We start from the raw sequence: 55811 nt of genomic DNA, 5'->3' as shown, positions 1-55811 counted from the left end.
ACTGGTTCAGGGCCGCCTTGGCCTTGACGTTTATGCCGGGACGCTCAACGTTTCCGTTGGCGCTCTTGGTCATGTTCTTCACACGTAGGTCTTCGATGCCGACGTAGCCGTGGTTCTTGGCGAGATCGGTCGTGAGCTTGTGCGTGAAGTCTCTTCTCCGGTTAGCCTGGCGGGACTTGATCTTGGCGATCTGCTCGATTGTCCGGCGCAGACGGTTGCTGTACCGGCGTCCTTGGTGCTTCTTCGCATAGGTGAGCTGCCGGGCCTTCTTCTGTTCCAGATGCTTGAGTCGGGCCTTCTCCGCTTTGGTGAGCGTCTGCGGCATTCGCCTGGGCTGGTCTTCCGTGGACACGAAGGCGGAGGCTGCAACGCCGAAATCCACGCCACACCCCGGCTTGTCGAGCCGTGGCATCGGCTTGATCCCCGTCGCCACGCCGAAGGAGACGTGCCAGCCAGTACCGTCCTTGCTGACCGTCGCGTTGCGAAGAGTCCCACCCAGTGCGCGGGAGAGACGGAATCGCACCCAGCCGATCTTGGGTAGTCGTACCTCCGCCCAGTGGCGACTGAGTTTGCGCACCGTGAGATTCTGTCCTGGGAGAGACACCGTCAGCCGATGGCCACGCTTCTTGAACTGGGGATACCTGGCCGGGTGAGAGGGATTGAAGAAGTTGTCGAACGCTCTGTCCAGGTGATGGAGTACCTGCTGGCCAGCGGCTGCGGGAAGCTCCGCGAGCCAGTCGATTTCGGCTCTCGCTGCCGTGAGATGCAGGCATTGCTCCACGGCCCGCAGTGTCACGCCGCGCTGCTTGTAGACGTGCTGTCGTTGCTCCAGCGCTAAGTTCCACAAGGCTCGTGCCGTGTGACCCCACTTGGTCAGGACCTCCTCCTGCCCGTGGGTGGGGTACAGGCGATACTTGCGTCCCGTGTCGGCTTTCATACGACCGGATCAACGACGCTCGTGGCGATCGGTCACGGTTTCGGGTCTCGGAAGAGAGAACGGGCTGTCACCGATGGTGATTCGGTGACAGCCCGTTCGTCGGGGCTGTTACGGCTACTGCCAGGTGTCACTGGTCGTGTAACCCGATGAGCTGCCCGTTGTATAGGAGCGGTTGCTTCCCGACTCCCAGGTCACGTTCCCGGAGCTGTCCCTCTTCAGGAATTTGTACTCGAATGTCGTGCCCTTGGGGACGATGGCGAGCTTGTTCCAGTCCGGGTACGACGCCGAGGACAGCGGGATGGCGTCGGCCGTGTTCCAGGAGCCGAGCGAGGGGATGGAGCCGGAGACGTAGACGTTGGTGCCCCAGTCCGTCGTCGCGTTCTCGTGGAAGGTGACGTCGGTGGCGTCCGTGTCCGCCACGTTCCAGGAGTTGTTCAGGGTGAGGGCCGAAGTCGCCGTCGCCGCCGACCTGTTGGCGTTCGACTCCCAGGTGACGTTGCCGGCGCTGTCCTTCTTCATGTACTTGAAGGTGAAGGACGTGTTCACCGGCACGCTCACCTCGCCGGACCACTCCGGGTAGCCGGACGACGAGAGCGCCACCGCCTTCGAGGTGTCCCAGCCGCCCAGGGCGGCGATGGAGCCGACCACGTAGACGTTGGTGCCGGACGTGGTCGAGGCGTACTCGTTGAAGGTCGCGCTGACCGTGTCGCCGGAGCCGCCGCCGGCGTTCCCGCAGCCCACCGTGCAGGTGTAGGAGGAGTTGAAGAAGGCGACCGCGCCCTTCGCGGGGATGGTGATCGAGGCGCTGCCGCCGGAGACGGTCACGGTCGTCCTGCCGCCGTCGATCACGTTGGTGTACGTGCCGTCGGCCATGCCCGTCGTGAACGTGTAGGTCGCCGCCGTCGTGCCGTTGTTGAGGGCGAAGAAGCCCTTGCCGCCGCGGCCGAAGCCGATCACGTTGGACGACATGGTCTGCCAGTCGGAGACCGCGGCCGTGTCGGTCGCGTTGTGCCAGGCCACCATGCCGACCACAGCGGTGTCACGGTCGAGGCAGTACCAGGCGCCGCTGGAGCAGTCCGTGTCCGTCACCATGCCCGACGAGTTCGGCGGGGCCTGGTCGCTCTGGGTCCACTCCCAGCTGGCGTACACCGTCGGGGTCGACCACTGGTAGGCGAGCTGGAAGAGGTTGGCGAGCTTGTAGGTGTCACCGTCCTTGTACGACATGTGCAGGCCGTTGCGCTCGGTGTCGTGGTTGGTCACGAAGGACACCGAGTCGGCGGCGGGCAGGATGCCGGACGACGACAGTGAGGCCAGGTCGCTCACGTTGCCCTGGAAGGCCGACTTCATCTTGCTGGCGTAGGTGAAGTCCAGGACGTCACCGGTGCCGTAGTAGTCGCTCGGCTGCGGAGTCGAGCCGGGGTAGATCTCCTGGAAGACGTACGGCGCCGTCCCGGACGCCGTGTTCGTCAGCTTGCCCTCGATCGCCGCGATGTCGGCCTCGGGGATGTGCTTGGCGGCGTCGATGCGGAAGCCGTCGACGCCCAGGGCGAGCTGGGAGTTGAGGTAGTTCGCGAGGCCCGCGCGCACCGTGTCCGACTCGGTCTTGAGGTCGGGCAGGCCCAGCAGCTCGCAGTTCTGGACCTGGGTCAGGTTCGAGTAGTCCTGGATGGTCAGGTCCGAGGTCGGGCACTCGCTGGAGTCGTGGTAGTCGGTGCGGGACCAGTTGGGTGTGGCGTACTTGTTCGTGATGGTCGTGCCGTTGTAGCCGGTGCCGGTCTGGGCGGCGGTGTGGTTGATCACCGCGTCGGTGTAGACCTTCACGCCCGCCTTGTGGCACGCGGTGATCATGGCGCTGAACTTCGCCTGGCTGCCGAAGCGGCTGTTCAGGGAGTAGGAGTACGGCTGGTAGACGTCCCACCAGTAGTAGTTCGTCTGCTTCAGGGACTCCTCCGGCGGTGCCACCTGGACCGCGCCGTAGCCCGCCGGGCCCAGCACGTCGGTGCACTCCGAGGCGATCGAGTCCCAGTTCCACTCCCACAGGTTGGCGATCACGTCGCCCTTGGCGGTCGTCCTCGCCTGCGCGGGCGTCGCCGGCAGGGCGAGCACGCCCGCGAGCGCCAGCGCTCCGGCGGCCATGGCCCCGGCCGTCCGGCGGAAGACGCCCGCGGGACCCGGTGGTCGGTGTCGGTTTCCGGTCATCTGCGGCTCCGAGAAAGGGATGGGGTTTGACAACCGGTGAGCGTGCGGCAGTTGAGAAGGGCACGTCAAGGTTGACGTTGAAACTTCTTGCTGTGAGTTTCAAGCCTCTTGCTGTAAAGCTTTCGTTGGGGATACGGTCGCGCGGGGTCGGACCCAAGAGAGCCGCATTCGCTAGGAGTTACGCGTGATACCCAGAGCGAGACGGGCCGCGGCCGTCACCGCCGCAGCCCTCGCCGCCGCCCTGATCCAGCCACTGGCGGCCCACGCAGCCACCCCGCCCGCACCCCCGTCGGACGCGGCGCTCGCCGCCCAGCCCGCCCGGCACGACGACACCCGCGAGCAGTTCTATTTCGTCATGCCGGACCGCTTCGCCAACGGCGACAAGGCCAACGACAGGGGCGGCCTCACCGGCTCGCGCCTCGCCACCGGCTACGACCCCACCGACAAGGGCTTCTACCAGGGCGGCGACCTCAAGGGCCTGACCAGCAAGCTGGACTACATCAAGGGCCTCGGCACCACCGCCATCTGGATGGCCCCGATCTTCAAGAACAAGCCGGTCCAGGGCACCGGGGCGGGCGCCTCCGCCGGATACCACGGCTACTGGATCACCGACTTCACCCAGGTCGACCCGCACTTCGGCACCAACCAGGACCTGAAGACCCTCATCGCCAAGGCCCACGCCAAGGGCATGAAGGTCTTCTTCGACGTCATCACCAACCACACCGCCGACGTCGTCACCTACAAGGAGAACTCCTCCGACTACCTCTCCAAGGGCGCCTTCCCGTACCTGACCAAGGACGGGAAGCCCTTCGACGACGCCGCCTACGCGGACGGAAGCAGGAAGTTCCCGGCCGTCTCCGGCGCCTCCTTCCCGTACACCCCGCGGGTCACGAGCGACAGCAAGGTCCCGGCCTGGCTCAACGACCCGACGATGTACCACAACCGGGGCGACTCGACCTTCGCCGGCGAGTCCGCGACCTACGGCGACTTCTCCGGCCTCGACGACCTGTGGACCGAGCGTCCCGAGGTCGTCCACGGCATGGAGCAGATCTACGAGCGCTGGGTGAGGGACTTCGCCGTCGACGGCTTCCGCATCGACACGGTCAAGAACGTGAACATGGAGTTCTGGACCCAGTGGGCCACCGCGCTGGACACGTACGCGGCCGCGCACGGGCGGAAGAACTTCTTCATGTTCGGCGAGACGTACGACAGCGACACCTCGGTGACCTCGCCGTACGTCACCCAGGGCCGCCTCGACGCCACCCTCGACTTCCCCTTCCAGGACGCGGCCCGCGCCTACGCCTCCCAGGGCGGCAGCGCCCAGAAGCTCGCGAGCGTCCTCGGCGACGACTGGAAGTACACGACCGACAAGGCCAACGCCTACGAGCAGGTCACCTTCCTCGGCAACCACGACATGGGCCGCATCGGCCACTTCCTGAAGCAGGACAACCCGAAGGCGACCGACGCCGAGATCCTGAAGAAGGACAGGCTCGCCAACGAGGTGATGTTCCTCAGCCGCGGCAACCCGGTCGTCTACTACGGCGACGAGCAGGGCTTCACCGGCTCCGGCGGCGACAAGGACGCCCGCCAGACCATGTTCGCCTCCCAGGTCGCCGACTACCTCAAAGACCCCGAGATCGGCACCACCCGCACCCACGCGAGCGACTCCTACGACACGAGCGCCCCGCTCTACCGCGACATCGCCGCCCTCTCCAGGCTCCGCAAGGCCAACCCGGCCCTCACCGACGGCGTGCAGACCGAGCGGTACGCGGCCGACGGCGCCGGGATCTACGCCTTCACCCGGACGGACGCCAGGACGGGCGCCGAGTACGTCGTCGCCCTCAACAACGCGGACAGCGCGAAGACGGCCACCTTCGCGACGGGGTCGGCGGACATGGCGTACCAGGGGATCTACGGCGTGGACGGCTCGGTGCGGACCGGCGGGAACCGTGAACTCACCGTCACCGTCCCGGCCGAGTCCGCCGTCGTCTACCGGGCCGCCGGCCATCTCGCCGGGCCCGCCGCCAAGCCGGCGGTCACCCTGACCGCCCCGGCCGCCGGAGCCACCGGGACCGTGGACCTCGCGGCCGACGTCGACGGGGGACAGCTCGACCGGGTCGTCTTCGCCGCCCAGGTCGGAGACGCCCCGTGGCAGGTGCTCGGCTCCGCCGACCACGCCCCGTACAAGGTCACCCAGACCCTCGGCAAGGCCGTACCCGCCGGAACCGCCCTGCGCTACAAGGCCGTCGTGATCGACTCGGCCGGGCACACCGCGAGCGCCACGGCGAGCAGCACCAGCGGCACCCCGCCCGTGACGCCCGTCCCCACGGCCTCCTCGCGGGACTACGTGATCGTCCACTACAAGCGCGCCGACGGCGACTACGGCAACTGGGGCCTGTACGCCTGGGGCGACCTCGCCGACGGCGAGTCCACCACCTGGCCGGCCGGGCACCCCTTCACCGGCCGGGACGCCTGGGGCGCCTTCGCCTACGTCAAGGTCAGGCCGGGCGCCTCGAACGTCGGCTTCCTGGTCGTCGACAAGAACGGCGACAAGGACGTCTCCGCCGACCGGAGCATCGACGTCACCAGGACCGGTGAGGTCTGGGTCGAGCAGGGCAAGGCCGACGTCCTCACCCAGCGGCCCGCCGGATATCCCGCACAGGACACCGCCAAGGCCGTCCTCCACTACCACCGCGCCGACGGGAACTACGACGGCTGGGGCCTGCACGTCTGGACGGGTGCCGCGAACCCCACCGACTGGTCGAAACCGCTCCAGCCGGTCAAGACTGATGCCTATGGCGCGGTCTTCGAGGTGCCGCTCGGCGCGGGTGCCACCAGCCTCAGCTACATCATCCACAAGGGCGACGAGAAGGACCTCGCCGCCGACCAGTCACTCGACCTCAAGGCGAACGGCTACGAGGTGTGGCTGTTGAACGGCCAGGAGAAGTACCTGCTCCCGCAGTCGGCGGGCAGCGCGGCCGCGCTCGACCTGACCACGTCCAAGGCGGTCTGGATCGACCGGGACACGGTCGCCTGGGACGGCGCCGACGGGGCCGCCTCCACCCAGCTGCTCTCCTCCCACGACGGCTCGATCACCGTCAAGGACGGGGCGCTGACCAGCGACGACGAGCGCTGGATCCGGCTGGAGAAGACCACGCTCACCGACGCCCAGAAGGCGAAGTTCCCGTATCTGAAGGACTACACGGCATGGTCCGTCGATCCGCGTGACCGGGATCGGGTGCGTACGGCGCTGACCGGTCAGCTCGTGGCCTCGCAGCGGGCCGCGAACGGCGCCGTCCTGGCCGCGACCGGCGTGCAGATCGCGGGCGTGCTCGACGACCTCTACCCGGGTGCCACCAAGGCCGCGCTCGGGCCGGTCTTCCACGACGGCAGGCCCACCCTCTCCGTCTGGGCGCCGACCGCACAGAGCGTCGCACTGGAACTGGACGGCTCGGTCAGGGCCATGCACCGCGACGACACGACCGGCGTCTGGTCCGTCACCGGGCCCGCCTCCTGGAAGGGCAAGCCCTACCGGTACGTCGTGAAGGTCTGGGCGCCCAGCGTCCGCAAGCTGGTCGTCAACAAGGTCACCGACCCGTACTCGGTCGCGCTCACCGCGAACTCCGCGCGCAGCCTCGTCGTCGACCTGAACGACAGGTCCCTCGCCCCGAGCGGCTGGGCGGGCCTGCACAAGCCCAGGGCCGTGCCGATGAGGGACGCGCAGATCCAGGAGCTGCACGTCCGGGACTTCTCCGTCGCCGACAGGACCGTCCCGGCGAAGGACCGGGGCACCTATCTGGCCTTCACCGACAAGAACAGCGACGGGTCGAGGCATCTGCGGGAGCTGGCGAAGGCCGGAACGTCGTACGTGCACCTGCTGCCCGCCTTCGACTTCACCTCCGTCCCGGAGACGAAGGCCGACCAGCAGAGCCCGGCCTGTGACCTCGCCTCCTACCCGGCCGACTCCGACCAGCAGCAGGCGTGCGTGGCGAAGACCGCCGCGAAGGACGCCTACAACTGGGGCTACGACCCGTACCACTTCACGGTCCCCGAGGGCTCGTACGCCACCGACCCGGACGGCACCGCCCGCACGGTCCAGTTCCGGCAGATGGTCCAGTCCCTCAACCAGGACGGTCTCAGGGTCGTCATGGACGTCGTCTACAACCACACCGCGGCGAGCGGCCAGGTGGACACCTCCGTGCTCGACAAGGTCGTGCCCGGCTACTACCAGCGGCTCCTGGCCGACGGCTCGGTGGCCAACAGCACCTGCTGCTCCGACACCGCGCCCGAGAACGCGATGATGGGCAAGCTGGTCGTGGACTCGATCGTCACCTGGGCCAAGGAGTACAAGGTCGACGGCTTCCGCTTCGACCTCATGGGCCACCACCCGAAGGCCAACATCCTGGCCGTCCGCAAGGCCCTCGACGCGCTGACCCCCGCCAAGGACGGCGTCGACGGCAGGAAGATCATCCTGTACGGCGAGGGCTGGAACTTCGGCGAGGTCGCGAACGACGCCCGGTTCGTGCAGGCCACGCAGGCGAACATGGCCGGCACCGGCATCGCCACCTTCTCCGACCGCGCCCGGGACGCCGTACGCGGCGGCAGCCCCTTCGACGCCGATCCCGGCGTCCAGGGCTTCGCCTCCGGCCTCTACACCGACCCCAACTCCTCGTCCGCCAACGGCACCCCGGCCGAGCAGAAGGCCCGGCTGCTGCACTACCAGGACCTGATCAAGGTCGGGCTCAGCGGCAACCTCGCGAAGTACCGGTTCACGGACACCGACGGCAAGGCGGTCACCGGAGCGGAGATCGACTACAACGGCTCGCCCGCCGGTTACGCGGACGCGCCCGGCGACGCCCTCGCCTACGTCGACGCGCACGACAACGAGTCGCTGTTCGACGCGCTGACCTACAAGCTGCCCGCGCGGACGAGCGCCGCCGACCGGGCCCGGATGCAGGTCCTGGCGATGGCGACCGCCGCCCTCTCGCAGGGCCCGTCCCTCTCCCAGGCGGGCACCGACCTGCTGCGCTCGAAGTCCCTGGACCGCAACTCCTTCGACAGCGGCGACTGGTTCAACGCCATCCACTGGAACTGCGCCGACGGCAACGGCTTCGGGCGCGGGCTGCCGATGGCGGCCGACAACCAGGCCAAGTGGCCGTACGCCAAGCCGCTGCTGAGCCAGGTCAGGGTCGGCTGCCCGGACATCACCGGCGCCTCGGCCGCCTACCGGGACCTGCTGAGGATCCGCACGACCGAGCCGGCGTTCTCCCTCGGTACGGCCGCGCAGGTGCAGGACGCGCTCTCCTTCCCGCTGTCCGGCACGGACGAGACGCCCGGGGTGATCACCCTGCGCCTCGGCGACCTGGTGGTCGTCTTCAACGCCACCCCGCAGCGGCAGGAGCAGACCGTCGCGGCCCTGGCCGGGACGCCGTACCGGCTGCATCCGGTGCAGGCCTCCGGTGCGGACGCGGTGGTGAAGACCTCGGCCTACGCGGCCGGGTCGGGCACGTTCTCCGTCCCGGCGCGGACGGTGGCGGTGTTCACCCGGGCGGGGAAGTAGGGTCGGGCTCTCGTCCCGGAACGGTCGTAGAAAACAGTCGTGGAAAACCGTCGTAGAACAGGAACGCCCATGCCGCAGATCACCATCGACTACTCGGACCTCCTGGCGGACGCCTTCGACCGTGAGGGCTTCGCCCGGGAGCTGCACGAGGCGACCGTGACGATCGCGGCGGCGAAGCCGGAGGCCTGCAAGACGCAGTTCCGGCCGAGCGCGTACACGGTGTTCGGGTACGAGGACCCCGGGGCGCGCGGGCACGCGATCGTGCACGTGACGATCGGGCTCCTCGCCGGACGCAGCGACGAGACGAAGGCGAGGCTCACGGAGACGGCCCTGGAACTGCTCCGCGGGCACGTGGCGGACGCGGGTATCGCCCTGCACGCCTCCGTCGAGGTCCGCGAACTCGACGCGTCCTACCGCAAGTTCGACCGGTAGCGGCCGCCGCTCAGGGCGCGAGGGTGATGAGCCGGCCGACCAGCTCCGCGAAGGTGCCGTCGGCCGGCTCGTCCTTCACCATCTGCTTGAGCAGGGTCGCCATGTCCGCGTCGTAGGCCGCGCTGACCGCGACCAGCGCGGCGAAGTCGTGCACGAGCTGGAGCTCCAGCTCGGCGCGCGGGACGCGGCGGCCGTCCAGCCACAGCAGCGCCGTCGACTCGGCGAGCGAGATCCAGGACCGGACGACGAGCTCCAGGCGCGGGGAGGCGTCCGTGACGCCGAGGTGCGCGAGGATCTGCTCGTAGGCGGCCTGGCGCACGGAGTCGATGAGCGCGTTGGTCGTGGAGACGTGGTCCTTGGTGCCGATCCCGTCGGCGGAGACGGCCGGGCCGCCGCGCATCAGCGCCGAGAAGCCGGGTCCGTGTTCGTCCACGAAGTCGAAGTAGCGGCCCATCACGCGCAGCAGCCGGGCGCCGAGCGGACCCTCGTGCGGCTCGGCGAAGCGGGCCGCGAGCTCCTCCGAGGCGCGCTTCAACGCGGCCTCGTACAGGCTGAGTTTGCCGGGGAAGTAGTGGTACACGAGCGGCCGCGAGATGCCCGCGGCCGTCGCTATCTCGTCGATCGAGACCTCGTCGGGCGAGCGTCGGCTGAACAGGTCGAGCGCGACGCCGATCAGCTGCTGCCGCCGCTCCTCGACGCCCATCCTGCGGCGAACCCCGGTACTCATGCGAACACCTTACCGATCGAATCCGGCCGCAGGTGTTCACATGTCGATCACCAACCGACCGCTTCGGGCCCGCGACACACAGATCAGCATCGAGTCGGCACGCTCCGTGTCCGTCAGCAGCTCGTCCCGGTGGTCGATCTCCCCTTCCAGCACCCGCTGTTGGCAGGTCCCGCAGAATCCCTGCTCGCAGGAGTACGCGGTGTCCGGCAGCTCCCGGCGGATCGCGGCCAGCGCGGTGGAGTCGGCCGGGACGGTCAACGTGCGCCCGCTGCGCCGGAGTTCGACCTCGAACTCCGTGTTCCCGTCGGACGACGTACGTGGCGCGAACCGTTCGAGACGAACGTCCGGGAAACGCTCCGCGACCGCCGCCATGAGCCCCTCGGGACCGCAGCAGTAGACGACGGCCCCCTCATCGGCCTCCAGCGCGTCGAGATCGGGCACGCCCTCGACCACGGTCACCCGGTCGCGGCCCAGCTTCTCGACCTCCTCCAGGAACGGCATCGAGGCACGGTCGCGCCCCGCGTACAGCAGCCGCCAGGGGGTGCCGTCCGGGAGCGAGCGCAGCATCGGCAGCAGCGGGGTGATCCCGATCCCGCCGGCGACGAAGACGTACGACTCCGCCTCGACCAGCGGGAAGCGGTTCCGCGGCCCCCGCACCTCCAGCTCCATGCCCTCCGTCACCTGCTCGTGCACCTCGCGCGAACCGCCCCGCCCGTTCTCGACGAGCCGGGTCGCGACGGTGTACGACGAGGTGTCCTCGGGGTCGCCGCACAGCGAGTACTGCCGGACCAGCCCCGAGGGCAGCACGAGGTCGAGATGCGCGCCGGGCTCCCAGCGCGGCAGGTCCGTTCCCTCCAGCCGCAGTTGTACGACGCCGTCCGCCACCGTCTCGTGCGCGGCGACCAGCAGCCGCAGCGCCCGCGAGCGCGGCCGGCCCGAGGTGGGCTCCTCCAGGGCGGGCAGCGGCCACAGCGGCGAGACCTGGATCCGGCGGCGCAGGGCACCCCGGGTCACCAGCACGGCGCCCGCGAGGAGCGCGACGGTACGCAGCTTCGGCATCACGCGGCCCCCTTCTCCGCCGCCGTGGCCGCCGGGGAGGACGCGAGGTAGGCGACGGCCTGTGCGGTGTCGCCCTCCTGCGAGGGGTGGTAGTCACGGCTCAGATAGCGGGGGATGGACCGGACCATGTCCCCGGCCGAGGGGAGCAGGCCCCGCCGGCCGCGGACGTAGAACTCCTTGAAGGACGCCCTGCCGTCGACGAGGGTCGGGTCGTTCTCCATGAAGAACCGCGTCCCGCGCTGCCATAGGAACACCAGTGCCGTGAAGGCCGTCGCCCAGGTCCGTGCGCGCCGCCGGTAGCTGCCGTCGACGTGCATGAACAACTCGAAGGCCACCGAACGGTGTTCGACCTCCTCCGCGCCGTGCCAGCGGAGCAGGTCCAGCATGGTGGGATCGGCGCCCTGCCGGTCCAGTTCCCCGGCGTTGAGCACCCAGTCGCCGAGGAACGCGGTGTAGTGCTCGATGGCCGCGATGAGCGCGACCCGTTCCATCAGCCACCACCTGCGTGGCCGCCCCGGCGGCAGTGTGCGGTCGCCGAGCAGCTTCTCGAAGAACCAGTCGACCTGCGCGGTGTACGGCGTCGGGTCGAGGCCCTGCTCGCGCAGGTGCGGCAGCACCTCGTCGTGCGCCTGGGAGTGCATCGCCTCCTGGCCGATGAACCCGATGACGTCCGCACGGAGCCGCTCGTCCCGGATGTACGGCAGTACCTGCTTGTACACGTGCACGAACCACCGCTCACCGGCGGGCAGCAGCAGATGCAGCACGTTGATGGTGTGCGTGGTGAAGGGATCGCCCGGCACCCAGTGCAACGGCGTGCCGTCCCAGGAGAAGGACACTTTGCGTGCCTTGAGCGGCACCCGGGCCTGCGTGTTAGACATGGCGTCAATGTACTGATGGGTAAGGCCGCTGAGAACCCCCGTGACGCATCTTGTTTACGCCGGTGTCAGCAACCGGGATCAGTGCAGTCCGCTGATCGCCCGGCCGTTCGCCAGAGTGCCCTTCAGCGTGGCCTGCGCCCCCTGCGTGGCCCGGGCCATGAGCAGCGGACCCTGGCCGGACGCGGTGATCCCGCCCACGGCACTGATCGTCGCGGTGTCCTTGCTGCCCGCCGCCAGCAGGAACCAGTGCCCGGCCGCGGACTTCCACAGCACCCCGGCCAGCACATGGGGATCGAGCGGCCCGCAGCCCCGTACGTCCGTGCCCTTGGCGACCACCGCGCCGACCGGCCGGCCCGGCGTGCGGAACTGGGCCAGCGCCGCCGTGCCGTCGCCGCGCCAGGTCTCGGCCCGGGTGCACACCCAGTCCGCGGCGCCGGTGCCGTCGGGCAGTGGCTGCTCCGCGAACTGCCAGGCGTTCACGCTCCGGACGCCCGCCGAGCGCTCGGCCGCGAGCGAGCAGGCGAACGGCGCCCAGGCGCGCAGCCCCGCGGTACCGGACGCGTCCTCGGGCGCACCGGGCGGGCCCGCGGTCAGCCGGGCCGGGACCAGCTCGCCGAGGTCGGTGGAGAGCACGGTGCCCGGGGCGCCGGTCAGCTGCAGCACGGTCCACGAGGTGCAGCGGCCGGGCTGGAGCGCCGGGCTGGTCAGCGGTGCGGTGACACCGCCGGTGAGGGTCAGCGGGGTCGCGGCCGCGGCCGGCTTCATCAGGTTCCGCGCCGCCGCCTTCTTCACCCAGGGCGCGGTCAGGTACCGCACGTTGCCGTCGGAGCGGCCGAGCAGCAGCGCGCTCGCCTCGGCGCCGGTCGCGCCGTCGGCGCGCGCGAGGTCGAGGGCGGCGCCCTCGGTGCCGCTCACCGGCTCGGCGTAGCGGACGATGCGCAGGCCGTCGTAGAGGATCACCACCCGGGCGTTGTCGACCTGGCCCGCGTACAGCAGCTGGGGCGGGCCGGCCGGGCCGCCGGTCTGGGTGCCGGGGGTCGCCGAGACGCGGACCGCGCTGCCGGGGCGGGCCCAGACGGCGAGGGCGCGGCGCAGCAGGCCCTGGTCGCCGGTGAGCGGGCCGCGCGCGGGCCACACGGAGAAGTCGCTGCGTGCGGAGGTCTCCCAGGCGGTGGGCGGGACATGGGTGAGCCGGGCCGGATCGAGGGCGGCCTGGGCGGCCGGGTTCTCGGCGTAGACGGGCGCGGCGGCGCCGTCCGGGCCCCAGCCGTCGCCCGGCAGGGTGACCAGTGCCCCGCACACCGTGAGCGCGGCGGCCGCGGCGAGGACGGCCTTGGTGTGCTGGCGGCGGCGCATCAGGTCGGTGGGCCGGGCCTGGAGCGAGCACGCGTCGAACTCGGCCGAGGCGAGCAGCGCGGGCTGCAGGGGCACGCCGTTCGCCGAGGCCAGCGCGCCGCCCGGGTCCTCGACACCGGCGGCGGACAGCAGCCTGCGCACGTCGGCGTCCGAGAGCTGCTCAAGGCCGCGCAGCACATAGGCGGCGCGGGCCGGGCCGGACAGGGCGGACAGCCGCTGGTCCAGGGCGAGTTCGTCGGCGCCGCCCGAGCGCGGGAACAGCCTCAGGCCCCAGACCTGGGGCAGCAGCGGCGGCAGTTGGGTGAGCCGGGGCAGGCCCTTGCGGGGGGCGGCCGCCTCCAGGGCCGTACGCAGGACGCGCTCGCGCAGGAACGCGTACCCGGGGTCGTCCGGCCGGCCCGAGGTCTGGGCCGGGATCGTGGCCGACTGCTGCTTGCGGCCCCGGGGCAGGGCGCGCTGGACGAGGGCGTGCGCGGTCAGCACCCGGCGGCTGCGGCCGAGGTTCGGCGGCAGCACCAGATAGGCGATCCGGACCAGCCGTGGATAGTGCTCGACGAGCGCGGCCTCGGCCTGCTCGACGTCGACCGGGCCGGATTCCCCGGCGGAGGAGGCTGCGTGACGCTGGGCTACATCCTGTGACTGCACGCCATGGAGAACGAGCGGGGCGGCGGTCGGTCACCACCGGATGGGTGATTATCGCATTTGAGCGTACGGCGGCCGGGGTCCGTATCCGAAGGAGTCGAGCCATGCTGGGGCCGCGAGGACCGGAGGAACTGATGAGGGTGACACGACTGCTGCTGGGTGCGAGCGCCGTGCTGGCGCTGGCGGGCTGCGGCGCGGGCGGGGAGACCAAGGCGGTCCCGCCCACCGCGACCGGCAGCCTGGAGAGCCTGGCCGCCGAGGTGAGGTGCAAGCCGGACATGCAGACCGACGCCGACACGATCCGGCAGGCCATCTGCACGAACACCGACGGGAAGTTCATCCTCGCCACCTTCTCCACCGACCGCGGCCAGCGCGAGTGGATCAACACCGCCGAGGACTACGGCGGTTTCTACCTCGTCGGCCGCAAGTGGGTCGCCGTCGGTGCCGATGACACCGTCACGGCGCTGCGCGGCACGCTCGGCGGGGACGTGGAGGTCGGCGCGAACCACTCCGCGCACTCCTCCGCGCACTCCTCCGCGCACTCCGGGCACGGCGGCTGAGTGCTGAGCACGCTGAGCACCGCTGGGGACACGGAAAGGCCGGTGACGGGAGGGGGGCTCCGTCACCGGCCTCGTCGTGTGGCCCGTGTCAGGGTTTCACGTGCGGCATCACGCGCAGTTCCGGCCGCTGTTGAGGCAGTTGGCGATCTTGTTGGCCAGACCGCCGGTCGTGACGCTGATGAAGTCGTCGTGGTCGGTGATCGCCTTGTGCAGCTCCTCCGGGAAGCCGTCGACCGCGTAGGCGTTCTTCACCGTGCCGTTCGCCTGGATGACCGGCTGCGGCACGTTGTAGACCAGGCGCATCGTCAGCTGCGGGATCGCCTTGAAGCCGTTCGGGCAGACCCCGCTCGCGGGATCGGCGAAGGCCACGTGCGTGCGGTGGTTGGCGCTGTCGATGTTCTGGCCGTCCCAGCAGCTCTGGAAGGCGAACGAGCGCACCACCTGGCTGCCCTGCGGACAGATCGGGTACTTGTCCGTCAGCTGCACCTTGTTCTCGAAGCCGGTGCAGCTCCAGTGCGCGTTGGCGTTGGCCGGGCCGTTGACGAAGGCCTTGGCGTCACCGGTGATGATCCGCAGGAACTGCGGCATCGCGACGACCTTGCTCGCCGGCGAGCCGACGTACTTGATCTGCGCCTGCTGGGCGACCAGGATCTTGCCGACGTTGAGGTCCTTGCCGCCGCCGTCGGCGTTCGCGTCCTTCTCCTGCGTGCCGTCCTGCTCGCGGATGACCGGCCAGTAGTACGCCGACAGGTCGTTGCGGTTCTGGCAGCTGGTGCCGCCCTGCAGGAAGGTCTGGTTGCTGGAGAACGCGTTGACCTTCTGGTTGCCCACGTAGTCGTGCACGTGGTGGGCGCCGTTGGTCACACCGGGCGCGACGATCACGTTGTCGCTGTTGTGGTTCTGGTTCGCGTTCACGCCGCAGCGCGTGATGAACGTGCCCGTCGAGGCGTTCTGCTGCTTGGCCGGCTTGCCCTGGACGTTGGGCGCCACCTTCGTGATGTCCACGAAGTCCGCCGCGGCCGGGCCGTCACCGCCCTGCCCGCCGTTGTTGCCCTGCTGCTGGCCGCCGTTGTTGTTCTGCTGTCCGCCGTTGTTCTGCTGACCGCCGGTCTGGCCGTTGTTCTGGCCGCCGGCGTCGGTCTGGTTGGCGGACTGCGTCGTGCAGGCGGCGAGCTGGGACAGCGCGGTGTTGAACTGCCCGCCGACCCGCTGGATGTCGATCCGGATCCGGTCGATCGTCGCCGCGCGCTTGTCCTTGAGCGGACCGACGATCGCGTTCTGCACGAAGCTCGGGTCGTTCGTCTGCGCCTGCCGGGTGGAGGCGAGCCGGTTGTACGCCTCGGTGATCTGCTTGTCGAGGGTGGCCAGCTCGGTCGCCACGCCCTGACGGGCCCGCCAGGGCACGTTCGTCAGCTTCTGGCCGACGTCCGGGCAGGAGATGGTCGCGACCTGCGCCGTCGCGGCCTTCGTCTGGTTGCCTCCCCATGTCTGGTTGTTCGACTCATGCGCGGAGGCATAGAAGTTCGCCCAGATCAGCCCGCCCCCACCGAGCGCTAGGGCCGCCGCCCCGGCAAGGGCCTTGGTGGCCAGCGGCGTACGGCGTTTTCGTATGTTGCGTCCCATGGAACTCCTCTGACTTCCTTGCGGGGCAGCATCGAGGCGCCCGACAGGAGTGAAGCGGCGCCCTTGTGTACGGACGCCGCCCCAGAGGTGTTCACCGGTCTCACAAATTCCTCGTAGAAACAGGTGAGTTGGCAGGTCGCAGACGTCGGCTCCGGTCGCGTCAGCGGTCCTGGTCGAGGTGGGCGAGCACCGCCAGCACGCGCCGGTTGTCGTCGTCCGACACCTCAAGTCCCAGTTTGGCGAAGATGTTGGAGGTGTGTTTGGCGATGGCCCGTTCCGTCACCACGAGCTGGGCGGCGATGCCCGCGTTCGACCGGCCCTGCGCCATCAGCTCCAGCACCTCCCGCTCGCGCGGGGTGAGCCGGGCGAGCGGCCGGTCCTCGGCGGAGCGGCGGGCCAGCAGCTGCTGGATCACCTGCGGGTCCATCGCCGTACCGCCGGCCGCGACCCGGCGTACCGCGTCGATGAACTGCTCGGCGTCGAACACCCGGTCCTTCAGCAGATAGCCGATCCCGCCGGTGCCGTCCGCAAGCAGCTCACGCGCGTACAGCTGCTCCACGTGCTGGGAGAGCACCAGCACCGGCAGCCCGGGCCGCGCCCTGCGGGCGGCGAGCGCGCACTGGAGCCCCTCGTCGGTGTGCGTGGGCGGCAGCCGGACGTCGACCACGGCGATGTCCGGCTCCGACTCGGCCAGCGCGCGGGTGAGTTCGGGGCCGGTCTCGACGGCGGCCGCGATCTCGAAGCCGAAGGCCGTCAGCATCCGGACGAGCCCGTCGCGCAGCAGGAAGAGGTCTTCGGCTAGGACAACACGCACGGGATCTCCATGGTCACCATGGTGGGGCCGCCGGCGGGGCTGCTGACGGCCAGGACGCCGTCGAATGTACCGAGCCTGCGCTCGACCCCGGCGAGCCCCGAACCGGCGCCGATCGCCGCCCCGCCCCGGCCGTTGTCGGTGACCGTGATCCGCAGCCGGCCGTCGGTGTGGTGCAGGTCGGCCCAGATCCGGTCGGCGCCGGAGTGCTTGACGGCGTTGGTGAGCACCTCGCTCACCGCGAAGTAGGCCGCCGACTCCACCGGGGCGTCCGCGCGGCCCGGCAGCTCCACGGCCACCTCGGCCGGCAGCGGCAGCCGCAGCGCCAGCGCCCGTACCGCGTCGCCGAGTCCGCGCTCGGCGAGGACCGGCGGATGGATGCCGCGCACCAGGTCGCGCAGCTCCTCCAGGGCCTCGGCGGAGTTCCTGCGGGCCTGCGCGAGCAACTGCTTGGCCTGCGCCGGGTCGTGCTCCACCAGCATCTCGATCGTGCCGAGGTCCATGCCCATGGCGACCAGCCGGGCCTGGGCGCCGTCGTGCAGGTCGCGCTCGATGCGGCGCAGCTCGGCGGCGGAGGTGTCCACGGCGTCCCGCCGCGTCTCGGTCAACACCCGTACCCGCTCGGCGAGTTCGGCGTCGCCGCCGAGCACCGCCCGGGCCAGCCGGAAGTGGGCCGTCAGCGTGCGCGGGGTGTACCGGTAGGCGGCGACGAGGAGCAGGGCGGCGAGTACGGCCGCGCCGAACGCGCTGGTCAGGCCGGTGACCGGCACGAAGGCGTACCAGTAGGGGGTCCCGTCGGCCGGCACGTACGCCCGCCACAGCCCGGCCGGCAGCAGGAGCCCCTCGACCGGGTAGAACACCAGCAGGGCCGGCAGCAGCGCGGTGACGAAGCCCGCCGTGAAGAGCACCGGCAGCCACAGCACGTCGCGCCGGACCTGCGGGTCGGCCAGCAGCCGGAAGGTGCGGGTCCACGGCCGGGTCCCGGCCGGGACGGGCCGGTAGACGGCCGGGACCAGTATCCCGCACCACTGCTCCGCGAGCCTGCGGTGCACGTCCGCCAGCGCGCGCACCCCGGTCAGGACCACGGGAGTCGTGAACAGCCCGATGCCGAGCGGGACGAAGGCGACGGAGAGGAGCGTCAGGACGAGGAACGCCACACCGAGGGGCAGCACGGTCACGGCCAGCGTCAGGCCCTGAACGGCGGCCAGCAGGACCCCGCGTGTCCGCTCCCGGAACGTGCCGTGACTGATGTCGGTGTTCATGGCACCAGTGTCGCCGAGACCCCTGCCTCAGTCAGTCGCCCGAAGTCCCCTCCTCGGGGGTGGTGCCAGGTACACCCCCGGCCGCGGCCAGCACCTTCGCCTCCGTCTGCGGATCGAGGCCGTTGCCCGTGCGGTCCGGCCGGACCGGCGCCACGCCGCCGATCGCCGTCAGCCACCGCCAGGTGTCGGCGACGGTCTCGGCGGCCGGCCGGCAGACGAGACCGGTGGCCAGCGCCCGGGAGACGTCCGTGCGGTGGGCGGCGGCGTACAGCTCGCTCTCCGGCGGCACCCACACCGGCAGCTGGGTCCAGGGCTCGATCCCGGCGGCCAGGATCGTCTCCGGGTCGGTCCAGCGCAGCTCGGCGTCCGCGCCCGTGACCCGGACACAGCTGTCGAGCAGCTCGCCCATGGTGGTGTGCCCCGGCGGGCCGATCAGGTCGTACGGCCCGCTCAACCCCTGCCGGAGCGCGCCGAGGAGCCAGCCGGCCAGGTCGCGGGCGTCGATGAACTGCACCGGCAGCTCGCGCGGGCCGGGGGCCAGGACGGGGCCGCCGCGCGCGATCCGGTTCAGCCACCAGGGCAGCCGGCCGACGTTCTCGTACGGGCCGAGGATCAGCCCGGCCCGCACCAGCAGCGAGGCGTCCGCGCCGAAGGCCTCGGCGGCGGCCAGCTCGCCGCCCCGCTTGTCCCGGGCGTAGTCCGTCGGCCCCGCGTCGGCGGCGGCGCCCTCGACCACCGCCGCGCCGGGCCCGCCCGTGGTGGGCCAGGGCCAGGCGTACACCGACCGGCTGGAGACGTACGCGTACCGCGCGGCACGGCCCCGCAGCAGTCGTGCCGCCGTGAGCACGGCACGCGGCTGCGCCGACCAGGTGTCGACGACCGCGTCCCAGCCGCCCGGTTCGGAGGCGAGGGCCGCGAGGCCGTCGGGAGCGGTGCGGTCGCCGTGCAACGACCGCACCCCGGACGGCGGTTCGTGCCGTCCCCGGTGGAAGACGGTCACCTCCCAGCCGCGCGCCACGGCGGCCTCGGCCACCGCCCGTCCCACGAACTCCGTACCGCCCAGCACCAGAAGTCTCATGCCGCTGATCGTGCCCGCTCCGGGCGGGCGGCGGTACGGGACTCTGCCGAGGGCAGAGCCGGGGGAGGGTCAGTGGCCGGTCGGCGGGGTGTACTTGTAGCCGACCCGGCGCACCGTCTGGATCGTCTGCCGGTACTGCGCGCCCAGCTTGCGGCGCAGCCGGGCGATGTGCACGTCGACGGTGCGGCCGTCGCCGACGTGGCCGTAGCCCCACACCGTGGTGACCAGCTGGTCGCGGGTGTGTACCCGGTGCGGGTGGGCCACCAGGTGGGCCAGCAGCTCGAACTCCAGGTAGGTCAGGTCGAGTTCGCGGCCCGCGACGTCGGCGGTGCGCTGCACGGGGTCGATCCGCACCACCTGCTCGGCGCCGGGCCCGGTCTCGCCGCGTCCGGCCTCGGCTTGCTCGGTCTCGGCCGGCTGCTCCGGCAGCGCGACCGGCAGGAACGGCGGCCGCTGGTCGGCCGGGACCAGCACCAGGTAGCCGACCATCGGCGGCTGGCCGGGCAGGGTGGGCAGGGTGTGCTGCGGCGCGGGCAGCCAGGTGGCGCCGGGCGGCAGGAAGTCCGGGACCTCGATCACCTCGTCCCGGTCGACGGCGCGCAGCCGGTGCCGGGCGGGAGCGGTGAGGGAGGTGGCGGACGAGAGGGAACGAGTGGTCGCCATGAGAGGTCAGCTCTTTCGCGCGAGAGGTTCGTCGGGAAGGGCGACGGCCGCGATTCGTGGTCGGGCGCGCCGGCGGGACGTACGTCGTTTCGCGCTGGCCGGAAGGCCGGGGGTTACGGCTCTACAGGGCCCGCGCGTCGGTCGCGCGACAACACACCCGGTCGAAGTCGTGGTGCTGACGGGAAGGCCAGAAGGGCTCAAGGTCATGGCGACCTGTCGCGGTGCACTTCTGGGAACTGGCCATGCGCCCATTGAAGCAGACGCGGCCGCCGACGAGGACCCTCCTCTCACTGCTTGGACGCTTCCTTGGCGGGAAGTTGACGCCGGCCCGTGCGTGATACGCCGCAGGGGCGCCCGCCGGAATGGCGGGCGCCCCTGGGTGCGTGGAGGGAGGGATCAGACCTGGCCGGCCTTCTCCAGGGCGGAGCAGCAGGTGTCCACGAGCAGGCGGGTCACCACGTACGGGTCGACGTTGGCGTTCGGGCGGCGGTCCTCGATGTAGCCCTTGCCGTCCTTCTCGACCTGCCACGGGATACGGACCGAGGCGCCGCGGTCGGAGACGCCGTACGAGTACTCGTCCCACGGGGCGGTCTCGTGCAGGCCGGTCAGGCGCTCGTCGATGCCGGCGCCGTAGTTCTTGACGTGGTCCAGCGGCTTGGAGCCCTCGCCGAGCGACTCGCACGCGGTGATGATCGCGTCGTATCCCTCACGCATCGCCTTCGTGGAGAAGTTGGTGTGCGCGCCCGCGCCGTTCCAGTCGCCCTTGACCGGCTTCGGGTCGAGGGTCGCGGAGACGCCGAAGTCCTCGGCGGTGCGGTACAGCAGCCAGCGGGCCACCCACAGCTGGTCGGACACCTCCAGCGGGGCGAGCGGGCCGACCTGGAACTCCCACTGGCCCGGCATGACCTCGGCGTTGATGCCGGAGATGCCGAGACCGGCCTTCAGGCAGTTCTCCAGGTGGGCCTCGACGACGTCGCGGCCGAAGATCTCGTCGGCGCCGACGCCGCAGTAGTAGCCGCCCTGCGGGGCCGGGAAGCCGTTCTCGGGGAAGCCGAGCGGGCGGGTGCCGTCGAAGAAGGTGTACTCCTGCTCGATGCCGAAGACCGGCTCCTGCGCGGCGAACCGCTCGGAGACCTCGGTGAGCGCGGCACGGGTGTTGGACACGTGCGGCGTCATGTCGGTGTCGAGGACCTCGCACAGCACCAGGATGTCCTCGCCGCCGCGGATCGGGTCCGGGCAGGTGAAGACCGGCTTGAGCACGCGGTCCGAGGCGTGGCCCTCGGCCTGGTTGGTGGAGGAGCCGTCGAAGCCCCAGATCGGCAGCGCGTCGAGACCGGCCGGAGAACCCGCGATGATCTTCGTCTTGGAACGGAGCTTCGCCGTCGGGGCGGTGCCGTCGATCCAGATGTACTCGGCCTTGAAGGTCACGGGGCCACTTCCTTCGGGTGGGTCGGGCGCACTTGTCGCGGGTGCTGCGGTGCTGCGGTGCTGCGGGTTGCTGCGGCGCCACGGCACCGGGGCGCCGCGTCGATCTGGCGGGCAGCCTCGCAACAGGCGATTTCTCGTCCGTTGCCCTTGTGTGAACCCCGTGTTACCTGATGTTTCTGTGGTGCGTCTCACGCGGTGAGGCGCTACCGTGCGGCGGTGGACTTCCGGGACGCGTACGACAGGGTGCTGGCCAAGTGGCCCGCCGACCGCGAGGCGCTGACCGTCCGCACCCCCTTCGGGGACACCCGCGTCAACGCCTGCGGCCCGCGCGACGCACCCCCGCTGCTCCTGCTCCCGGGCGGCGGGGCGGCCACCTCCGTCTCCTGGTACGGCCAGGCCGCAGCCCTCGCCCGCGTCCGCCGGGTGTACGCCGCCGACCTGATCGGTGCCCCCGGCCTGAGCGTCCCGGCCGCCGACCGTCACCCCCGTACGGTCGCCGACCTGTCCGCCTGGCTGGACGCCCTGCTCGACGGCCTGGGCGCCGACGAGGCCGACCTGGGCGCGCACTCGTACGGCGGCTGGATCGCCCTGCACCACACCCTGCGGGCGCCCGGCCGGGTACGCCGCCTGTTCCTCCTGGACCCGACCCAGTGTTTCGCCGGGTTCAAGGCGGCGTACCTGCTGCACGCCCTGCCGATGCTGCTGCGGCCCTCACCCCGCCGGGTCCGGGCCTTCCTGGAGTGGGAGACCGGAGCGGGGGCGCCGCCCGACCCGGACTGGCTCGCCCTCCAGGAGGCGGGTGCGGGCTTCCCGGCCCGCAGGCCGGTCACGGGGCCGCGCCCGGCGCCGGACGCGCTGCGCGCGCTCAGGACGCCGGTCCTGCTGCTCGTGGCCGCGAACAGCAGGACCCTCCCCCGCTCTCGACTTCGCTTGAGCGGGGGGACCCCCATCCCCCGCGAGGTGACGGCCGGGGCCGCCGAGCTGCTGCCGCGCGTGGAGACGGCGGTCCTGCCGGGCGTCTCCCATCACGCGCTGCCCCAGTCGGCGCCGGGCGGCCTGGCGGGCCGTATCACCGCGTTCCTGTCCGCCGACTGATGCTCCCCGGCCTCACCCCACCTTCTCGATCAGCGCGTGACGGATGAGGAACTTGCCCGATTCCCGGACCTGTTCGAAGGCCGCGTTGTTCAGCAGGACACAACTGCCGGAGACCGAGGTGACCTTCACCGTCGTGGACTTGTTGTTGTCCAGGTTGGTGACCTTCAGGGTCGTCCCCGCCGGGAACCGGTCGCTGGACGCGGCCGGGGCGCCGCCCTCGCCGGAGAGCGTGACGGTGGAGCCGTTGCAGACCTGCTGACCGGAGGCGGCGGCACCACCGGCACTGCCGGCGGCGGACTGCGAGGGCTGTGCGCTCGGCTGGGCACCGCCGGACTGCTGCCCCGCACCCTGCTGACCCGCGCCCTGCTGCGCCGACTGGGAGCCCTGAGCCGACTCCCCAACGGTGCAACCGGCCGCCTTCTGCTGGACCTTGATCTGCGCGATGACCGCCTGCCGGTTGGCGATCCGGGCCGCCGACTGGGCGTCCGGGGCGGCCTGCTGCCCGGCGATGAACCGTTCGTTGTTGCCGAGGGCCGTGGCGAGCCCCTGGCAGACGGTCGAGTTCCCGGCGGACAGGGTCTTCGCGTTCTGCGCGGGCTGGGCGGCGTTGGACGTGGTGGCGAGCGCGAAGGCCCCACCGCCCGCCACCGCCGCGGCACCGACGAGCAGCGCGATCGTCTTCTTCGGACCGAGAGTTCGCCTGCGCGACATGCGCGCCTCCTGTAAGAGGTAGGGGAGCGTACGTCGCTATGTACGAGATACCGAACGAGGTGACTCAGCGACCACGGGAGCCGCTGAAGTGACCTGCGCCACACGGGACTTGCTCCCGGCTCAGCCCTTGCTGTGGGAGAGGGCCTCGCGTACGGCGTCCTCGGTGCGGGCCACCAGGGCCGTTCCGTCGTCGGCGGTGATGATCGGGCGCTGGATGAGCCGGGGGTGCTCGGCGAGGGCGGTGATCCACCGCTCGCGCGTGCTCGCGTCCTTCGCCCAGTCCTTGAGCCCCAGTTCCTTGGCGTCGGCCTCCTGGGTGCGGGTGATGTCCCACGGTTCGAGGTTCAGCCGGCCGAGCACGGCCCTGATCTCGTCCGTGCCGGGCACGTCCTCCAGGTATCGCCGGACGGTGTACTCGGCCCCCTCGGCGTCGAGCAGGCTGATGGCGCTGCGGCACTTGGAGCAGGCCGGATTGGTCCAGATTTCCATGGGGGACACGGTACGCGCCCCGGGTCAGGGGTCGGTCCAGCGCCAGCGGCTGCCACTGGGGGAGCACGTGACGGGCGTACCGCTCGCGTCGGTCGTCGCGGCCCCGTGGTCGCTGTTGCGGCAGAACTCGCCCGCCGCGTAGCGGTTGCCTGCGGCGGAGACGATCGAGCAGGTCCCGGTGCTGCCGGTGGCGCTGCCGGCCCAGGCGCGCTTGTGCTGGCGCAGGGGGCGGATGTCCACGGGCCGTGGCGCGGGCGGAGCGGTGTGCGGATCGTTCATGCCATCCCCCCTCTGTTCGAATTTCTGCCGCCCCACATGCATCGTGAAGACCGTGGGTGACACAACGACAATTCCCTTGTTCACCTGGATGTTTGCCGGGCTCCGCGGGCTCCCTCGATGTCAGTGCCCGGCAGTAAACTGGAGGCAGTGTTCGAGGGTGCCGCCGGGCTGTCCGGCAGGCGCCCTGACCGCGACAGGAGGATGCCTGTGCCCGCTGCCGCCCTGAGGCCGAAGCCGTCCCGGACCCAGTCCACCGCCCAGCACCCCGTGCTGTTCGACTCGCCCGTCCAGCCCGTGACGAAGCGCCCGCTGCCGGCCGGACGGCCGCGCCAGTGGTACGTCACGCACAACCGCCGGCTGAAGGCCATGCGCCTCGCCATAGCCCTGCTCGACTCCGGCGTCTACCTCCCGTCCCAGGCCTCCGACGCCGCGATCCGCACCACGGCGGAGGACATCGGCATGCGCCCGCCGTCCGACACGACCTGCCACATGGTCCGGGCGTTCATGCGCTACAACCGCTGAGACCGGCCGTACCCGACCGCGCACCGGGTGCCCGCGCCATCGCCGGGCACCCGGTCCGCGCTGACGCCGGCGCGGCCGGCAGCCGCTCCACGAACGCCCGCCAGCGCGCGGGATGCTCCCGGAACCACAGGCCCAACCGGTGCTCCGCGTCCGGGAGTTCGAAGCGGGAGCAGCGGGCGCGTGCCGACAGCGCGTCCTGAAGGGCCTCGGTCACGGCCGGCGGGACGACCGCGTCGTCGCCCGGTACGTCTCCAGCGCCCGCGACCGCCGCCGGCTGTCCGGCGCGCGGATGATCTCGCTGAACCGTCCCTGGCGGTTCCCGAACGGCACCTCCCGGGCCTCGGGCGCGTAGACAGCGGGCGAGCACAGGCCGACGGCCCTCACCCGCGGCCCGTCGTGCCGTACGAGATCGGCGACCGCCTCGCCGCTCATGCCGACCCCGACCAGCACCAAGGGGTCGTCCGCCGGAGCGTGCGCGTCGAGCACCGCCACCGCCTGCTCGGACCGCCGCCGCAGGCTCAGCTCGGCGAGCGCGCCCGTGCTGTCGCCGTGGCCCGGGAAGCCGAAGGCCAGGGCGTGGCAGCCGTGCCCCGTGAACGCGTCGGGCAGCGGCAGGAGCCGCTCCTTGCTGCCGTTTCCCGCACCGTGCAACAGCACCGCCGTGGCCCGCCCGGGGGTGCCGGCGCGCGGCGGCGGAAAACGGGGTGCGGGCACGGTCGTGGGCTCCCTACCCTGAACAAACGGCGCGAAGCCGACACACCCCACCCCCGCCACACTCACCCCACGGAGGTCTGTCATGCGTGGCGTCATCGCGACCGGGACCCTCGTCCTGGTGATCCTCGGATTCGGAAACCATCTCTGGTGGCTGGCCGCCGTCGCGCTGCTCTACCTGTACGCGGCACTCGCGAGACAAGGACGCGGTTCGCCCGGACCGCCCCCGCCCACCGGCACGGGCACCCCGCCCGACAGCTACCGCGCTTACCGCGACCGCCGGGACCGGCAGGCCAGGTGGGAGCGGCGCTACCGCCGGGAGCGGCCCTTCGAGACCCGCCGGCAGGAGAAGCAGAAGAGCAGGTGAGCGCAGGCGCCCCCGGTCACAGGCCGGGGGCGCCCCACACCGGGAACCAGCGGCTCAGATCCTGCTCGATACGCAGGTCGTTCGCGAGGGCCGCCTTCACCTGGAGTTCCAGCGCGCTGTCCCGCCGCTCCCCGCCGCCGGGGACGGGAGCGAAGGGGTAGAACGTGCCCCGCTTGTAGAGGTAGACCAGCGCCAGTGTGCGGCCGGCGTCGTCCCGGAACGCGGCCAGCGAGCACAGCAGCTGCGGGCCGAAGCCGTTGACCTCCATCGCGCTGTTCACCGCGTGCAGATCGTTGACCAGCTGCACCAGCTGGTCCGGGGTCCGCTCGGACACCAGCCACGAGTAGCCGTACGTGTCCCGCTCCAGCTTCACCGGCGGGCCCGTGCGGTCGGTGTCCGCGTCCAGCAGCGCCTGCACCTCCCGGTGGGTCTGCTCGAAGGCCGCCCCCTCCACCGTGGCGAAGCACACCGCCCCGCCCCCGGTGGGTGTGAAACCGGCCGCGGCCTCAAGGGTCACGGCCGCCGAGGGCAGCGCGAAGAGCTGATCCAGATCGGGCGCGACCGGTTTCGTACGGCCCAGCAGGATGTCCAGCAGCCCCAATGCTCAGCCCGCCTTCCCGGGAGTGGTGGCCTCGCCCAGCTCCGCCGAGATCCGGCCCAGCTGCTCCAGGCGCTGCTCCAGGGTCGGGTGGGTGGAGAAGAACCGCTCCAGACCCGGCTCCTTGCCCTTGGCCGGGGTGAAGAAGAACGCGTTGAACGCCTGGGCCGTGCGCAGGTCCTTGGTCGGGATCCGGGCGATGTCCCCGGAGACCTTGGTCAGCGCCGAGGCGAGGGCCGAGGGGCGGCCGGTGAGATGCGCGGCCGCGCGGTCCGCCGCCAGTTCCCGGTACCGCGACAGGGCCCGGATCAGCATGAAGCTGATCGCGTACACCGCCACCGAGACGGCCAGCACGGCGCCCATGACGGCCGCCGTGTTCTGGTCCCGGCGGCCGCCGAAGAGGCCCGAGTAGAGGGCGAACCGGACGATCAGGCCGGCCAGCACGCCGAGGAAGGACGCGATCGTGATCACGGCGACGTCCTTGTGCGCCACGTGCGACAGCTCGTGCGCCAGCACGCCCTCCAGCTCGGCGGGCTCCAGCCGCCGCAGCAGGCCCGTCGTCACGCAGACCACCGCGTGATCGGGGTTCCGCCCGGTCGCGAACGCGTTCGGCATGTCCATCTCGGACACGGCGACGACCGGCTTGGGCATGTCCGCGATCGCGCACAGCCGGTCCACGACCGCGTGCAACTCGGGATACTCCTCGCGCTCCACGACCCGACCGCGCATCGCGAACATGGCGATCTTGTCGGAGAACCAGAACTGGGCCACGAACATCGCCCCGACCACGACGACGACCAGCACCCAGGACCTCAGCAGCACGATCAATGCCGCGACGAAGCCCACGTACAGCAGCCCGAGCAGGAACATCGTGAGTCCCATGCGCACGGTCAGCCGTCGGTCGCTCCGGAACCGGCTCTGCATCTTGCATCACCCCGCAGTCACGCACTCGTCCCGCAGTCCAGTGTGCACCTGCCGAATGCCATGAAGCGGTCCCGAACGGCCCTAGGCGCGGCAAAGGCTACCTGTGAGCGCCCCTCCCGGTACGCGCAGTGAGCTCTGCCCCTACGAGGAGGAGCTGAACTGCACGAGCGCGAGCAACGCCATCACCACGACCACACAGCCGACCACCACGGCCGTCGACGCCCACGACGCCCGGCGCGGCGCCCCGTCCGGGTCGGCGCGGAAGGGCGCCGGGTCCGGCGGGTTCTCCTTCCAGCGGGCGGCGAGCATCCGCGCCCGGGCCGAGGGCTCCTTGTGCTCGGCGGACTCCGCCCACCGGTGATCGAACTCCCGCTCCCAGTCGTCCTGTTGCGACATCCCCGTTCAACCTCTCTCGTCCGTCAGGGTCAGGAGGGATGATCCCCCGAAAGGAGGAAGCCTGGGAAGCGGAAAAGGTTGCGCTCAGGCCAGCGACGCGGCCGACGGCACGACGACGCCGTAGAGGTCCGCGACCGTGGCGAGCGCGCTGTGGTGGAGCTGGGCGGCCCCGACCCCGGCGACCGGGGTGGTGAGCGGGCGGGTGGCACAGGCGTCGGCGACGACCGTGGGGCGGTTGCCGCGCAGGAAGGCGCCCTGGGCGGTGAAGGCGACGCACATGTGGGTCATGAAGCCCGCGAGGATCACGTCCTGGTGCCCGGCGGCGTCCACGTGCGCGCCCAGCTCGGTGTCCCGGAACGCGTCCGGCGTCTTCTTGACCACCACCAGCTCGCCCTCGGCCGGCGCGACCCGCGGATGGATCGCGCCGATCTCGGCCCGGATGTCGTACGGCGTCCCCGGGCCGCCGTCGTTGACGACGTGCACGACCCTCGCCCCGGCCGACCGGGCCCGCGCCAGCAGTTCGGCCCCGGCGTCGAGGGCGGCCTCCCAGCCCGCCAGCTCCATGACGCCCCGGGTGTAGGTGTTCTGGTAGTCGATGAGGATCAGCGTCGCACCGGCGAGCGGGGCCGGGGTCTGATCGAAGCCGTTGAGGTCACGCAGTGTCGTCGAAGTCATGACCCTCACGCTATGAGCGGCTCCCGGATGGCGGCAATGTCAGGTAACTTGCAGATTCGGACATCGGCCGGCGTCGAAGGGGAGCGGGGGACCGCATGGGTGGTGTCGAGCGGGTCATCGTCGTGCTGCTCTTCGACGGCGTCGACCTGCTCGACGTCACCGGCCCGCCGGAGGTGTTCGCGCTGTTGCGCCGCGAGACGGACGAGGCGGCCGGCTGCCGGGTCGTCCTCGCCGCCGAGACCCTGGACCCGGTCACCACGTCGGCCGGGGTGCGGGTGCTGCCCGACGTCACGTGCGAGGAGGCCGCGCGGCGCACCATCGACACCCTGCTGGTGCCCGGCGCGGTCGAGGTCGACGGGGAACGCCGGGTGCGGGCCCTGACCGACGAGAACGTGGTCCGCTGGGTACGGACGCTCGCCGGCCGCTCCCGGCGCGTCGCCTCCGTCTGCGTGGGCGCGCATCTGCTCGCCGCCGCCGGACTGCTCGACGGCCGACGGGCCACGACCCACTGGTCGACCGCGCGGCAACTGGCCGACGAGCATCCGGCCGTACGGGTCGACGCCGACCCGATCTTCCTGCGCGACGGCACGGTGTGGACCGGCGCGGGCATCACCGCTTGCCTCGATCTGACCCTCGCGCTGGTCGCCGAGGACTTCGGCGAGGCCGTCGCGCTGCGCGTGGCCCGGCAACTGGTGATGTACCTGAAGCGGCCGGGCGGCCAGAGCCAGTTCAGCGTGCCGATCGAGCCCGTCTCGACCACGCGCCGCATGGACGACCTGCGCCGGTACGTCGACCGGCACGCCACCGGCCGGCTCACGGTCGCCGACCTCGCCGCCCACGCGCACGTCAGCGAGCGCCAGCTGACCCGGCTGTTCAAGTCCGAGCTGGACACGACCCCGGCCGCCTACATCGAGTCCGCCCGTGTCCAGGTGGCCCGGGGCCGCCTGGAGTCCACCGACGACACCCTCGACCGGGTGGCCTCGGCCTGCGGCTTCCAGACGGTCGACACCCTCGTCCGCGCGTTCCGCCGCCGCCTGGACACGACCCCGACGGAGTACCGCAACCGCTTCCGGCACACGGGCCGGACATGAGCGAGGCCCCCCGGCACGAGCCGAGGGGCCTGCTGATCCCGGGGGATCCCTCTGTCACACGTCGAAGTACAGCTCGAACTCGTGCGGGTGCGGACGCAGCTGGAGCGGCGCGATCTCGTTGGTGCGCTTGAGGTCGATCCACGTCTCGATCAGGTCCGGCGTGAAGACGTCACCCTGGAGGAGGAACTCGTGGTCGGCCTCCAGCGAGTCGAGGACGGCCGGGAGGGAGGTCGGGACCTGGGCGACGTTCGCGTGCTCCTCGGGAGCCAGCTCGTACAGGTCCTTGTCGATCGGCTCGGCCGGCTCGATCTTGTTCTTGATGCCGTCCAGACCCGCGAGGAGCAGGGCCGAGAAGGCGAGGTACGGGTTGCCGGAGGAGTCGGGCGCGCGGAACTCGACGCGCTTGGCCTTCGGGTTGGAGCCCGTGATCGGGATGCGCATGGCCGCGGAGCGGTTGCGCTGCGAGTACACCAGGTTGATCGGCGCCTCGAAGCCCGGCACCAGACGGTGGTACGAGTTCACCGTCGGGTTGGTGAAGGCCAGCAGCGACGGGGCGTGCTTGAGGATGCCGCCGATGTAGTAGCGGGCGGTGTCCGACAGGCCCGCGTAACCGGCCTCGTCGTAGAACAGCGGGTCGCCGTTGCTCCACAGCGACTGGTGCACGTGCATGCCCGAGCCGTTGTCGCCGAAGATCGGCTTCGGCATGAAGGTCGCGGTCTTGCCGTTGCGCCAGGCCACGTTCTTCACGATGTACTTGAAGAGCTGGAGGTCGTCGGCGGCGGCGAGCAGCGTGTTGAACTTGTAGTTGATCTCGGCCTGGCCGGCGGTGCCCACCTCGTGGTGCTGGCGCTCGACCTTCAGGCCCTGCCGGTCCAGCTCCAGGGAGATCTCGGCGCGCAGGTCGGCGAAGTGGTCGACCGGCGGGACCGGGAAGTAGCCGCCCTTGTAGCGGACCTTGTAGCCGCGGTTGTTCTCGACGGCGCCGGTGTTCCAGGCGCCCGCCTCGGAGTCGATGTGGTAGAAGGACTCGTTCGCCGAGGTGGCGAAGCGCACGCTGTCGAAGACGTAGAACTCGGCCTCGGGACCAAAGTACGCGGTGTCCGCGATGCCGGTCGACGCGAGGTAGGCCTCGGCCTTCTTCGCCACGTTGCGCGGGTCACGGGAGTACTGCTCGCCCGTGATCGGGTCGTGGATGAAGAAGTTGACGTTGAGGGTCTTGTCCCGGCGGAACGGGTCGATCCGGGCCGTGGACAGGTCGGCGCGCAGCGCCATGTCGGACTCGTGGATGGCCTGGAAACCACGGATCGACGATCCGTCGAAGGCCAGCTCCTCGTCGGGGTCGAACGCCTCGACGGGCACCGTGAAGTGCTGCATGACGCCCGGCAGGTCGCAGAAGCGGACGTCGACGAACTTGACGTCCTCGTCCGCGATGAACTTCTTGGCCTCGTCGGCGTTCTGGAACATCCAGCTCCTCCTACTCCCGACCGTCCTCGCCGGGGTGGTAGATCGTTCGTGCGGCCAGTGCGGTGGCACACGCTGGTCTCGACCCTAGGGACGGGTGATTTCTCGGGCGTGACCCATTTGTTTCGCAGAAGTTAACCGGCCACCTGTCCACCGTAGCCCCGACACACCCCTCGGCACAGGGCTCGCGGCCGGGCGCAGTACCGTTGACGGGTGGACAACAGGCAGGCCATCGGATCATGGCTCTCCGGGCCCCGCGAGGCCATGGAAGACGCCGGCGCGGACTTCGGCTACCGGGGTGAACAGCTCGGTCTCCCGCAGGACGGGCCGAACTCGATCGCCCGGCCCGGCCGGCGCCTGGGCGCCCTCGCCGTGGACTGGGCGATGAGCGTCCTGATCGCATACGGCCTGATCACCAACGGCTACAGGCAGGCGACCGGCAACTGGGCCCTCGGTGTCTTCTTCGTCCTGAGCGTCCTGACCGTCGGCACGGTCGGCTTCACCCCGGGCAAGCGCCTGTTCGGCATCCGCGTCGTGGCCCTGGAGACCGGCACGGTCAACCCGGTCCGCGCCCTGGTCCGCACGATCCTGCTGTGTCTCGCGATCCCGGCCCTGGTCTGGGACCGCGACGGCCGCGGCCTGCACGACCGGCTGGCGAAGACGGTCGAAGTACGGATCTGAGCGTCGCCGGGCGCCCCACGCGCACCCGGCCGTGATCCGGTTGCCCCGCCCCCTGCCCGGCGGCATAGTCGTGACCGTGGTCGTGACCGCCCGGACACGGACGGTCGTCGGACCGACGTCGCGGGACAGGTGGTGCACGCAATGACCGATGGCCAGGATGTGATGGCGGCCGAGGTGACCCCCGAGGACTTCCGGGACGCCATGGCCCGCTTTCCGTCGGGCGTGGTGGTGGTGACCGCCCACTGCGAGGACGGCACCCCCCGCGGCTTCACGGCCAGCTCCTTCTGCTCGGTCTCCCTGGAGCCCCCGCTGGTCCTGGTGTGTCTGTCGGACACGGCCGACTCGGCGCTGGTCTTCGCGGGCTGCGAGCACTTCGCGGTGAGCGTGCTGGCCCCGGAGCACCAGCATCTGGCGCTGCGCTTCGCCACCAAGGGGGCGGACAAGTTCGCCGACCCGGTGCTCAAGCCGAGCCCCACCGGGCTGCCGACGGTGTACCAGGCGCCCGTACAGCTGGACTGCGCCGCATACGCGCGTTACCCGGCCGGGGATCACACGATCCTGATCGGCCGGGTAACGGGAGTGCGGCTGGGCGAGGGGTCGCCGATGGTGTACTGCGAGCGGGAGTTCCGCTCGCTGAACTAGCGTGTGAGGGGGCTCAGCGGCCCTTCGGCATGCGCATGCCCTTGGGCATGGGGCCCTTCGGCACCGGCATGTTGCTCATCAGGTCGCCCATGGCGCGCAGCCGGTCGTTGGTGGCCGTCACCTGGGCGCCGGTCAGCACGCGCGGGAACTTCAGCATGGTCGTCCGCAGCTTCTTCAGCTCGACCAGGCCCTCGCCGTTGCCGACGATGACGTCGTGCACGGGCACGTCGGCCACGATGCGGTTCATCTTCTTCTTCTCGGCGGCCAGCAGGGTCTTCACCCGGTTCGGGTTGCCCTCGGCGACCAGCACGATGCCGGCCTTGCCGACCGCCCGGTGCACCACGTCCTGGCTGCGGTTCATCGCCACCGCCGGGGTCGTCGTCCAGCCCCGGCCGACGTTGTCCAGCACGGCGGCCGCGGCGCCCGGCTGGCCCTCCATCTGGCCGAAGGCGGCACGCTCGGCCCGGCGGCCGAACACGATCGCGGCCGCCAGCAGAGCGATCAGCAGGCCGAAGATGCCCAGGTAGACGGGATGGCCGAGCAGGAAGCCGATCGCGAGGAAGACGGCGAAAATGCCGATTCCGACGGCCCCGAGCACAAGACCGATCTTCTTGTCGGCCTTACGGGTCATCTTGTACGTGAGAGCGATCTGTTTCAGTCGCCCTGCGTTCGCGGCGTCCGCCGCGGTTTCCTTCCTCGCCATGGCACGAAGTCTACGTGGCCCGTGGAGTGCCGACGACGGCAGTGCCCGGGGAAGGAGCGGTCAGGAGCGGTCCGCGGCCTGCTCCAGGACGCGCTGTGCCTCCACGCGGTCCTTGGCGCGGCGGCGGTCCTCCAGCACGGAGGTCCAGGCATTGCGGCGGGCGGTGCGCTGACCGCCGCTCATGAGCAGGTGCTCGACGGCGCGGAGAGCATCGGTGAAGGACGGGATGGCGGTGGCGCGTACGGGCGCGGCCTGCATGTTCGAGGTCCCCCCTCGGAGCGGCGGGTGGTGTACGGGGCGTGATAGCAGAGTCACTGTTTGGTGTTACCAGGGCGTGTCCGACCGGTCAAACGCCAATGAAACCTTGATGCGGTACACCCAAAAGCTGACGCGGCCCTGATGAGCGCCCTCATCAGCGAGGACGGTCAGGGCCGCGTCGACTCGGCCATTACTGGCCGGTAATTGCTTGTGCGTGAATTCACACAGCCTGGGAGGCGATGTAACTCCCACGCTTCTCGACGGCCATCTGGTACAGCCGCCCGGCCCGGTACGAGGAGCGCACCAGCGGACCCGACATCACCCCGGAGAAGCCGATCTGCTCGGCCTCCTCCTTCAGCTCCACGAACTCCTGCGGCTTGACCCAGCGCTCGACCGGGTGGTGCCGGACGGAGGGGCGCAGGTACTGCGTGATGGTGACCAGCTCGCAACCCGCGTCGTGCAGCTGCCGCAGCGCCTCGCTGATCTCCTCGCGGGTCTCGCCCATGCCGAGGATCAGGTTCGACTTGGTGACCAGGCCGAAGTCGCGGGCCTCGGTGATGACCTTCAGGGAGCGCTCGTAGCGGAAGCCGGGGCGGATCCGCTTGAAGATCCGCGGCACCGTCTCGACGTTGTGCGCGAAGACCTCGGGGCGGGAGTCGAAGACCTCGGCCAGCTGCTCCGGGACCGCGTTGAAGTCGGGGGCCAGCAGCTCGACCTTGGTGCGGCCGGCCTCGCGGTCCGCCGTCTGCCGGTGGATCTGGCGCACGGTCTCGGCGTACAGCCAGGCGCCGCCGTCCTCCAGGTCGTCGCGGGCGACGCCGGTGATGGTGGCGTAGTTCAGGTCCATCGTGACCACGGACTCGCCGACGCGGCGCGGCTCGTCGCGGTCGAGCGCCTCCGGCTTGCCGGTGTCGATCTGGCAGAAGTCGCAGCGCCGGGTGCACTGGTCGCCGCCGATGAGGAAGGTCGCCTCGCGGTCTTCCCAGCACTCGTAGATGTTCGGGCAGCCGGCTTCCTGGCAGACCGTGTGCAGGCCCTCGCTCTTCACGAGGTGCTGCATCTTCGTGTACTCGGGACCCATTTTCGCCCGGGTCTTGATCCACTCGGGCTTGCGCTCGATGGGGGTCTGGCTGTTGCGGACCTCCAGGCGCAGCATCTTGCGTCCGTCGGGTGCGACTGCGGACACGACCGGCTCCCTAAGCTTTGATTCCTCGGCGCACACCAGAGTACGCCCGTGCAAAATGCGCCCTGCCGCTGGAGCCAACCCCGCTGCCGCAGGGCGCATTCCCGGCGGAACGGGTCAGGCGGAGGCCTTCTCGACCACCCGCGGGCGCAGTTCCGCGTTTCCGAGGACGTCCCGCAGATGCTTCTCGGCGATCGGCAGCACCTCGTCGATGGTCACCTCGCGGCCGAGTTCGTACGAGAGGGAGGTCACGCCCGCGTCGCGGATGCCGCACGGGATGATCTTGTCGAAGTTCGAGGTGTCCGGGTTCACGTTCAGGGCGAAGCCGTGCATCGTGACGCCCTTGGCGACGCGGATGCCCATGGCGCAGATCTTGCGGTCCTCGCGGCGCTGGCCCGCGTTCGAGGGCGCGTACTCGGGGCCGTTGAGCCGGGGGTCGAACTCGGGGTCGGCTGCGCGCGGGTCGAAGTCGAGGGTGAGTCCGCCGAACCCGGGGCGCTGCTCGACCGGGTCGCCGAGCACCCACACGCCGGCGCGGCCCTCGACGCGGGAGGTCTCGACGCCGAACTCGGCGCACACCGCGATCATCGCGTCCTCCAGGCGGCGCAGATGCGCGACCACGTCCACCGGGCGGGGCAGCTTCTGGATCGGGTAGCCCACCAGCTGGCCCGGTCCGTGCCAGGTGATCTTGCCGCCGCGGTCCACGTCGATCACGGGGGTGCCGTCCAGCGGACGCTCCTCGGGCGCGGTGCGGCGGCCCGCCGTGTACACGGGAGGGTGTTCGAGGAGGAGGACGGTGTCCGGGACCTCGTCGGCGAACCGGGCCGCGTGCACCCGGCGCTGCTCGTCCCAGGCCTCCTGGTATTCGACGGCGTCCGCGCCGAACCCCTTGCGGACGAACCGCAACTCACTCACGGCAAGCGCCTCCCTCGGTGACCGGGCCATCGACCGGGCAATCGGTGTGACAGGCACGTAACGCGCCCACGCCACTGTACGTCCGACCGGAGTACGTCAGCCCTACGGGTGTTTCTCACACGATCGGATGAATGGGTGGCGGAATGTGTGATCGCGCCCTCACTCTCCGCTACATTCGCGCCGTTCACGAGGCCATAAGGGCTGCTCAACGGCAATCCGGGCACTGCGTCAGCCCGGAAGGCAGGAGACCGCACCGCAGATGACGGACCGACCCGCGCAGCGCACCCCCAACCGCCAACTCGCCGCGCTCATCGCAGAAGCGGGGTTCTCCAACGCGGGGCTGGCCCGTCGCGTCGATCAGCTCGGCCTGGAGCACGGGCTGGACCTCAGATACGACAAGACCTCGGTCACCCGCTGGCTGCGCGGACAGCAGCCCAGGGGCACCACCCCCGCCCTGATCGCCGAGGTGTTCACGCGTCGGCTCGGACGCCGGCTCACAGCCCAGGACCTCGGCCTGGACGCGTGCGCCCCGGTGTACGCCGGGCTGGAGTTCGCGGCCACCCCGGAAGAGGCCGTCGACATCGTCAGCGGGCTGTGGCGCAAGGACTCCGGCAGCCACGCCGAACTGCGCAAGATCGCCTTCACCCCGGCCGGGCTCGTCGTGCCCAGCCGGGACTGGCTGATCGGCAAGGCCGACGACAAGGTGGCCCGGGAGCCCGCGCCCCGGGTGCCCGCGCAGGCCCGGGCGGGCCTCGCCAAGCCCCAGCCGCTCGCCCCGCCCCGCTCCCGCGGGCACGCCGAGCGCGTCCCCGGGCACAAGGTCAGCGGCGGTGACATCGCCGCGCTCCGCTCGGTGGGCGAGCTGTTCCGCACCCTCGACGACCGCTTCGGCGGCGGCCACGCCCGCCAGGCCCTCGTGCGCTATCTGGAGCACGAGTGCGAGCCGATGCTCCGCGGCACCTACGACGAGCAGACCGGCCGCCGGCTGTTCGGCGCCGCCGCCGACCTGACCCGCCTCGCGGGCTGGACGTCGTACGACATCGCGGCGCACGGCCTCGCCCAGCGCTACTTCGTACAGGCACTGCGGCTCGCGCAGGCGGCCGGCGACCGGGCCTACGGCTCCTACGTGCTGGTCACCATGAGCCGCCAGGCCGTCTACCTCGGGCACGGCAGGGAGGCCGTGCAGCTGGCCCGGGTGGCCCAGCAGGGGGTCGGCACCGGCGCACCGCCGGTCGTGCAGGCGCTGCTGCACGCCTCCGAGGCGCGGGCGCACGGCGTGCTGGGCGAGGTGCGGGCGTGCACCGCGGCGCTGGTCCGGGCCGAGCGCGCCCTGGAGGCGGCCCGGCCCGGGGACGACGTGCCGTACTGGGCCAAGTTCTTCGACGAGGCCCAGCTCGCGGACGAGTTCGGGCACTGCCACCGGGACCTTCAGCAGTTCCGGGCCGCCGCCCAGCACGCCGAACGCTCCCTCCAGCTGCGCGCGCCCTCCTTCGCCCGCAGCCGGCTGTTCTGCCGCATCGTGCTCGCCACGGCCCGCCTGGGCCTCGGCGAGCTCGACCAGGCGTGCACGCTGGCCGCGGAGGCCGCCGGCGCGGCCGCCGAGATGAGGTCCGCTCGCGCGATCGAGTACGTGCGGGACTTCGAGCGGCGGTTGGAGCCGTACCGGGACGCGGCGCCCGCGAGGGGGTACCGGGAGAAGGTGGCCGCACTGGGCTGAGGGCTTCCCGGCTACGCCGCCTTCGGCAACGTCGGCGCCGGGTCCGCGCTGTGCATCGAACCCGCCGCCCCCAGGTCCGCCAGGATCGCCCCCGCCGCCCGGTGGGCCGAGTGCAGCGCGCCCTGGACCGTGCTGGTGTCGCGGTGGTCGCCGCAGACGTACAGGCCCGCCAGGAGGCGCACCGGGCGGCGCAGGTCGTGGGGCGGGCGCATCGCCGGGACCGCCTCCGGCGTGTGGTGCACGGCCAGCGTCTCCCAGCGGCGCGTCGAGGTGCCGTAGAGCCGGGAGAGGTGGATGCGCACGGCGGTGTCCACGCCCTCCGGCGGGCGGCCGAGGACCGTCGAGGAGATCAGGGCGCGGCCGACCGGTGCCCGGCTCGGGTCCACGTTGCTGAGCACCGCCGTGTGCGCCACCGGCCCGCCCCGGTCGGCGTCCAGCAGGAGCGAGGTGCCGGTGGCGAAGGCGGCCGCCGCGTCGTCGGTGGTGTGGTGGACGACGGTGACCGGATGGAAGTCCGGCACCCGCAGGCCCGGCAGCAGCTCCGCCGCCGCCCGCGCGTCCGTCGCCAGCAGCACCGCCCGGCAGCGGATCTCCCCGTGCTCGGCCGTCGTCACCGACGTGGTGCACACCGAGGTCACCCGCACCCCGGTGTGCACGGTGCCGGGCGGCAGCGCGCGTGCCAGCAGTTCCGGCAGCACGTCCGCGCCCCCCTCCGGCACACACAGCCGCCCGCTCGCGAAGGCGCGCAGCGCGAGGTCGGCGCACCGGCTGGACGTGGTCAGCCCGGGGTCGCACAGGAGCGTGGCCAGCAGGGGGCGCAGAAAGCCCTCGACGGTGCGTGCCGGGACCCCGCGCCGGGCGAGGGCCTGGGCGGCGGGCATCTCGGGGCGGGCCAGGATGCGCTCGACGGGGGTGGTGGCGATCCGGCCGAGGGCGACGCCCAGCCGGGCCTGGTCCACCGCGCCGCCCACCGGCGCGCCGGTCCGGCCGGGGGCGGCCGCCGCACCCCTGGGGGCGCTCGCCAGGGCGCGTACGGCATGGAGTGCGCCCCTCGCGCTCCCTCCGGCCGCTGGTGCGCCCGCGCGCTGGGTGCGGCCGTCGCGGTGCAGCAGGACGCCGGGCGCGAAGGTGCGCAGGACCAGGGAGTCCAGGCCCGGGGTCGTGCGGAGTTCGGGATAGGACGTGGACAGCAGTTGTCCGATGCGGTCGAGCCGGAAGCCGTCGACCTTCTCGGTCGACATGCGGCCGCCCACGTAAGGGGCGGCCTCCAGGACTGCGGTGGTTACTCCTGCGCTGGTGAGCCGATGAGCCGCCGAGAGACCGGCGATTCCGGCTCCCACGATGACGACGTCCACCTGGTACGCGGGCTCAAGCACGAGGCCCCTCCTGTGGTTGCGCGGCCGGTGGAGACGTCATGCCCCCAACAGGCTCCGGGGATACCCGAGTTCGGGTCGAGGTTAGGGCCGTGATCGGTCGTAAACAGTCGCGCATGGGCAGGGCACGGTCGCATGGAGGTCGCATACGGTCACATGCGTTCGCCGGTCTCCCACGGCCGGTTCAGTCCGCCGCGCGGATCGCCTCCTCGGCACCGGGGAACGCGAACCGGAACCCCGACGCCAACAGCCGCTTCGGCACCACCCGTTGACTGCCCAGCACATCCCCGGCCAGCTCACCCAGTACCACCCGCAGCACCGGCGCCGGAACCGCGAACGGGGCCGGACGGCGCAGGACACGGGACATCGCGGCCGTGATCTCACGGTTCGTCAGCGGCTCGGGCGCGGTCAGGTTGAACGGCCCGGACAGGCCCTCGTGGTCGATGAGATGCCGGATCGCCGCGACCTCGTCGTGCAGCGCGATGTACGACCAGTACTGCCGCCCGTCGCCCAGCCGCCCGCCGAGCCCCGCCCGGAACAGCGGGAACAGCCGCCCCCAGGCCCCGCCGCCGCGCGCCACCACCAGTCCCGTCCGCGCGAACACCGTCCGCACTCCCGCCTCCTGCGCGGGCGCCGCCGCCTCCTCCCACTCCACGCACAGCCCGGGCAGGAACCCGTCGCCCGGCGGCGCCTCCTCGTCCACCGCCCGGTCGCCGGTGTCGCCGTAGATGCCGATCGCGCTGCCGCTGACGAAGACCCGCGGCGGCTCGGGCAGCGCGGCCACCGCCTCCGCCAGCGCGGCCGTGCCCAGCACCCGGCTGTCCCGCAGCAGCCGCTTGTACTGCGGCGTCCAGCGCCGGTCGCCGATCCCGGCCCCCGCCAGATTGACCACGGCCGTACAGCCGGTCAGCCCCGCGGCGTCCACATACTGTCCCTCGGGGTCCCAGCAGACCTCGTCCGGCCCCGCCGCCGCCCGGCGCACTAGCCGGACGACCTCGTGCCCGTCCGCCGTCAGGGACCGGGCCAGGGCGCTGCCGATGAGCCCGGACGCACCCGCCACCGCGATCCGCATACGTTCCTTCGCCTCCATGGACCCAGCATGCCCGCGCGAAAACCCCCTGGGGCGCTTCCGGCCGCCCGCCGTAGGGTGATCGTCATGCCGGAGCCGTACAAGCAGCCGAACATACGCATCGCCGTGGCCGGTGACGAGGAGGGCCTCGCGCTCCTCGACCGCGCCACCTGGTCCACCCTGCACGCCGTCTCGCCCCCGCCCGAGCCGCCGTTCTTCGACGAGCGCCATCTCCCGCAGGACCACCTGGTCGCCGAGGCCGACGGGCGCATCGTCGGCTACATCCGCCTGGCCCGCGCGACGCCGCTCGCCTCCAACGCGCATGTCCTGTCGATCCAGGGCCTCGCCGTCGCCGACGAGGCGCGCGGGCAGGGCCTCGGGCGGGCGCTGATCCGGGCCGCCGTCGCGGAGGCACGCCGCCGCGGGGCGCGCCGGCTGAGCCTGCGCGTGCTCGGGCACAACGCCCCCGCCCGCGCGCTGTACGCGTCAGAGGGGTTCGCCGTCGAGGGCGTGCAGCCCCAGGAGTTCCTCCTCGACGGCGTCTACGTCGACGACGTGCTCATGGGCCGCACCCTGTGACGGGCACCCTCTAGGAGCTGACCAGGTGGCCCGTGCCCACCGGGGTCGTCGCCGTGGCCGCGCGCCGGGCGGCGTCCGCCACCTCGGCCGCCGTCAGCGCGTACCCCGTCTCGGCGTCCGAGGTGGAGCGGGCGAAGACCACGCCGAACACCCTGCCGTCCGTGGTCAGCAGCGGACCGCCGGAGTTGCCCGGGCGGACCGTGGAGCGGATCGAGTAGATGTCCCGGGTGACCGTGCGGTCGTTGTAGATGTTCTGCCCGGTCGCGTTCACCCGGCTCGCCACCGTCGCCGCCTGGAGGTTCAGGCTGCCGTCCTGCGGATAGCCCGCGACCACCGCCGAGTCCCCGCGCGCCGCGCTCGTGTCGAAGCGCAGCACCGGCGCCCGCAGACCCGGCACGTACAGCACGGCCACGTCCCGGTCGGGGTCGAAGAGCACCACCCGGGCGTCGTACGACCGCCCGACCCCGCCGATCCGCACGCTCGGGTGGTCGATGCCCGCCACCACGTGCGCGTTGGTCATCACCCGCTCCGTGGCGTAGACGAAGCCGCTGCCCTCCCGGCCCTCGTTGCCCGAGACACCCTCGATCTTCACGGTGCTCAGCCTCGCCGCGCTGGTCGCGGCCGGGGTCACGCTGTCGCCGGAGGGCCGGGCCACCTGGGCCGTCGACTCGTTCTCGAACGGGTTGAAGACCTGCGGGAAACCCGCCTCGGTCAGCGCCGACGTCGCCCGCGAGAACCACGCCGGCGTCGTCTGCGGCATCGCCTCCTGCACCGCGCCGAGCAGCGTCGAGTTCCGTATCGCCGTCGTCAGCGCCTGTGACGGGGCCGCGCCCAGCACGCTCGCCGCCACCCAGGCCACGATCAGCACCGCGACCGAGTTGGCCGCGGCACCGCCTATCCCGTCCGCCACCCGCAGCGGGCCGCGGTCCAGCTCCCCGCGCAGCCGCAGCGCCAGCCGGCCCGCCAGCTCGTGCCCCACCACCGCCGGCACCAGCACCGTCATCACCGCGAGGACCGTCGCCTCCGCCGTACCGCGCGCCACCAGGCCCGCGACCCACGGCAGCACCCACACGCCGACGACGGCGCCGCCGACGAACCCCGCCAGCGAGACGCAGCCGGCCACCAGACCACGCCGGTATCCGGACACCGCGTAGACGATGATCACCAGCACAAGCACCAGGTCGAGCAGGTCCACGGAGCCGCCTTTCTCTCGGACCCCTACGTACGGACGGGACGGGCCCGGTGATCAGTCACCCACACCTGAACGGCCGCCGCGCGGCGAACCGGCCACGTATGTGTGTACCCGCAGAAACGTCCCGGACCAGGACGATGGTTCCACCGGGTGGCACAGCGCACATCGCGGGCGCGGCGCATCGCCGTGAGAGTGGGACCATGCGCGTTGTCCGAAGACCGCTGAGCCGGTCGCTGCGAAGGTCGTCGAGAAGGTCGCCGAAAAGGCCGCTGGCGAGATCGTTCAGAAGATCGCCGATAGGACCGGGAACACCGCGGGCGCAGGGGGTGTACGGGCCGCCGGAGCCGCCGGGCCGGCCGACCCGGCCCGCTGAGCCGGACGGGGTACGGCGGTGGGGACCGGGCACGCGGGTCTCCGGACCGGTGCTGGTGCTGCTCGGGTGCCTGCCCGGCGTCTGCGCCCTGCTGGCGCTCGTACTGTTCGTCCGCGGGGTCGGCGGACCCGCCACCGTGCGCGTCGAGCGGCACGGGGCGGGGTCGGCCGCGACGGCCTACCGCGCCGCCCGGCCGGCCATCGTGCCGCGGTCGGTCTGGCTGGGCCCCGGCGCCGCCCAGCAGCCGCCCCCGCGCTACGACGACAAGGTGGTCGCCGTCTTCCTGCACCACACCGACTCGCCGAGCAACTACGACTGCGCGGACGCGCCCGCCATCATCCGGCACCTGTACGCCGGCCAGCGCAGCGACCGCAACTGGGACGACCTCGGCTACAACTTCGTCGTCGACCGCTGCGGCACCATCTACGAGGGCCGCGCCGGAGGCGTCGACCGGCCCGTCACCGGCGCCCACACCCTGGGCTTCAACCACCGCACCGCCGGCATCGCCGCCCTCGGCACCTTCACCGCCGGCGTCCCGGTGCCCCGGGCCATGACCGACGCGATCGCCGCCCTGGCCGCCTGGAAGCTCGGCCTCGCCGGGATCGACCCGCGCGCCACCATCCGGCTGCTCTCCAGCAGCAGCCACAGCCGCTACCGGGCCGGCACCACCGCCACCCTGCCCGTCCTGGCCGGCCACGACGCCGGCTACATGACCAGTTGCCCCGGCGCCGCGCTCAGCGCGCGTCTCCCCGAGATCCGCCGACAGGCCGCCCGCCTCCAGGGCCGCCCCGTCGCCCCGCCGATCCCGCCCCGCACCGCGACCCCGGTGCACGTCCCCGCCCCGGCGCACCGGCCCGCCCCGGCTCACACACCCGCCCCGGCGCACGCGCCCACCGCGGCCCGTACGCCCGCCGCGTCCCGTACGCCGTCCACAGCGACGCCATAGGCGCCGCGCAGGCTTCTCCGAGCCCCGCCTCCTACGGTCGGCCACGACAGCAGGCCGAGACAGGCCGACCGGAGGTGGGGTTGACGATGAGCGGTCGTACGCGACAGCAGGAACAGCACGCCGAGAACCATCGGCGGTCCGCACCGGAATCCGTGTGGGGCCGGGCGGTGCGCGGCCCCTGGACCGTGGTCTGTGTCATCGCCGCGGTCGTGGTCGGGCCGGCGGCCGGCACGGCCTCCGCGCTCGACCGGGCCAACGCCGCGCCGCCCCTGCACACCCCGGCCCGTGAGATCCCCAAGTCCCTTGCATGACAAGGGAGTTCGGGCATCGCCGGGGAATCAGCCCTTGAAGCGATCCCAGAGTCTGGGGTAACGCTCCGCCAGGACGGCTTCGTTCTCGAAGTCGATCGAGGCGCCCTCGGGCTCGGCGGGCGCCGGGGCGATGCCCAGCTCGGGAGCGACCGTGCCGGTCAGCTGCTCGTACGCCTCGTCCGCGGCGTAGCCCAGCTCCTCGCCGTCGCCGTCGATCTCCTCGTCGAACTCGCCCAGCAGGTCGGCCAGCGCGTCCGGGTCGTGCAGAGCGCCCTCGAAGACCTCCCGGCCCTGGCCGATCAGCCAGCACCGGAAGAAGTCGAACGCGTCGTCGCTGGCCCCGTCCAGCAGCACCCACGCGGCGCCCCACAGATCCCAGCGGTAGGCGCGGTTGTAGCGGGCCTCGAAGTGACGGGCGAAGTCCAGCACCAGGTCCGGCTCCAGCTGGAGCAGCCGGTCCACGAGCAGGTCGGCCTGTTCCTCGGCGTCCCCCTCGGCGGCCTCGCGGCTGGTGTCGATCAGCTCCCAGAACTCCGTCTCGTCCATCACGGCACCAGCATCGGGCCTCGGCCCGTGCGACGCACGCGGAGTGCCCGGGAGTACGGCGGATCGTTATCAGGCGCCCCCGCGCCCGTACCGCGCGGCGAGCCGGGCCGCGTCCGCCGCGAACCGCTCCCGCAGGGTCGCCGGCGCCAGTACCTCCGCCTCCGCGCCGAGCGCCGTCAGCTGCGCGTGGGCCACCTCCTCGGACTCCACCGGGACCGTCACCGTCACCCAGCCCTCGCCGTCCGGCTCGCCCCCGGCGCCGAGCGCCGCACGCGCGGCCGGCGGATCGACGGCGTGCCGCAGCCGCCGCACCCCCTCCGGGGACAGCCGTACGACGACCTCGGCGCGCAGGATCGAGCGCGCGAACCGCTCGGCCTGCCCGGCCCAGTACACGGGCAGATCGAAGCCGGAGTCCCGGTCGAAGCACTCGGCCAGGACCTCCACGGCGCCGAACCGGTCGAGCCGGTACGTCCGGAAGGCACCCGCTCCGGCATCGGCGCCGGCGACCCGTGCGCACAGGTACCAGACCCCCGCCTTCAGTACGAGCCCGTACGGCTCCAGCTCACGCTCGACCGTGGTCTCCCCGCGCCGGTAGAGCGCGCGGACCCGTCGGTCGGCCCACACCGCCTCGGCCAGCACCGGCAGCGGCGCGGGCGTCTCCGGCTCGCGGAACCAGGCCGGCGCGTCCAGGTGGAAGCGCTGGGCCGCGCTGTCCGGGGCGTCCCGCAGCGAGGGCAGCAGGGCGGCCGACACCTTCAGCCGGGCGGCGGAGGCGGCGTCCTCAAGGCCCATCTCCCGCAGCGCCCCCGGCACCCCGCTCAGGAACAGCGCCTCGGCCTCGCTCCTGGCCAGCCCCGTCAGCCGCGTGCGGTACCCGCCGACCAGCCGGTAGCCGCCGGCCCGCCCCCGGTCGGCGTACACCGGCACCCCCGCCTCCGACAGCGCCTGCGCGTCCCGCGTGACCGTCCGCTCCGACACCTCCAGCTCCTGCGCCAGCTCGGCGGCGGTCATGACGGGCCGGGACTGGAGGAGGAGCACCATTTTGATGAGCCGGGCGGCGCGCATACGGCCATCATGCAACGAGGCCCCCGCCGCGGTGTCCGCGGCGGGGGCCTCGTCGGCCGGCTCTCACAGCCCGTTCCTACAGCCCGTACTTCTCCCGGGCCTCCTTGACCGCCGTGGCCTTGACCTCGCCGCGGCGGGCGAGCTGGGCCAGGGCCGCGACGACGATCGACTCGGCGTCGACGCCGAAGTGGCGGCGGGCGGCGTCACGCGTGTCCGACAGGCCGAAGCCGTCGGCGCCCAGCGAGGAGTAGTCCTGCTCCACCCACTGCGCGATCTGGTCCGGGACCTGGCGCATGTAGTCGGAGACGGCGAGCACCGGACCCTCGGCGCCCTGCAGCGCCTGGCGGACGTACGGCACGCGCTCCTCGCCGCGCAGGAGGGCCGCGTCGGCCTCCATCGCGTCCCGGCGCAGCTCCGTCCAGGAGGTCGCGGACCAGACGTCGGCCGCGACACCCCACTCCTCGGCGAGCAGCCGCTGCGCCTCCACGGCCCAGTGGATCGCCGTACCCGAACCCAGCAGCTGGATGCGCGCGGCGTTGGCGGCCGGGGACAGACCCGCGGACTCCGCCGTGCTGAAGCGGTACAGACCCTTGACGATGCCCTCGTCGATGCCGAGGCCCTGCGGCTTCGCGGGCTGCGGCAGCGGCTCGTTGTAGACCGTCAGGTAGTAGAAGACGTTCTGGTCCTCGCCCGGCTTGGCCTCGCCGTACATCCGGCGCAGACCCTCGCGGACGATCACCGCGATCTCGTAGGCGAAGGCCGGGTCGTAGGAGAGGGCCGCGGGGTTCGTCGCCGCGATCACCGGCGAGTGGCCGTCGGCGTGCTGGAGGCCCTCGCCCGTCAGGGTCGTACGGCCCGCCGTGGCGCCCACGAGGAAGCCGCGGCCGAGCTGGTCGCCGAGCTGCCACATCTGGTCGGCCGTGCGCTGCCAGCCGAACATCGAGTAGAAGATGTAGAAGGGGATCATCGCCTCGCCGTGCGTCGCGTACGACGACGAAGCGGCGATGAAGTCGGCCATCGAACCGGCCTCGGTGATCCCCTCGTTGAGGATCTGGCCGTTCTTGGCCTCCTTGTAGTACATCAGCTGGTCGCGGTCGACCGGCTCGTACGTCTGGCCCTTGGGGGAGTAGATGCCCAGCGAGGGGAACAGGGACTCCATGCCGAAGGTGCGCGCCTCGTCGGGGACGATCGGCACCCAGCGCCTGCCCGTCTCCTTGTCGCGGACCAGGTCCTTGACCAGGCGGACGAAGGCCATCGTGGTGGCCACGTTCTGGGAGCCGGAGCCCTTGTCGAAGGAGGCGAAGGCCTTCTCGGCGGGGGCGGGCAGCGGGGCCAGGGCGTGCGTGCGGCGGGCCGGGGCCGGGCCGCCGAGGGCCGCGCGGCGCTCCTGGAGGTAGCGGACCTCGGGGGAGTCGGCGCCCGGGTGGCCGTAGGGGACCACGCCGTCGACGAAGTCGCTGTCCTTGATGGGCAGTTCGAGAAGATCGCGCATCGTCTTGAACTCGTCCACCGTCAGCTTCTTCATCTGGTGGTTGGCGTTCTTCGACGCGAAGCCCTCGCCGAGGGTGTGGCCCTTGACCGTCTGGGCCAGGATCACGGTCGGCGCGCCCTTGTGCCCGACGGCGGCCTTGTACGCGGCGTAGACCTTGCGGGCCTCGTGACCACCACGGGAGAGGTGGAAACACTCAAGGATCTTGTCGTCGCTCAGCAGCTTCGCCAGCTCGACGAGCGCCGGGTCCTTGCCGAAGAAGTCCTGGCGGATGTAGGCGGCGTCGCGGGTCTGGTACGTCTGGACCTGCGCGTCCGGTACCTCGCGCAGGCGGCGTACCAGCGCGCCCGTCGTGTCGAGGGCGAACAGCTCGTCCCAGGCCGAACCCCACAGCGTCTTGACGACGTTCCAGCCGGCGCCGCGGAACTGGGCCTCCAGCTCCTGCACGATCTTGAAGTTGGCGCGGACCGGGCCGTCGAGGCGCTGCAGGTTGCAGTTGATGACGAAGGTCAGGTTGTCCAGGCCCTCGCGGGAGGCGAGCGCGAGCGCGGCCGTCGACTCCGGCTCGTCCATCTCGCCGTCGCCGAGGAACGCCCACACGTGCGAGGCGGAGACGTCCTTGATGCCGCGGTTGGTCAGGTAGCGGTTGAAGCGCGCCTGGTAGATGGCGGAGAGCGGGCCGAGGCCCATCGACACCGTCGGGAACTCCCACAGCCAGGGCAGCCGGCGCGGGTGCGGGTACGACGGCAGGCCGTTGCCGCCGGCCTCCTGGCGGAAGTTGTCGAGGTGCGCCTCGGTCAGGCGGCCGTCGAGGAAGGCGCGGGCGTAGATGCCGGGGGAGGCGTGGCCCTGGATGTACAGCTGGTCGCCGGAGCCGTCGCCCTCCTTGCCCTTGAAGAAGTGGTTGAAGCCGGTCTCGTACAGCCACGCGGCCGACGCGAAGGTGGCGATGTGGCCGCCCACGCCGTGCTTGGCGCCCCGGGTCACCATGGCGGCCGCGTTCCAGCGGTTCCAGGCGGTGATCCGGGCCTCCATCTCCGGGTCGCCGGGCAGGCCCGGCTCGGCGGAGGTGGGGATGGTGTTGACGTAGTCCGTCTCGAGGAGCTTCGGCAGCGCGATGCCGCCCGCCTCGGCACGCTCCAGCGTCCGGCGCATCAGGTACGCGGCGCGGTGCGGCCCGGCCTGCTGGGCGACGGCGTCCAGGGAGGCCTGCCACTCGGCGGTCTCCTCCGGATCGCGGTCGGGGAGCTGGTCGAGCGCGCTCGGCTGGATGGCGTTGGGGTCGGTCATGTCGCCGCCTTCCTCAGTCGAAGGGGGTTCCCTCGTCGGTAAGGGTTCGGGTTGCCCTAGGTCTGGCAGGACAGGGCGAGGACTTCGGTGACAGTGTCGATTTGCGACTCCGTCGCGTGTCCGTCGGCGACAATAACTCCTTGATCGATGATCGATCAAAGGGTTGAGGGGCAAAACTTCTCGATTGCGAGAAAGTCGGCACGCGGTGCCTTCGATCAGGGCACCGAGTGTCGGTTCAGAGCCATGTTTTCGCAGGTGGAGCCACGTTTGAGCGGGGCTCTGCTCGACGGTGCCGGGGCAGGCTACGGGCGCGCCACGGGCGCGGGGGCGCAACCGAGGACGTGGGCCTTCACCAGCTCCGCGATCTGCGGATCCCGGCGCTTGAAGGCCTGCACCAGCTCCTCGTGCTCCTCGGCGTACGACTGCTGGACCGTGCCCAGCCAGCGGATGGACAGCGCCGTGAAGACCTCGATGCCGAGACCCTCCCAGGTGTGCAGCAGCACCGAGTTGGCCGCCGCGCGGACCAGTTCGCGGTGGAAGCCGACCGTGTGCCGGACCTGCGCGGTGCCGTCGGCGTCGCGGTCGGCCTCGTACAGGGCCAGGACGTGCGGCTCCAGGGCCGAGCAGTCCGCGGCCAGGCGGTCGGCCGCCAGCTCCGCCGCGATGGCCTCCAGTCCGGCCCGGACCGGGTAGCTCTCCTCCAGGTCGGCCGCGGTCAGATTGCGGACCCGGACGCCCTTGTTCGGCGCCGACTCGATCAGCCGCAGCGACTCCAGCTCGCGCAGGGCCTCGCGGACCGGGGTCTGGCTGACCTCCAGCTCGGTGGCGATACGGCGCTCCACGATGCGCTCGCCCGGCTGCCAGCGACCGCTCACGATTCCCTCCACGATGTGCTCGCGGATCTGTTCGCGCAGCGAGTGGACGACGGGCGCGGTCATGGAGGGCTCCTTAGGGAGGGCTGACGTTTAGACAATACGGCGGGTTCGCTTCGTCGGCGGGACGTGTGGGGGGCTTTTGCGCAGGTGAGACGAGGCTTACACGCAACGCGCGCCGACAAACACGAACACCCCGCCCGGAAAGCTCCGGACGGGGTGCCGTACTGCCCGATCAGGCCAGGAGGGTCACAGGCCCAGTTCGACCTCGAACTCGCCCGCCTCCAGGATCGCCTTGACGGCCGTCAGGTAACGGGCCGCGTCGGCGCCGTCCACCAGACGGTGGTCGTAGGAGAGGGTCAGGTAGGTCATGTCGCGGACGCCGATGACCGTGCCCTCCTCGGTCTCGATGACGGCCGGACGCTTGACCGTGGCACCGATGCCGAGGATCGCGACCTGGTTCGGCGGCACGATGATCGTGTCGAACAGCGCGCCGCGCGAGCCGGTGTTGGAGATGGTGAAGGTCGCGCCGGACAGCTCGTCCGGGGTGATCTTGTTGGCGCGGACCTTGCCGGCCAGGTCGGCCGTGGCCTTGGAGATACCGGCGATGTTGAGGTCACCGGCGCCCTTGATGACCGGGGTCATCAGGCCCTTCTCGGAGTCCACCGCGATACCGATGTTCTCGGTGTCGAAGTAGGTGATGGTGCCCTCGGCCTCGTTGATCCGGGCGTTGATGACCGGGTGAGCCTTCAGCGCCTGGGCGGCGGCCTTGACGAAGAACGGCATCGGGGAGAGCTTGACGCCCTCGCGGGCCGCGAACGAGTCCTTGGCCTGGGTGCGCAGGCGCATCAGGCGGGTCACGTCGACCTCGACGACCGAGGACAGCTGGGCCTGCTCGTGCAGCGCCTTGACCATGTTGTCGCCGATGACCTTGCGGATGCGGGTCATCTTGACGGTCTGGCCACGCAGGGGGGAGACCTCCAGCGCCGGGGCCTTCTTGGCGGCATGGCCTGCGGCAGTCACAGCGGCGGCGGCCACGGGGGCCGGGGCAGCGGCGGCGGCCTTCGCGGCCTCGGCGGCGGCGATGACGTCCTGCTTGCGGATGCGGCCGCCGACGCCGGTGCCCTTGACGGCGCCCAGGTCGACACCGTTCTCGGCGGCGAGCTTGCGCACCAGCGGGGTGACGTACGCGCCCTCGTCCGTCGCCTGGGCGGCGGCCGGAGCGGGAGCGGCGGGGGCCGGGGCGACCGGAGCCGGAGCGGCCGGCGCGGGGGCCGGAGCGGCGGCGACCGGGGCGGGCGCCGGGGCCGGGGCGGCGGGCGCGGGCGCCGGGGCAGCCGGAGCCGCGGGGGCGGCCGGAGCCGGGGCCGGAGCGGCCGGGGCAGCGGCGGCGGGGGCCGGGGCGGCCGGAGCCGGAGCGGCGGCCGGGGCGGCACCCGGGGCGCCGATGACGGCGAGCTTGGCGCCGACCTCGGCGGTCTCGTCCTCGCCGACCACGATCTCCAGCAGGACACCGGCGACCGGCGCCGGGATCTCCGTGTCGACCTTGTCGGTGGAGACCTCCAGCAGAGGCTCGTCCTCCGCGACCTCCTCGCCGACCTGCTTCAGCCAGCGGGTGACGGTGCCCTCGGTGACGGACTCACCGAGCGCCGGGAGGACCACGTCCGTGCCGGTCGCGCCGCCGGCCGGGGCGGCCGGGGCAGCGGCGGCGGGGGCCGGAGCCGCGGGGGCCTCGGCGACCGGGGCCGGGGCGGCCTCGGCGACCGGGGCCGGAGCCTCGGCGGCGGCCGGGGCCGGGGCGGCCGCGGGCGCGCCCGTGCCGTCGTCGATGATGGCCAGCTCGGCGCCGACCTCGACCGTCTCGTCCTCGGCGACCTTGATGGAGGACAGCACACCGGAGACGGGCGAGGGGATCTCGGTGTCGACCTTGTCGGTCGACACCTCAAGCAGCGGCTCGTCGGCCTCGACGCGCTCGCCCTCGGCCTTCAGCCAGCGGGTGACAGTGCCCTCGGTGACGCTCTCACCGAGCGCCGGAAGGGTTACGGAAACCGCCATGGTTTCGGTTGCTCCTTACGAAATTGCGGAAGTCTGTGTCGTCGCGCCCGTTGACCGAAGGCTCAGTCGTGGGAGTGCAGCGGCTTGCCGGCCAGCGCCAGGTGCGCCTCGCCCATCGCCTCGTTCTGCGTCGGGTGGGCGTGGATGAGCTGGGCGACCTCGGCCGGCAGCGCCTCCCAGTTGTAGATCAGCTGGGCCTCGCCGACCTGCTCGCCCATGCGGTCGCCGACCATGTGGACGCCGACCACGGCACCGTCCTTCACCTGGACGAGCTTGATCTCGCCCGCGGTGTTCAGGATCTTGCTCTTGCCGTTGCCCGCCAGGTTGTACTTCAGAGCGACGACCTTGTCCGCGCCGTAGATCTCCTTGGCCTTGGCCTCGGTGATACCGACGGAGGCGACCTCCGGGTGGCAGTACGTCACCCGCGGGACACCGTCGTAGTCGATCGGAACGACCTTCAGACCGGCCAGACGCTCTGCCACCAGGATGCCCTCGGCGAAGCCGACGTGCGCGAGCTGGAGCGTCGGGACCAGGTCACCGACGGCGGAGATGGTCGGGACGTTCGTCCGCATGTACTCGTCGACCAGGACGTAGCCGCGGTCCATGGCGACGCCCTGCTCCTCGTAGCCCAGGCCCTGGGAGACCGGGCCACGGCCGACGGCGACGAGGAGGACCTCGGCCTCGAACTCCTTGCCGTCGGCGAGGCTGACCTTCACGCCGTTCTGCGTGTACTCGGCCTTCTGGAAGAAGGTGCCGAGGTTGAACTTGATGCCGCGCTTGCGGAACGCGCGCTCAAGAAGCTTCGAGGAGTTCTCGTCCTCGACCGGGACGAGGTGCTTCAGGCCCTCGATGACCGTGACGTCCGAGCCGAAGGACTTCCACGCCGAGGCGAACTCGACGCCGATGACACCGCCGCCCAGGATGATCGCGGACTGCGGCACGCGGTCCAGGACGAGGGCGTGGTCGGAGGAGATGATCCGGTTGCCGTCGATCTCCAGGCCCGGCAGCGACTTCGGCACGGAGCCGGTCGCCAGCAGGACGTGGCGGCCCTGGACGCGCCGGCCGTTCACGTCGACGGAGGTGGGCGAGGACAGCCGGCCCTCACCCTCGATGTAGGTCACCTTGCGGGACGCGATCAGACCCTGCAGGCCCTTGTACAGGCCGGCGATGACGCCGTCCTTGTACTTGTGGACGGCCGGGACGTCGATGCCCTCGAAGGTGGCCTTGACGCCGAACTGCTCGCTCTCGCGGGCCTGGTCGGCGATCTCGCCCGCGTGGAGCAGGGCCTTGGTGGGGATGCAACCCCGGTGCAGGCAGGTGCCGCCGACCTTGTCCTTCTCGATCAGGGCGACGTCCAGGCCCAGCTGCGCCCCGCGCAGGGCCGCGGCGTAACCACCGCTACCACCGCCGAGGATCACTAGGTCGAAAACGGTGCTGGCGTCGTTCGCCACGTCACGTCCTCCATGCATGTGCGCCTTGCGCCGATCTCCAGTGACCGGCGGGCGGCTGGTGTCCGGCCGCTTGATGCTTCGGCCCTTCGGTGGGGGCCCTGTCCTGCCGGGCTCCATCTTTGCACTTGTTCGAGGCGTACGAGACGCCGGGCCGGGGTGTGAGACGTCCCACTAGAGCGCCCGAAGGGGCGCGGGGCCGTATTCGATGTGCGGCTCCGCCGCGTGGGCGCGACCGGCCCCCACGCGGCGGAACGGCGATACGGCAGTGAGCCCCGAGCTCACGGACGAACGTCAGCCCAGGTCGCCGGAGGCGGTCTGCTCGGCCAGCCGGACCAGCGTGCGCACCGCCGAACCGGTACCGCCCTTCGGCGTGTACCCGAACGCCCCGCCCTCGTTGAACGCCGGGCCGGCGATGTCGAGGTGCGCCCAGGTGATGCCCTCGCCCACGAACTCGCGCAGGAACAGACCGGCGACCAGGCCGCCGCCCATCCGCTCGCCCATGTTCGCGATGTCGGCGACCTGGGACTCCATGCCCTTGCGCAGGTGCTCCGGCAGCGGCATCGGCCAGGCCGGCTCGCCGACCTCCTCGGCCGCCTCGTGCAGCGCGGAGCGGAACGCGTCGTCGTTGGCCATGACACCGAAGGTGCGGCTGCCCAGGGCCAGCATCATCGCGCCGGTGAGGGTCGCGACGTCCACGATCGCGTCCGGCTTCTCCAGCGAGGCCGCCCACAGCGCGTCGGCCAGCACCAGCCGGCCCTCGGCGTCGGTGTTGAGCACCTCCACCGTCTTGCCGCTGTACATGCGCAGCACGTCACCCGGGCGCACCGCGGAGCCGGAGGGCATGTTCTCGGCCAGCGCGAGCCAGCCGGTGACGTTGACCTCCAGGCCGAGGCGGGCGGCGGCGACGACCGCGGCGAACACGGCGGCGGCACCGCTCATGTCGCACTTCATGGTCTCGTTGTGGCCGGCCGGCTTCAGCGAGATGCCGCCCGAGTCGTAGGTGATGCCCTTGCCGACGAAGGCCAGGTGCTTGTCCGCCTTCGGGTGCTTGTACGACAGCTTCACCAGGCGCGGGGTCGCGGCCGAGCCGCCGCCGACGCCGAGGATGCCGCCGTAGCCGCCCTTGACCAGGGCCTTGTCGTCGAGCACCTGCACCTTGAGGCCGTGCTCCTTGGCCGCGGTCTGCGCGAGGTCCGCGAAGATGGCCGGCGTCAGGTCGTTCGGCGGGGTGTTGATCAGGTCGCGGGCGCGGTTCAGCTCCTCGGAGACCGCGACGGCGCGGGCGAGGGCACTCTTGTGGGCGGCGTCGCGCGGCTTGCCGCCGAGCAGCGCGGCCTCGGCGAGCGGCGCCTTGCCGTTCTTGCCCTTGGCGGAGCCGTTCGCGGCCTCCTTGTAGGCGTCGAAGGCGTACGCGCCGAGCAGCACGCCCTCGGCGATCGCGCCGACGGCGCCCGGCCCGTCGACGGGCAGCGCGAACGCGGCCTTCTTGGCACCGGCGAGCGCGCGGGCGGCCACGCCGGCCGCCTTGCGCAGCGCGTCGGCGTCAAAGCCGTCCGCCTCGCCCTTGGCGTCGGACTCGGCGCCCAGGCCCACCGCCACCACGAGCGGGGCCTTGAAGTCCGCCGGAGCGGGCAGCTTGGTCAGCTCGCCCTCGGCACCCGAGGCGCCGAGGGTCTCCAGGACGCCGGCCAGCTTGCCGCCGTACGCCTTGTCCACGGCCTCGGCGCCCGGCGCCACGACGGGGCCCTTGGTTCCCTTGGCGACACCGATCACGATCGCGTCGGCCCGGAGGCCGGGCGCCGCGGAGGTGCTGAGAGTCAGAGCAGTCACGGTGGTGAATTCTCGCTTCCGATGTGAAGTTGCTGTGGCCGATGCGGGGTGGGTCGACCGGGCCCGGGAGCCGACCCTAGGTCCAGGCCTGGGGACAGGTGGCGACCGGGGCCTTCACCGTGTCGGCGGACACCCGCAACGAGACTACGCGCGTGCGGGCGTCCACTCATTCCCCCGGGTGTTCACCGGACTGTGATGTCACGGCCACTCACCACCCCTTGGGCACGCCGCCCGGCGCACCGGAACCGGCCCGCCGCAAGGCGCCCTCGACGGAGGTGCCGGCCAGCCGGTCGGCCAGCGAGCGGCGGCCGGGGAAGAGCACCGGCAGCGCGTTGACCAGGAACAACACCATCGCGGCCGCCCAGAGCAGCAGCGACAGAAGGAAGTGGCCCTCGATCAGCAGCACGCAGGCCAGCGCGAACACCGCGACGTCGGCCGCGGTGGTGACGGCCGCGCGGCGCAGGGTGTGCCGGGACCGCCGCGGGGTGACCCGCAGGCCGAGCAGGCCCTTGCCGAGGGTGCGGCCGAGCAGTCGCAGACAGGCCCACTGGTACAGGAACGTGACGAGAACGAGTGCCCCGAAGGCCTCCTCCACGTCCAGCACCACCGAGTCCCACAGGGAGAGCCCGAGGTGTTCGGAGGCGCCGACGACGTCGCCGCGCGAGGTGACGAGGTCGAGGCCGCCCTTCGTGGCCAGGGACGGGACGTCGGTGACGAGGGCGGTGATGCGGTGGAAGGTGAGGACGGCCAGCAGCACGGCCGCGCCCGTCACGAGTGCGAAATCTATGAACCAGGCCGTCCCGCGGCGCAGTTTCAGCACGGAGATCCCCCGATCGTGCTCACTTGTCCGTGTACGGGCGGAGAGCTTAGCGCTCAGTGGCCGAAGGCCAGTACCACCAGCGCCGCCGTGGCCGCCGTCTCCTCCAGCGCCCCGAAGACGTCCCCCGTGACCCCGCCGAACCGCCGTACGCAGCGCCGCAGCAGCAGCTCGGCCGCGGCCAGGGACAGCAGCACGGCGGCCGCCGCGCGGACGGTGCCGTACGCCCCGAACGGCACGCCCCCGGCCGCCGCCGCGAGCGTGCACAGCGCCGCGGCCACCAGCGCGCCGCGCGTCGGCACGACTTCGGCGACCGCCGCGCCGAGCCCCTCCGGGCGGGCCGCCGGTACGCCGGTGCGGGCGGCCAGGGTGAGGGCGAGGCGGGCGGCCACCGCGCAGGTCAGGGCCGCCGCCGCGCCCCGGCCCCAGGAGTCGCCGTAGAGCTGGGCCAGCACGGCGACCTGGGCCAGCAGGGTCAGGACCAGGGTGAGGACGCCGAAGGGGCCGATGTCCGACTGCTTCATGATCCGCAGGGCGTCCTCCGCGGGCTTGCCGCTGCCCAGCCCGTCCGCCGTGTCCGCGAGGCCGTCGAGGTGCAGGCCGCGGGTCAGCGCCGCCGGTACGGCGACGGAGCCGACGGCGGCGAGCAGCGGGCCGGCGCCGAGGGCGAGCAGCAGCAGGCCGAGGCCGGCCGCCGCCGCGCCGACCACCAGCCCGGCCGCCGGTGCGGCCAGCATGCCGCCGCGCGCGGCCCCGCGGTCCCAGCGGTGCACCCGGACGGGCAGCGCGGTGAGGGTGCCGAAGGCGAAACGGAGGCCGTCGAGAGGCGAGGGTGACGAGGTCGTGGGCATCGGCGCAGGGTATCCGGCGGCCGTCGGGCCTCCCCGACCCCCGGCTGAAGCGCGGACCGGGCAGAGCTGAAGAAGACGGCGCTTATGCGGGTAATGTGCGCACATGGGGCACTGGTGGGAGCGGAACATCCTCGAACCGGGCAAACTCCCGCTGCTGCTCGCCCTCGCGGCGTTCGTGCTGACCTTCCTGGTCACCCGGGTGATCACCCGCCTGATCCGGGCCGGCAAGGGCCCGTTCGGCAACGTCAGGGCGGGCGGGCTGCACATCCACCACGTCGTGCCCGGGGTCGTCCTCACCGTCGTCGGCGGCTTCGGCGCCGTCGCCAGCGACCGGCACGGCGTCGCGGGGGCGGGCTCCGCGGTGCTGTTCGGCATGGGTGCCGGGCTGGTCCTGGACGAGTTCGCGCTGATCCTGCACCTGGACGACGTCTACTGGAGCGAGGAGGGCCGCAAGAGCGTCGAGGCCGTCGTCCTCACCGCGGCGCTCGTCGGGCTGCTGCTCGCCGGGTTCTCCCCGTTCGGCGTCAACGACCTGTCCCAGCAGGAACTCCAGAGCCGGGGCACGGTCGCCGCCAGCATCACCGGGAACTTCCTCCTCTCGCTCATCGCGCTGAGCAAGGGCAAGGCCCGCACCGCGGTCTTCGGCGTGATCGTGCCGCTGGTCGCGCTCGTGGGCGCCGTCCGGCTGGCCCGGCCCGGCTCCCCCTGGGCCCGCCGCTTCTACGGCCGCCGCCCCCGCACCCGCGCCCGCGCGACCCTGCGCGCCTACCACCACGACCGCCGCTGGGCCGGTCCCCGGCGGGCGTTCCAGGACTTGATCGGCGGCAAACCCGATCCACGCCCGGCGCGGTCACCGGGCGGCCGTGGTTGACGGTGCCGCGGGCGGCTGCGGTACGTCTGCCGTGGCGGCGCGGCGGGGGCGGTCCCCGGGGGGAGGGCTTGACCGGCGGCAAGCCGGATCCAGGGCCGGCGCGCTGCCCGGTGGTCGCGGGTGACGGTGCGGCGTGGGGCGGTCCCCGGGGGTTTCAGTGCTTGACCGGGGGCAAGCCCGATCCGCGTCCGGTGCGGT

53 protein-coding genes (2 of these 53 only partly in view) are annotated in these 55811 nt (G+C 71.8%); 14 read left to right on the top strand and 39 right to left on the bottom strand.

Annotated features, from left to right (window positions below):
- Together AC4OXY_RS17745 and AC4OXY_RS17740 are read right to left on the bottom strand one after the other, a co-directional pair.
- Positions 1 to 937, bottom strand: partial view of an RNA-guided endonuclease InsQ/TnpB family protein gene (locus AC4OXY_RS17745; RefSeq protein ID WP_376284960.1) — the 5' portion only. The gene continues 416 nt to the left of window position 1, outside the view; 937 of the gene's 1353 nt are visible here — the first part of the coding sequence; its start codon is at positions 935 to 937; its stop codon lies off the left edge, out of view.
- Between the two features lie 114 nt (positions 938 to 1051).
- Positions 1052 to 3136 (bottom strand): carbohydrate-binding module family 20 domain-containing protein, encoded by a 2085-nt coding sequence (locus AC4OXY_RS17740; protein WP_376284957.1) that lies wholly within the window; start codon positions 3134 to 3136, stop codon positions 1052 to 1054.
- 184 nt (positions 3137 to 3320) lie between these two features.
- On the opposite strand from AC4OXY_RS17740, the gene pulA reads away from it, so the two are divergent.
- Together pulA and AC4OXY_RS17730 are read left to right on the top strand one after the other, a co-directional pair.
- The gene (pulA, locus tag AC4OXY_RS17735) at positions 3321 to 8696 is read left to right on the top strand and encodes a pullulanase-type alpha-1,6-glucosidase (RefSeq protein ID WP_491994192.1); all 5376 of its coding nucleotides are present in this window, start codon (positions 3321 to 3323) and stop codon (positions 8694 to 8696) included.
- Between the two features lie 69 nt (positions 8697 to 8765).
- A complete protein-coding gene (locus AC4OXY_RS17730; RefSeq protein ID WP_356020739.1) occupies positions 8766 to 9128 on the top strand; it encodes a 5-carboxymethyl-2-hydroxymuconate Delta-isomerase in 363 nt (120 codons plus the stop codon).
- A 10-nt stretch (positions 9129 to 9138) separates the two neighbouring features.
- Here the strand turns inward: AC4OXY_RS17730 and AC4OXY_RS17725 are convergent, their stop codons facing one another.
- The 4 genes from AC4OXY_RS17725 to AC4OXY_RS17710 all read right to left on the bottom strand — a co-directional run bounded on the left by AC4OXY_RS17725 (position 9139) and on the right by AC4OXY_RS17710 (position 13793).
- On the bottom strand, positions 9139 to 9855 hold the full coding sequence (locus AC4OXY_RS17725) for a TetR/AcrR family transcriptional regulator (protein WP_356020740.1): 717 nt from the start codon (positions 9853 to 9855) through the stop codon (positions 9139 to 9141).
- A gap of 36 nt (positions 9856 to 9891) precedes the next feature.
- A complete protein-coding gene (locus tag AC4OXY_RS17720) occupies positions 9892 to 10914 on the bottom strand; it encodes a PDR/VanB family oxidoreductase (RefSeq protein ID WP_376284948.1) in 1023 nt (340 codons plus the stop codon).
- The gene (locus AC4OXY_RS17715) at positions 10914 to 11792 is read right to left on the bottom strand and encodes a metal-dependent hydrolase (protein ID WP_356020743.1); all 879 of its coding nucleotides are present in this window, start codon (positions 11790 to 11792) and stop codon (positions 10914 to 10916) included. Before AC4OXY_RS17715 ends, AC4OXY_RS17720 begins: the two co-directional genes overlap by 1 nt.
- 78 nt (positions 11793 to 11870) lie before the next feature.
- Positions 11871 to 13793 carry a hypothetical protein gene (locus AC4OXY_RS17710; RefSeq protein ID WP_491994191.1) on the bottom strand — a complete coding sequence of 641 codons (1923 nt, stop codon included), beginning with the start codon at positions 13791 to 13793 and terminating at the stop codon, positions 11871 to 11873.
- Between the two features lie 131 nt (positions 13794 to 13924).
- Here AC4OXY_RS17710 and AC4OXY_RS17705 point away from each other — a divergent pair, with 131 nt between their 5' ends.
- Positions 13925 to 14350: a hypothetical protein gene (locus AC4OXY_RS17705; RefSeq protein WP_491994613.1), complete on the top strand. Its 426-nt coding sequence runs from the start codon at positions 13925 to 13927 to the stop codon at positions 14348 to 14350.
- 108 nt (positions 14351 to 14458) lie between these two features.
- Here the strand turns inward: AC4OXY_RS17705 and AC4OXY_RS17700 are convergent, their stop codons facing one another.
- The 6 genes from AC4OXY_RS17700 to glnII all read right to left on the bottom strand — a co-directional run bounded on the left by AC4OXY_RS17700 (position 14459) and on the right by glnII (position 21215).
- A complete protein-coding gene (locus AC4OXY_RS17700) occupies positions 14459 to 15973 on the bottom strand; it encodes a DUF1996 domain-containing protein (protein WP_491994190.1) in 1515 nt (504 codons plus the stop codon).
- Positions 15974 to 16133: 160 nt separating this feature from the next.
- Positions 16134 to 16787: a LuxR C-terminal-related transcriptional regulator gene (locus tag AC4OXY_RS17695; RefSeq protein WP_356020749.1), complete on the bottom strand. Its 654-nt coding sequence runs from the start codon at positions 16785 to 16787 to the stop codon at positions 16134 to 16136.
- Positions 16772 to 18046, bottom strand: a complete 1275-nt coding sequence (locus tag AC4OXY_RS17690; protein WP_356020752.1) for a sensor histidine kinase — start codon at positions 18044 to 18046, stop codon at positions 16772 to 16774. Before AC4OXY_RS17690 ends, AC4OXY_RS17695 begins: the two co-directional genes overlap by 16 nt.
- 31 nt (positions 18047 to 18077) lie before the next feature.
- Entirely contained in the window at positions 18078 to 19124 is a 1047-nt protein-coding gene (locus AC4OXY_RS17685; protein WP_491994189.1) for an NAD-dependent epimerase/dehydratase family protein, read from the bottom strand.
- Between the two features lie 69 nt (positions 19125 to 19193).
- Complete coding sequence (locus AC4OXY_RS17680) at positions 19194 to 19787, bottom strand: winged helix-turn-helix domain-containing protein (RefSeq protein WP_356020755.1); 594 nt, start codon at positions 19785 to 19787, stop codon at positions 19194 to 19196.
- Between the two features lie 396 nt (positions 19788 to 20183).
- Positions 20184 to 21215 carry a glutamine synthetase gene (glnII, locus tag AC4OXY_RS17675; protein ID WP_376284934.1) on the bottom strand — a complete coding sequence of 344 codons (1032 nt, stop codon included), beginning with the start codon at positions 21213 to 21215 and terminating at the stop codon, positions 20184 to 20186.
- A gap of 216 nt (positions 21216 to 21431) precedes the next feature.
- Here glnII and AC4OXY_RS17670 point away from each other — a divergent pair, with 216 nt between their 5' ends.
- Positions 21432 to 22310, top strand: a complete 879-nt coding sequence (locus tag AC4OXY_RS17670; RefSeq protein ID WP_491994188.1) for an alpha/beta fold hydrolase — start codon at positions 21432 to 21434, stop codon at positions 22308 to 22310.
- Between the two features lie 12 nt (positions 22311 to 22322).
- Here AC4OXY_RS17670 and AC4OXY_RS17665 read toward each other — a convergent pair whose 3' ends face one another.
- From AC4OXY_RS17665 to AC4OXY_RS17655, 3 genes are all read right to left on the bottom strand, one after another.
- The gene (locus tag AC4OXY_RS17665; protein WP_491994187.1) at positions 22323 to 23021 is read right to left on the bottom strand and encodes an SCO2207 family protein; all 699 of its coding nucleotides are present in this window, start codon (positions 23019 to 23021) and stop codon (positions 22323 to 22325) included.
- A gap of 120 nt (positions 23022 to 23141) precedes the next feature.
- Entirely contained in the window at positions 23142 to 23510 is a 369-nt protein-coding gene (locus AC4OXY_RS17660) for an arsenate reductase family protein (RefSeq protein WP_491994186.1), read from the bottom strand.
- Positions 23511 to 23534: 24 nt separating this feature from the next.
- A complete protein-coding gene (locus tag AC4OXY_RS17655; RefSeq protein ID WP_376284922.1) occupies positions 23535 to 23789 on the bottom strand; it encodes a hypothetical protein in 255 nt (84 codons plus the stop codon).
- A gap of 207 nt (positions 23790 to 23996) precedes the next feature.
- Here AC4OXY_RS17655 and AC4OXY_RS17650 point away from each other — a divergent pair, with 207 nt between their 5' ends.
- Positions 23997 to 24311 carry a hypothetical protein gene (locus AC4OXY_RS17650; RefSeq protein ID WP_356020766.1) on the top strand — a complete coding sequence of 105 codons (315 nt, stop codon included), beginning with the start codon at positions 23997 to 23999 and terminating at the stop codon, positions 24309 to 24311.
- On the opposite strand, the gene AC4OXY_RS17645 is transcribed toward AC4OXY_RS17650, so the two are convergent.
- Positions 24292 to 24525, bottom strand: coding sequence for a hypothetical protein (locus AC4OXY_RS17645; protein ID WP_356020768.1), 234 nt, complete (start codon positions 24523 to 24525; stop codon positions 24292 to 24294). The two genes, AC4OXY_RS17650 and AC4OXY_RS17645, sit on opposite strands and share 20 nt — an antisense overlap.
- Complete coding sequence (locus tag AC4OXY_RS17640) at positions 24522 to 25025, bottom strand: alpha/beta hydrolase (protein WP_362820539.1); 504 nt, start codon at positions 25023 to 25025, stop codon at positions 24522 to 24524. The genes AC4OXY_RS17645 and AC4OXY_RS17640 overlap by 4 nt, the downstream gene beginning before the upstream one ends.
- 82 nt (positions 25026 to 25107) lie before the next feature.
- Between AC4OXY_RS17640 and AC4OXY_RS17635 the strand changes: the two genes are divergently transcribed.
- A complete protein-coding gene (locus AC4OXY_RS17635; RefSeq protein WP_376284917.1) occupies positions 25108 to 25389 on the top strand; it encodes a hypothetical protein in 282 nt (93 codons plus the stop codon).
- 16 nt (positions 25390 to 25405) lie between these two features.
- Here the strand turns inward: AC4OXY_RS17635 and pspAB are convergent, their stop codons facing one another.
- The 4 genes from pspAB to AC4OXY_RS17615 form a co-directional block, all read right to left on the bottom strand.
- A complete protein-coding gene (gene pspAB, locus AC4OXY_RS17630; protein WP_356020775.1) occupies positions 25406 to 25990 on the bottom strand; it encodes a PspA-associated protein PspAB in 585 nt (194 codons plus the stop codon).
- Between the two features lie 3 nt (positions 25991 to 25993).
- A complete protein-coding gene (gene htpX / locus AC4OXY_RS17625) occupies positions 25994 to 26911 on the bottom strand; it encodes a zinc metalloprotease HtpX (RefSeq protein WP_362820540.1) in 918 nt (305 codons plus the stop codon).
- A 141-nt stretch (positions 26912 to 27052) separates the two neighbouring features.
- The gene (locus AC4OXY_RS17620) at positions 27053 to 27307 is read right to left on the bottom strand and encodes an SCO2583/SCO2584 N-terminal domain-containing protein (protein WP_356020778.1); all 255 of its coding nucleotides are present in this window, start codon (positions 27305 to 27307) and stop codon (positions 27053 to 27055) included.
- Positions 27308 to 27391: 84 nt separating this feature from the next.
- Positions 27392 to 27982 (bottom strand): cysteine hydrolase family protein, encoded by a 591-nt coding sequence (locus AC4OXY_RS17615; RefSeq protein WP_491994185.1) that lies wholly within the window; start codon positions 27980 to 27982, stop codon positions 27392 to 27394.
- A gap of 95 nt (positions 27983 to 28077) precedes the next feature.
- On the opposite strand from AC4OXY_RS17615, the gene AC4OXY_RS17610 reads away from it, so the two are divergent.
- Positions 28078 to 29073 carry a GlxA family transcriptional regulator gene (locus AC4OXY_RS17610; RefSeq protein ID WP_356020782.1) on the top strand — a complete coding sequence of 332 codons (996 nt, stop codon included), beginning with the start codon at positions 28078 to 28080 and terminating at the stop codon, positions 29071 to 29073.
- A gap of 54 nt (positions 29074 to 29127) precedes the next feature.
- On the opposite strand, the gene glnA is transcribed toward AC4OXY_RS17610, so the two are convergent.
- The gene (gene glnA, locus AC4OXY_RS17605) at positions 29128 to 30537 is read right to left on the bottom strand and encodes a type I glutamate--ammonia ligase (RefSeq protein WP_071382506.1); all 1410 of its coding nucleotides are present in this window, start codon (positions 30535 to 30537) and stop codon (positions 29128 to 29130) included.
- 210 nt (positions 30538 to 30747) lie between these two features.
- On the opposite strand from glnA, the gene AC4OXY_RS17600 reads away from it, so the two are divergent.
- Both AC4OXY_RS17600 and AC4OXY_RS17595 read left to right on the top strand, forming a co-directional pair.
- Positions 30748 to 31215 (top strand): RDD family protein, encoded by a 468-nt coding sequence (locus tag AC4OXY_RS17600; protein WP_356020784.1) that lies wholly within the window; start codon positions 30748 to 30750, stop codon positions 31213 to 31215.
- A 141-nt stretch (positions 31216 to 31356) separates the two neighbouring features.
- On the top strand, positions 31357 to 31857 hold the full coding sequence (locus AC4OXY_RS17595; protein WP_356020786.1) for a flavin reductase family protein: 501 nt from the start codon (positions 31357 to 31359) through the stop codon (positions 31855 to 31857).
- A gap of 13 nt (positions 31858 to 31870) precedes the next feature.
- Here AC4OXY_RS17595 and AC4OXY_RS17590 read toward each other — a convergent pair whose 3' ends face one another.
- The 4 genes from AC4OXY_RS17590 to lipB form a co-directional block, all read right to left on the bottom strand.
- A complete protein-coding gene (locus AC4OXY_RS17590; protein ID WP_356020789.1) occupies positions 31871 to 32560 on the bottom strand; it encodes a DUF4191 domain-containing protein in 690 nt (229 codons plus the stop codon).
- Positions 32561 to 32620: 60 nt separating this feature from the next.
- Positions 32621 to 32818, bottom strand: coding sequence for an SCO2195 family GlnR-regulated protein (locus AC4OXY_RS17585; RefSeq protein WP_356020791.1), 198 nt, complete (start codon positions 32816 to 32818; stop codon positions 32621 to 32623).
- 220 nt (positions 32819 to 33038) lie between these two features.
- The gene (gene lipA / locus AC4OXY_RS17580) at positions 33039 to 34004 is read right to left on the bottom strand and encodes a lipoyl synthase (RefSeq protein WP_356020794.1); all 966 of its coding nucleotides are present in this window, start codon (positions 34002 to 34004) and stop codon (positions 33039 to 33041) included.
- Between the two features lie 114 nt (positions 34005 to 34118).
- Positions 34119 to 34946 (bottom strand): lipoyl(octanoyl) transferase LipB, encoded by an 828-nt coding sequence (gene lipB / locus AC4OXY_RS17575; RefSeq protein ID WP_356020796.1) that lies wholly within the window; start codon positions 34944 to 34946, stop codon positions 34119 to 34121.
- A gap of 229 nt (positions 34947 to 35175) precedes the next feature.
- On the opposite strand from lipB, the gene AC4OXY_RS17570 reads away from it, so the two are divergent.
- Positions 35176 to 36633 (top strand): NsdA family TPR-like regulatory protein, encoded by a 1458-nt coding sequence (locus AC4OXY_RS17570; protein WP_356020797.1) that lies wholly within the window; start codon positions 35176 to 35178, stop codon positions 36631 to 36633.
- Positions 36634 to 36644: 11 nt separating this feature from the next.
- Here the strand turns inward: AC4OXY_RS17570 and AC4OXY_RS17565 are convergent, their stop codons facing one another.
- The gene (locus AC4OXY_RS17565; RefSeq protein ID WP_362820544.1) at positions 36645 to 38009 is read right to left on the bottom strand and encodes an NAD(P)/FAD-dependent oxidoreductase; all 1365 of its coding nucleotides are present in this window, start codon (positions 38007 to 38009) and stop codon (positions 36645 to 36647) included.
- A 181-nt stretch (positions 38010 to 38190) separates the two neighbouring features.
- On the bottom strand, positions 38191 to 39096 hold the full coding sequence (locus AC4OXY_RS17560) for a TIGR01777 family oxidoreductase (RefSeq protein ID WP_376284901.1): 906 nt from the start codon (positions 39094 to 39096) through the stop codon (positions 38191 to 38193).
- Between the two features lie 66 nt (positions 39097 to 39162).
- Between AC4OXY_RS17560 and AC4OXY_RS17555 the strand changes: the two genes are divergently transcribed.
- Positions 39163 to 39654, top strand: coding sequence for a GNAT family N-acetyltransferase (locus AC4OXY_RS17555; RefSeq protein WP_356020803.1), 492 nt, complete (start codon positions 39163 to 39165; stop codon positions 39652 to 39654).
- A 10-nt stretch (positions 39655 to 39664) separates the two neighbouring features.
- Here the strand turns inward: AC4OXY_RS17555 and AC4OXY_RS17550 are convergent, their stop codons facing one another.
- A complete protein-coding gene (locus AC4OXY_RS17550; protein WP_356020805.1) occupies positions 39665 to 40849 on the bottom strand; it encodes a MarP family serine protease in 1185 nt (394 codons plus the stop codon).
- A gap of 323 nt (positions 40850 to 41172) precedes the next feature.
- Between AC4OXY_RS17550 and AC4OXY_RS17545 the strand changes: the two genes are divergently transcribed.
- Both AC4OXY_RS17545 and AC4OXY_RS17540 read left to right on the top strand, forming a co-directional pair.
- Positions 41173 to 42165 carry a peptidoglycan recognition protein family protein gene (locus tag AC4OXY_RS17545; RefSeq protein WP_376284896.1) on the top strand — a complete coding sequence of 331 codons (993 nt, stop codon included), beginning with the start codon at positions 41173 to 41175 and terminating at the stop codon, positions 42163 to 42165.
- An 86-nt stretch (positions 42166 to 42251) separates the two neighbouring features.
- Positions 42252 to 42476, top strand: a complete 225-nt coding sequence (locus AC4OXY_RS17540; protein ID WP_362820608.1) for a hypothetical protein — start codon at positions 42252 to 42254, stop codon at positions 42474 to 42476.
- A 27-nt stretch (positions 42477 to 42503) separates the two neighbouring features.
- Here AC4OXY_RS17540 and AC4OXY_RS17535 read toward each other — a convergent pair whose 3' ends face one another.
- The 9 genes from AC4OXY_RS17535 to AC4OXY_RS17495 form a co-directional block, all read right to left on the bottom strand.
- Positions 42504 to 43022, bottom strand: coding sequence for a DUF4240 domain-containing protein (locus AC4OXY_RS17535; protein WP_356021344.1), 519 nt, complete (start codon positions 43020 to 43022; stop codon positions 42504 to 42506).
- Between the two features lie 69 nt (positions 43023 to 43091).
- A complete protein-coding gene (locus AC4OXY_RS17530) occupies positions 43092 to 44087 on the bottom strand; it encodes a helix-turn-helix transcriptional regulator (protein WP_376284893.1) in 996 nt (331 codons plus the stop codon).
- Positions 44088 to 44163: 76 nt separating this feature from the next.
- Positions 44164 to 46866, bottom strand: a complete 2703-nt coding sequence (gene aceE / locus AC4OXY_RS17525) for a pyruvate dehydrogenase (acetyl-transferring), homodimeric type (RefSeq protein WP_491994184.1) — start codon at positions 46864 to 46866, stop codon at positions 44164 to 44166.
- Positions 46867 to 47168: 302 nt separating this feature from the next.
- Positions 47169 to 47804 (bottom strand): GntR family transcriptional regulator, encoded by a 636-nt coding sequence (locus AC4OXY_RS17520; protein ID WP_356020813.1) that lies wholly within the window; start codon positions 47802 to 47804, stop codon positions 47169 to 47171.
- A 183-nt stretch (positions 47805 to 47987) separates the two neighbouring features.
- Positions 47988 to 49793 (bottom strand): 2-oxoglutarate dehydrogenase, E2 component, dihydrolipoamide succinyltransferase, encoded by a 1806-nt coding sequence (gene sucB / locus AC4OXY_RS17515; RefSeq protein ID WP_491994183.1) that lies wholly within the window; start codon positions 49791 to 49793, stop codon positions 47988 to 47990.
- Positions 49794 to 49855: 62 nt separating this feature from the next.
- Complete coding sequence (gene lpdA, locus AC4OXY_RS17510; RefSeq protein ID WP_491994182.1) at positions 49856 to 51244, bottom strand: dihydrolipoyl dehydrogenase; 1389 nt, start codon at positions 51242 to 51244, stop codon at positions 49856 to 49858.
- Between the two features lie 291 nt (positions 51245 to 51535).
- The gene (locus tag AC4OXY_RS17505; RefSeq protein ID WP_356020819.1) at positions 51536 to 53074 is read right to left on the bottom strand and encodes a leucyl aminopeptidase; all 1539 of its coding nucleotides are present in this window, start codon (positions 53072 to 53074) and stop codon (positions 51536 to 51538) included.
- Between the two features lie 208 nt (positions 53075 to 53282).
- Positions 53283 to 53894: an RDD family protein gene (locus AC4OXY_RS17500; protein ID WP_362820550.1), complete on the bottom strand. Its 612-nt coding sequence runs from the start codon at positions 53892 to 53894 to the stop codon at positions 53283 to 53285.
- Between the two features lie 53 nt (positions 53895 to 53947).
- On the bottom strand, positions 53948 to 54742 hold the full coding sequence (locus AC4OXY_RS17495) for an adenosylcobinamide-GDP ribazoletransferase (protein WP_356020824.1): 795 nt from the start codon (positions 54740 to 54742) through the stop codon (positions 53948 to 53950).
- Between the two features lie 103 nt (positions 54743 to 54845).
- Between AC4OXY_RS17495 and AC4OXY_RS17490 the strand changes: the two genes are divergently transcribed.
- On the top strand, positions 54846 to 55613 hold the full coding sequence (locus tag AC4OXY_RS17490; RefSeq protein ID WP_356020826.1) for a hypothetical protein: 768 nt from the start codon (positions 54846 to 54848) through the stop codon (positions 55611 to 55613).
- 154 nt (positions 55614 to 55767) lie between these two features.
- On the opposite strand, the gene AC4OXY_RS17485 is transcribed toward AC4OXY_RS17490, so the two are convergent.
- On the bottom strand, positions 55768 to 55811 hold the end of the coding sequence (locus AC4OXY_RS17485) for a hypothetical protein (RefSeq protein WP_356020828.1). The gene runs 688 nt beyond the window's last position; the window shows 44 of its 732 coding nt (coding positions 689-732); the start codon falls outside the window, past its right edge; it ends in the stop codon at positions 55768 to 55770.

It is taken from the genome of Streptomyces sp. HUAS MG56 (genome assembly GCF_058673395.1).
Note: the sequence above shows the minus strand (reverse complement) of the source record. Positions and strands in the feature narration are given on the sequence as shown.

Excerpts from the sequence above, each read along its gene's own strand:
- AC4OXY_RS17715 (WP_356020743.1), bottom strand. The coding sequence starts at position 11,792 with ATGTCTAACACGCAGGCCCGGGTGCCGCTCAAGGCACGCAAAGTGTCC.
- AC4OXY_RS17700 (WP_491994190.1), bottom strand. The coding sequence starts at position 15,973 with ATGGGACGCAACATACGAAAACGCCGTACGCCGCTGGCCACCAAGGCC.
- htpX (WP_362820540.1), bottom strand. The coding sequence starts at position 26,911 with ATGCAGAGCCGGTTCCGGAGCGACCGACGGCTGACCGTGCGCATGGGA.
- AC4OXY_RS17725 (WP_356020740.1), bottom strand. The coding sequence starts at position 9,855 with ATGAGTACCGGGGTTCGCCGCAGGATGGGCGTCGAGGAGCGGCGGCAG.
- AC4OXY_RS17690 (WP_356020752.1), bottom strand. The coding sequence starts at position 18,046 with ATGAACACCGACATCAGTCACGGCACGTTCCGGGAGCGGACACGCGGG.
- AC4OXY_RS17740 (WP_376284957.1), bottom strand. The coding sequence starts at position 3,136 with ATGACCGGAAACCGACACCGACCACCGGGTCCCGCGGGCGTCTTCCGC.
- AC4OXY_RS17655 (WP_376284922.1), bottom strand. The coding sequence starts at position 23,789 with ATGAACGATCCGCACACCGCTCCGCCCGCGCCACGGCCCGTGGACATC.
- AC4OXY_RS17540 (WP_362820608.1), top strand. The coding sequence starts at position 42,252 with ATGAGCGGTCGTACGCGACAGCAGGAACAGCACGCCGAGAACCATCGG.
- AC4OXY_RS17595 (WP_356020786.1), top strand. The coding sequence starts at position 31,357 with ATGACCGATGGCCAGGATGTGATGGCGGCCGAGGTGACCCCCGAGGAC.
- AC4OXY_RS17590 (WP_356020789.1), bottom strand. The coding sequence starts at position 32,560 with ATGGCGAGGAAGGAAACCGCGGCGGACGCCGCGAACGCAGGGCGACTG.
- AC4OXY_RS17495 (WP_356020824.1), bottom strand. The coding sequence starts at position 54,742 with ATGCCCACGACCTCGTCACCCTCGCCTCTCGACGGCCTCCGTTTCGCC.
- aceE (WP_491994184.1), bottom strand. The coding sequence starts at position 46,866 with ATGACCGACCCCAACGCCATCCAGCCGAGCGCGCTCGACCAGCTCCCC.
- AC4OXY_RS17585 (WP_356020791.1), bottom strand. The coding sequence starts at position 32,818 with ATGCAGGCCGCGCCCGTACGCGCCACCGCCATCCCGTCCTTCACCGAT.
- AC4OXY_RS17720 (WP_376284948.1), bottom strand. The coding sequence starts at position 10,914 with ATGCCGAAGCTGCGTACCGTCGCGCTCCTCGCGGGCGCCGTGCTGGTG.
- lipB (WP_356020796.1), bottom strand. The coding sequence starts at position 34,946 with ATGGCCCGGTCACCGAGGGAGGCGCTTGCCGTGAGTGAGTTGCGGTTC.
- AC4OXY_RS17685 (WP_491994189.1), bottom strand. The coding sequence starts at position 19,124 with ATGAGACTTCTGGTGCTGGGCGGTACGGAGTTCGTGGGACGGGCGGTG.
- AC4OXY_RS17665 (WP_491994187.1), bottom strand. The coding sequence starts at position 23,021 with ATGTCGCGCAGGCGAACTCTCGGTCCGAAGAAGACGATCGCGCTGCTC.
- AC4OXY_RS17705 (WP_491994613.1), top strand. The coding sequence starts at position 13,925 with ATGAGGGTGACACGACTGCTGCTGGGTGCGAGCGCCGTGCTGGCGCTG.
- AC4OXY_RS17730 (WP_356020739.1), top strand. The coding sequence starts at position 8,766 with ATGCCGCAGATCACCATCGACTACTCGGACCTCCTGGCGGACGCCTTC.
- AC4OXY_RS17570 (WP_356020797.1), top strand. The coding sequence starts at position 35,176 with ATGACGGACCGACCCGCGCAGCGCACCCCCAACCGCCAACTCGCCGCG.
- AC4OXY_RS17660 (WP_491994186.1), bottom strand. The coding sequence starts at position 23,510 with ATGGAAATCTGGACCAATCCGGCCTGCTCCAAGTGCCGCAGCGCCATC.
- AC4OXY_RS17615 (WP_491994185.1), bottom strand. The coding sequence starts at position 27,982 with ATGACTTCGACGACACTGCGTGACCTCAACGGCTTCGATCAGACCCCG.
- AC4OXY_RS17530 (WP_376284893.1), bottom strand. The coding sequence starts at position 44,087 with ATGCGCGCCGCCCGGCTCATCAAAATGGTGCTCCTCCTCCAGTCCCGG.
- AC4OXY_RS17680 (WP_356020755.1), bottom strand. The coding sequence starts at position 19,787 with ATGGCGACCACTCGTTCCCTCTCGTCCGCCACCTCCCTCACCGCTCCC.
- AC4OXY_RS17520 (WP_356020813.1), bottom strand. The coding sequence starts at position 47,804 with ATGACCGCGCCCGTCGTCCACTCGCTGCGCGAACAGATCCGCGAGCAC.
- sucB (WP_491994183.1), bottom strand. The coding sequence starts at position 49,793 with ATGGCGGTTTCCGTAACCCTTCCGGCGCTCGGTGAGAGCGTCACCGAG.
- glnA (WP_071382506.1), bottom strand. The coding sequence starts at position 30,537 with ATGTTCCAGAACGCCGACGAGGCCAAGAAGTTCATCGCGGACGAGGAC.
- AC4OXY_RS17560 (WP_376284901.1), bottom strand. The coding sequence starts at position 39,096 with ATGGAGGCGAAGGAACGTATGCGGATCGCGGTGGCGGGTGCGTCCGGG.
- AC4OXY_RS17635 (WP_376284917.1), top strand. The coding sequence starts at position 25,108 with ATGCGTGGCGTCATCGCGACCGGGACCCTCGTCCTGGTGATCCTCGGA.
- AC4OXY_RS17610 (WP_356020782.1), top strand. The coding sequence starts at position 28,078 with ATGGGTGGTGTCGAGCGGGTCATCGTCGTGCTGCTCTTCGACGGCGTC.
- AC4OXY_RS17555 (WP_356020803.1), top strand. The coding sequence starts at position 39,163 with ATGCCGGAGCCGTACAAGCAGCCGAACATACGCATCGCCGTGGCCGGT.
- AC4OXY_RS17535 (WP_356021344.1), bottom strand. The coding sequence starts at position 43,022 with ATGGACGAGACGGAGTTCTGGGAGCTGATCGACACCAGCCGCGAGGCC.
- AC4OXY_RS17620 (WP_356020778.1), bottom strand. The coding sequence starts at position 27,307 with ATGTCGCAACAGGACGACTGGGAGCGGGAGTTCGATCACCGGTGGGCG.
- AC4OXY_RS17490 (WP_356020826.1), top strand. The coding sequence starts at position 54,846 with ATGGGGCACTGGTGGGAGCGGAACATCCTCGAACCGGGCAAACTCCCG.